At 46.7% G+C, this 57671-nt stretch carries 32 protein-coding genes and 1 tRNA gene (2 of these 33 only partly in view); 5 read left to right on the top strand and 28 right to left on the bottom strand.

Annotation, left to right across the window (positions count from 1 at the left end):
- The 3 genes in view from FGL37_RS14495 to FGL37_RS14485 are tightly spaced (at most 47 nt apart) and all read right to left on the bottom strand, a layout consistent with a single transcriptional unit that may run on beyond the window.
- Positions 1-786 carry the beginning of a peptidase associated/transthyretin-like domain-containing protein gene (locus tag FGL37_RS14495; RefSeq protein ID WP_051606824.1) on the bottom strand. Its footprint begins 909 nt before the window's first position, so only the first 786 of its 1695 coding nucleotides appear in the window; it begins with the start codon at positions 784-786; its stop codon lies off the left edge, out of view.
- Positions 787-833: 47 nt separating this feature from the next.
- Complete coding sequence (locus tag FGL37_RS14490; protein ID WP_051606822.1) at positions 834-1949, bottom strand: FecR family protein; 1116 nt, start codon at positions 1947-1949, stop codon at positions 834-836.
- Positions 1946-2479 (bottom strand): RNA polymerase sigma-70 factor, encoded by a 534-nt coding sequence (locus FGL37_RS14485; RefSeq protein ID WP_037533160.1) that lies wholly within the window; start codon positions 2477-2479, stop codon positions 1946-1948. Before FGL37_RS14485 ends, FGL37_RS14490 begins: the two co-directional genes overlap by 4 nt.
- Before the next feature lie 312 nt (positions 2480-2791).
- On the opposite strand from FGL37_RS14485, the gene FGL37_RS14480 reads away from it, so the two are divergent.
- Positions 2792-3355, top strand: a complete 564-nt coding sequence (locus FGL37_RS14480; protein ID WP_028069798.1) for a porin family protein — start codon at positions 2792-2794, stop codon at positions 3353-3355.
- A 176-nt stretch (positions 3356-3531) separates the two neighbouring features.
- Positions 3532-3605: transfer RNA gene (locus FGL37_RS14475), tRNA-Pro, on the top strand.
- Between the two features lie 50 nt (positions 3606-3655).
- Here the strand turns inward: FGL37_RS14475 and FGL37_RS14470 are convergent.
- From FGL37_RS14470 to FGL37_RS14460, 3 genes are all read right to left on the bottom strand, one after another.
- Positions 3656-5545: a hypothetical protein gene (locus tag FGL37_RS14470; RefSeq protein WP_138096876.1), complete on the bottom strand. Its 1890-nt coding sequence runs from the start codon at positions 5543-5545 to the stop codon at positions 3656-3658.
- A gap of 225 nt (positions 5546-5770) precedes the next feature.
- The gene (locus FGL37_RS14465) at positions 5771-7336 is read right to left on the bottom strand and encodes a RagB/SusD family nutrient uptake outer membrane protein (protein ID WP_028069796.1); all 1566 of its coding nucleotides are present in this window, start codon (positions 7334-7336) and stop codon (positions 5771-5773) included.
- A gap of 38 nt (positions 7337-7374) precedes the next feature.
- Positions 7375-10359, bottom strand: coding sequence for a SusC/RagA family TonB-linked outer membrane protein (locus FGL37_RS14460; RefSeq protein ID WP_028069795.1), 2985 nt, complete (start codon positions 10357-10359; stop codon positions 7375-7377).
- Between the two features lie 426 nt (positions 10360-10785).
- Between FGL37_RS14460 and FGL37_RS14455 the strand changes: the two genes are divergently transcribed.
- Positions 10786-14739 carry a hybrid sensor histidine kinase/response regulator transcription factor gene (locus FGL37_RS14455; RefSeq protein ID WP_028069794.1) on the top strand — a complete coding sequence of 1318 codons (3954 nt, stop codon included), beginning with the start codon at positions 10786-10788 and terminating at the stop codon, positions 14737-14739.
- Between the two features lie 120 nt (positions 14740-14859).
- Here FGL37_RS14455 and FGL37_RS14450 read toward each other — a convergent pair whose 3' ends face one another.
- From FGL37_RS14450 to FGL37_RS14370, 17 genes are all read right to left on the bottom strand, one after another.
- Positions 14860-16185, bottom strand: a complete 1326-nt coding sequence (locus FGL37_RS14450) for an MFS transporter (protein WP_028069793.1) — start codon at positions 16183-16185, stop codon at positions 14860-14862.
- 99 nt (positions 16186-16284) lie between these two features.
- Complete coding sequence (locus FGL37_RS14445) at positions 16285-18594, bottom strand: family 65 glycosyl hydrolase domain-containing protein (RefSeq protein WP_028069792.1); 2310 nt, start codon at positions 18592-18594, stop codon at positions 16285-16287.
- A 19-nt stretch (positions 18595-18613) separates the two neighbouring features.
- Positions 18614-19261 carry a beta-phosphoglucomutase gene (gene pgmB / locus FGL37_RS14440; RefSeq protein WP_037533156.1) on the bottom strand — a complete coding sequence of 216 codons (648 nt, stop codon included), beginning with the start codon at positions 19259-19261 and terminating at the stop codon, positions 18614-18616.
- A gap of 31 nt (positions 19262-19292) precedes the next feature.
- On the bottom strand, positions 19293-21152 hold the full coding sequence (locus FGL37_RS14435) for a glycoside hydrolase family 13 protein (RefSeq protein WP_028069790.1): 1860 nt from the start codon (positions 21150-21152) through the stop codon (positions 19293-19295).
- A gap of 8 nt (positions 21153-21160) precedes the next feature.
- The gene (locus FGL37_RS14430) at positions 21161-22180 is read right to left on the bottom strand and encodes a SusE domain-containing protein (protein ID WP_051606821.1); all 1020 of its coding nucleotides are present in this window, start codon (positions 22178-22180) and stop codon (positions 21161-21163) included.
- Between the two features lie 66 nt (positions 22181-22246).
- Positions 22247-23842 carry a RagB/SusD family nutrient uptake outer membrane protein gene (locus FGL37_RS14425; RefSeq protein WP_028069789.1) on the bottom strand — a complete coding sequence of 532 codons (1596 nt, stop codon included), beginning with the start codon at positions 23840-23842 and terminating at the stop codon, positions 22247-22249.
- A 44-nt stretch (positions 23843-23886) separates the two neighbouring features.
- On the bottom strand, positions 23887-26853 hold the full coding sequence (locus tag FGL37_RS14420; protein ID WP_028069788.1) for a SusC/RagA family TonB-linked outer membrane protein: 2967 nt from the start codon (positions 26851-26853) through the stop codon (positions 23887-23889).
- Between the two features lie 11 nt (positions 26854-26864).
- Positions 26865-29447, bottom strand: coding sequence for an alpha-amylase family glycosyl hydrolase (locus FGL37_RS14415; RefSeq protein WP_028069787.1), 2583 nt, complete (start codon positions 29445-29447; stop codon positions 26865-26867).
- 189 nt (positions 29448-29636) lie between these two features.
- Positions 29637-30647 (bottom strand): LacI family DNA-binding transcriptional regulator, encoded by a 1011-nt coding sequence (locus tag FGL37_RS14410; RefSeq protein ID WP_028069786.1) that lies wholly within the window; start codon positions 30645-30647, stop codon positions 29637-29639.
- A 299-nt stretch (positions 30648-30946) separates the two neighbouring features.
- Positions 30947-32230 carry a Gfo/Idh/MocA family protein gene (locus tag FGL37_RS14405; protein ID WP_028069785.1) on the bottom strand — a complete coding sequence of 428 codons (1284 nt, stop codon included), beginning with the start codon at positions 32228-32230 and terminating at the stop codon, positions 30947-30949.
- A gap of 39 nt (positions 32231-32269) precedes the next feature.
- Entirely contained in the window at positions 32270-34105 is a 1836-nt protein-coding gene (locus FGL37_RS14400) for an alpha-L-fucosidase (protein ID WP_051606819.1), read from the bottom strand.
- Between the two features lie 41 nt (positions 34106-34146).
- A complete protein-coding gene (locus FGL37_RS14395; protein ID WP_028069784.1) occupies positions 34147-35094 on the bottom strand; it encodes an SGNH/GDSL hydrolase family protein in 948 nt (315 codons plus the stop codon).
- Between the two features lie 8 nt (positions 35095-35102).
- Positions 35103-37772, bottom strand: coding sequence for an alpha-L-fucosidase (locus FGL37_RS14390; protein ID WP_081817858.1), 2670 nt, complete (start codon positions 37770-37772; stop codon positions 35103-35105).
- 76 nt (positions 37773-37848) lie between these two features.
- The gene (locus FGL37_RS14385) at positions 37849-39606 is read right to left on the bottom strand and encodes a RagB/SusD family nutrient uptake outer membrane protein (RefSeq protein ID WP_028069783.1); all 1758 of its coding nucleotides are present in this window, start codon (positions 39604-39606) and stop codon (positions 37849-37851) included.
- Between the two features lie 11 nt (positions 39607-39617).
- Complete coding sequence (locus tag FGL37_RS14380) at positions 39618-43118, bottom strand: SusC/RagA family TonB-linked outer membrane protein (RefSeq protein ID WP_028069782.1); 3501 nt, start codon at positions 43116-43118, stop codon at positions 39618-39620.
- Between the two features lie 269 nt (positions 43119-43387).
- Positions 43388-44602, bottom strand: coding sequence for a FecR family protein (locus FGL37_RS14375; RefSeq protein ID WP_028069781.1), 1215 nt, complete (start codon positions 44600-44602; stop codon positions 43388-43390).
- Between the two features lie 65 nt (positions 44603-44667).
- Entirely contained in the window at positions 44668-45267 is a 600-nt protein-coding gene (locus FGL37_RS14370) for an RNA polymerase sigma-70 factor (RefSeq protein WP_081817856.1), read from the bottom strand.
- A gap of 289 nt (positions 45268-45556) precedes the next feature.
- Between FGL37_RS14370 and FGL37_RS14365 the strand changes: the two genes are divergently transcribed.
- A complete protein-coding gene (locus tag FGL37_RS14365) occupies positions 45557-46714 on the top strand; it encodes an alginate lyase family protein (protein WP_051606814.1) in 1158 nt (385 codons plus the stop codon).
- A gap of 165 nt (positions 46715-46879) precedes the next feature.
- Here FGL37_RS14365 and FGL37_RS14360 read toward each other — a convergent pair whose 3' ends face one another.
- From FGL37_RS14360 to FGL37_RS14340, 5 genes are all read right to left on the bottom strand, one after another.
- Positions 46880-48391: a glycoside hydrolase family 32 protein gene (locus tag FGL37_RS14360; protein ID WP_232048700.1), complete on the bottom strand. Its 1512-nt coding sequence runs from the start codon at positions 48389-48391 to the stop codon at positions 46880-46882.
- 147 nt (positions 48392-48538) lie between these two features.
- A complete protein-coding gene (locus tag FGL37_RS14355) occupies positions 48539-50221 on the bottom strand; it encodes a RagB/SusD family nutrient uptake outer membrane protein (protein ID WP_028069780.1) in 1683 nt (560 codons plus the stop codon).
- Positions 50222-50335: 114 nt separating this feature from the next.
- Entirely contained in the window at positions 50336-53461 is a 3126-nt protein-coding gene (locus tag FGL37_RS14350; protein WP_028069779.1) for a SusC/RagA family TonB-linked outer membrane protein, read from the bottom strand.
- Between the two features lie 68 nt (positions 53462-53529).
- The gene (locus tag FGL37_RS14345; protein WP_051606813.1) at positions 53530-54486 is read right to left on the bottom strand and encodes a carbohydrate kinase family protein; all 957 of its coding nucleotides are present in this window, start codon (positions 54484-54486) and stop codon (positions 53530-53532) included.
- A gap of 45 nt (positions 54487-54531) precedes the next feature.
- Positions 54532-55854: a sugar porter family MFS transporter gene (locus tag FGL37_RS14340; RefSeq protein WP_028069778.1), complete on the bottom strand. Its 1323-nt coding sequence runs from the start codon at positions 55852-55854 to the stop codon at positions 54532-54534.
- Between the two features lie 291 nt (positions 55855-56145).
- On the opposite strand from FGL37_RS14340, the gene FGL37_RS14335 reads away from it, so the two are divergent.
- On the top strand, positions 56146-57671 hold the 5' portion of the coding sequence (locus FGL37_RS14335; protein ID WP_028069777.1) for a substrate-binding domain-containing protein. It continues 1228 nt past the right edge of the window; the window shows 1526 of its 2754 coding nt (coding positions 1-1526); it begins with the start codon at positions 56146-56148; the stop codon falls past the right edge of the window.

Raw genomic sequence — 57671 nt, 5'->3', positions numbered from 1 at the left:
ACGTATAAAACCGTGGGAACTCAGCCCCGGTGTCATGGAGATCTGGTAAGGACTGTACAGGAACAACCCACCAAGGTTCATGCTTTGTATCCGCTGGGCAGGCGATAGAAAAACCCTGCCGAAGAAAGAGCGATAAAGGCCATGATCTTCCTCATAACCTTCAAAATAGCCATATTCCCGCTTCTTCTTATGACCTACTCTCGCTTCAATAGGGAAAATCACCATGACGCTGGTATCCCTGAACGTCTCCTTGCTGACATTAACAGCGATCAGGCTGCTTTTTTTCTTGACATCGAGCTCGAAATAGCCATTGTCGTCACTCAAGGTCGACAGTAATGCACTACGGTCAAAGATACTGGCATTGGCAACTGGATTATTGGTGCGTATATTCTTGACGTATCCGGTAATGACCGCCCTGTTTTTTGCAGGGGTGTGCACTTCAACATCCACCGACATGCGCTGAGGCGTATACTGCACGATAATATGTCTACCCAATTCCTTAAAGCTATATTCTTTGCCCAATAACTCATCGAGATAACCATACAATGTACCTCGGTAAGCTTGAGGATAAAGGATGCTATCCAGCTGCAAGATATTCCCGTTAAAGGAGAACAGCACATCCTGTTGCTCCTTTAGGACTTTAAACACTTCGCCTACCGTCGTTTTTGGATAAGCGGGCATGTTGACTGTTGCTGCGAGTTTCTGCTGTGCCAGCACCCCTAAAGAGGTGCTCAGCAGTAGAAATATTATATAAAATCGGATTCCGCTATTAGCAAATAATATCATAATGCAGTTTGTACAATTTCGTTTCGAAAACATGGTATCACTTTAGATTATCGTGTCAGGTGAATTTCCTTATCTTTAACAATGACTTTTAGTCCTAATGATTCCCGTATCACTTTAAGTATCTCCGTCAGGCTGTTCTGTTCAAAAGTAGCTGTCAGGAGAAGCTCTTTATCCGACGGTTGGTCAATAATGATCTGGTAGTCATATGCACGGCTTAGCAATTCAACAGCCTTCTGTAAGGGTGTATTTTGAAAGACAAACTCCCTATCCACATAGTATTTGTAGAATTTATCCGGTACAGCTTTCTTTTCTACGCGCATCGTATCGGTATCGTTGACCGTGATCATCTGCTCGGGTCGCAACAGGATTTCCTTATCTGCATAGGCCACTTTGACCAGACCTGTCGCTACGATCACTTCGGTGGCATGGGCTAGACGACGTACATTAAAACTCGTTCCCAAAACGGTGATCTTCGTTGCGCCTGTTGCAATCACAAAAGGGTGATTTTTGTCCTTGTGCACCTGAAAAAATACTTCCCCTTTTTTCAGCTCTACATTTCTGTTTTTATTGGTCCACGAGCTCGAGTAGGTCATTTCCGTATTTCGATTGAGTGTGACAGCAGAGCCGTCAGGTAATGAATCCTGCCGCACAGTCGCCTGGCTGACCAGCAGCATTTGCTCCCGGTGTGAACGGTCAAACACATAAAATCCCAGAACAGAGAGCAACAGAATGCTCGCCGCAACCCACCAGTTCCACTTCATTACCTTGATCTTCCCTTCGGACACTCCAGCGCGTTCCGCTGCCCGCTTATCCCTAGCGACCTTAAAATCCATCCATGCTTTATCCACATCCACTTCTGGTACCTCCAAGGGTTTGGGTAAGCTATCCCATAACTTTTTCATTTGTAAGTATGCCTCTCTATTATTAGCGTCCTTTTCCAACCATTCCTGTACGATAGCGCGTTCCGCTTCGTTTGTTTCACCTACGAGATATCTTTCCAATAACTCCTTATTCATGGCATATAGATAAGATAGCAATACGTTTTTTACTTTCAGGTACTCTGCCCTGTTGTCTGCATCCTCCTCCAGCCAGCTTTGGATGAACCTGTTCTCTGCTTCATTGGTATGCCCAATGATATATCTTTCTAGTAGTTCCTTATTCATAGCTTATAGATGAGGTAAAAAATAATCAATGTCAGATAGTCCATAAGTTCGGTACGCAGATGACGCAGTGCCCTGCTCATATGTCCTTCCACTGTTTTTATCGAAAGATCCAAAGTAGCGGCGATGTCCTTGTATTTCATTTCCTGGAATCGGCTGAGCTCGAAAACCGTCCGGCTCTTTTCTGGGAGTCCCGCCAGTGCCAGCTGTAGCTTTTTATCAAGATCTTTGGTGCTTTCGTCCACAGCCGGCTCCAGTTCCTGCCGATGGATTTCATAAGACTGATATTTAAGCTTACGCTGTTCTTTTTTTAACACATTCATACTTTCGTTATAAATAGCACGATACAAATAGGACTTTAGTGAGGTATGAACCTGGTGCTCCCAGTCCTTTTCCCAAAGTCTCAAAAACACCTGCTGGACGACCTCCTCTGCACCCTCACTATCCCCCAAGTACCTGAAAGCATACCGGTGCAATTCTTTGTAATGCGCCCGAAAAAGCTGTTCGAAATTTTTCTCTTTATTATCCGACATTTGCCAAATCTACCATATGATTACACAATCTTCTTTAGAAGTAAGACAACCTTAGCAACAGTTACCCTTATTTATTTTTTATTTTTTTTTGCTGCATTCAGCTTGATCGCATCAACATCTCAGTCAACCGACAGACTGTCAGACCATAGCGGTTACCTGGAAAATACAAATTCTTACGTGCATAAGTACTCCCGGGATTAAAGGTAGTCGTTCTGAAAATAGAAAATGTTTTTTTTCTGAGGGTATATTGATTTTCTATTGTCATAACCTAAAAGACATTATCATTAAAAAAACAAAAAAACACAATTGACAATGAAAAACACATTAAATGCGACTTTAGTGGCACTGACACTATTGGGGACAGCAGGTATTGCACAGGCGCAAGAAATCACTTACGGCATTCAGGTAGGGAGCAATTACCACATGACTTCTTTCGGCAATAAAACAGTAAGGGACAATAACGGGAAGGTAGGGGTATCGATAGCCGGATTTGCTCGAATTGGTGACCGTCTATTCTTTCAGCCGGGCATTGGTGCGAGTTTGTTCCGAAAAGAATACACGTTTGAAGGCACTCTAAAGACTCCCAAGTTCTACCAGATCAATCTTCCGCTACAAGTTGGATACACAGTACTGCAGAAGGACGATTTTATCCTACGCGGTATGATCGGCCCGCAAGTGAACTACGATATCAAAACGGTAAAATCCAGTGCGAATACCGAATACAAGAAATTTTCATTTGATGGCAGGGCCGGTATCGGGGTAGATGTCAGCCGCTTTACCATCGACGCATACTACAGCCACGGATTTACCAGTATCGACAAGACGCTTGACGCGAAGAACAAAACAGTAGGAATCATGGTGGGGTACAAATTTTAATGGCTACCGTAATTAGCTAATTTGCAGCGCCATGTCCCCTCATGCATAGCGCTGCACTCCATATTTGGAAAAAATGATTTTATTTTTTGTCAATAATTACTATTTTAGCGCTACCAAAATTATTCCAAACATCTCGATACGCAGGATCTATCCTATCTGGTATTGGAGGAATAACTCGGGATGTAGCGTAGCCCGGTATCGCGCCAGCATGGGGTGCTGGAGGTCGTCGGTTCAAATCCGGCCATCCCGACGGAATTACAAAGACCACTTAATTTGTCGTAATTAAGTGGTCTTTTGTTTTTATTGCCGCTCATTTAAAGCTTTTTGCACAACAAACAGCTCCTGTTCAAGCATAAAACTGATAAGCCAGTGCTTGCCGATTTTAGACGCCACCAAATTACGGGGTGTGTTTTCGCTCGATTCATTTTCCAACTGGACATAGGCATGCAGCAATACAGGGTCTCCGATCTGCTTAAAATTCATGCCATCGATCAAAATTGTTTTTATTCCATGGGTGAAAGCATCACCATATTCGTAGAAAAAGCGAAAATCGTCGCCGTCCGGAACAAGAATGTACCGATCATAAACCTGATCCGAAAGTTTTATCGGCGGTATGGAACTTTGGTGGTTACACGAAAAGAACACTAATTCATTATCGATTTTATCATAATAAAAGGCCTGATCTAACGACTGCAAATACCCTGGATGCCAAGGTAGCTGGTCGCTGATCTTTGCTGTTTGGTCCACCGCCAGTTTATCGTTCACGGTCAGGTGATAAATGGTTCCGTTTAGCTTAAGAAGAATGGGAAAGCTTCCGGAAGTTCGAGTCATCGATGCAAAAGGTAGATATTCTATTTTTTCAGTGGTCATCCCCGCTTCGGCCAACAATTTATTCAGACTTTTTTGCACGACTAGTTCCCCTGTGTTGCTTTTGAAACACAACAATTCATAATGGACGGTTTTGTCCTTATGATAGAGAATATAGCCGTACTCATCCATCATATAAGAATGATCCATAATCAGATCTTTTGCTGTCACTAAGAGATTTTTTACGTCCAGCTCTTTGTAAAAATGGCTCCCGTCCTTAGCGATTTGTGGCGTATAACGGCCCCACTGAAATTGGCCGTTAATCGTAAACAAATCCCCTGCTTTTACCATGAAATCCTTAAAGGCCCTTGCATTGGGCTGCTGTGCAGATGCAATCGTTGCTGTCAGCAAACTGCTATCGGCCGGATCTATGACAAGAAGCTGCTGATCTTCAAAATTACGATACTCTGGTTGTGGATGTAATCTGATCAGTCTGTGATTTGTTTCATCCAGTGCAAATAAGGCCTCTGTCTGTTCCGCAAAGGTCTTGGACCATATCTTCGCCTTCGCCCTCTGTAATTGTTGTAGCGGGTGTAAATGAAGGACACTGTCCAGCCATGTCTTCCATTGTGCCCGTGTGGCGTCTTCGGCGGGCACCGACAGCAGTTCCATTGAATTGCTGAGATACTTTAAGCGCTCTTTTGCAAGTTCTGCTATTGTCATTGACCGATAATCATGTATAGTATAGCCTCCATCTGGCGTTTCGGCACAGCCCACAGCGTGCACAGTCACCCGTCTCTGATTGTTGAGATTGTCGATCCAGCGCGGCATGTCCGTCAGATCACGGTAGTCACTAAAATCAGTCCATTCTACCGTATCCTTCAGACTAGACCGTTCAAAAAGACTGGATGGGTAACGCCGATTTTCCGTCTCGATTTTGTCGTTGTTATGCGCATTGAAAAATGCGATATTTCTCGTATAATAACAGTCTTTGACTCCCGGCACGGCAACGATTTCAAACGTAAAGTCCCGGTCGTAGTTATAAAATAAATTTCCGCGGTCTGCAAAAAGCGGAATTAACACAATATCTTCCGTGCCGAGACGTTTAGCGTCGGTTTCGCTCAGATGAAGAAAGAATCCATTTTCAGGAACGTAAATATCCCCTTTGTTGAGCACAAATAGCAATCTTGTCATGGCTGCACTGAGCTGCACAACTCGATAGTCCGATTTGAACCTTCCCGTAACCGTCTGAGTTCTTTCTATCGTATCCGTTTGCTTATGGACTGTTCCGCTGCGCATAGACCTACCGCTACCACCATGACATTGAGAAAAAACCGCTAGCAAAAGCATCAAAAAGACCTGTCTGAAAATTATTGCCTTCATTATTTCATCAGTAATATATTTAAATCAAGTTACCGTTTTTCTTATCGTTTTCAAAAGATAAATGCATAGCCATTTTTCCATGCTATTTCAAGCTTTCGATGTAGTCTTGCTTTGCGAGCTCGCTCACAAAAAAAGGCATTTAAACTACAACTATATCTGTGTAGTTTAAATGCCTTGATGAGCCTGCCTTTGCTGTTATGGAGACAGGCTGTTTTCCACGGATTATTAATATCCCGGATTTTGTTTCAGGTTAGGATTAACTGCTATTTGTTGGCTAGGGATTGGATATACGAGTGTTCGCGGATCCGGATCGGCAGCTTTTTCCTGCCAGGCCAGCAAAAACTTGCCGAAGCGAATCAAATCCTGCCTACGCCAGCCCTCCCAGTACAGTTCCCGTGCACGTTCATCCAGTAAATTGTCCAATGTCAGTGCTGCGAGTGCTGAGACATTACGATTGACCCGGATACTATTCACCAAAGCCAAAGCATCTACCGCCGTACCCGTACCGCCACGCAATATCGCTTCCGCCTGCATAAGCAATACATCGGAGTAACGGAAAACCACCCAATCGTTGTTGCGTTGGCCCGAGACAGCGTAATCAAATGCGTATTTCATTGGGCGAATACCTGCGGTTTCCAAGGTCGCACCCGAGGTGCGGATCGTCACTTCGCGTGTAAAAGACAATGGTGCACTAGAGGGGTTACGCGCCATCAAGGGTTTATTTGTGCTCCAGTTATATTGTTGACCGGCAAAAAATCCTACATTCTGACGCTTAAATGCTTTTTTCCTGTTTGAGGTCGTATCAGCAGCATATTCGTAATATATGCCTCTACGCTCATCTGAAGCGCTGAACTTGTCGTAATAATCCGATAAAGTGCACCAGCCGTTCCAACCGCCGGGATTCATGTTATAATGAGCAATAGTATTCCAGGTACGGTCCACATTACCCCCTCTCTCACCATTCTTATTGAACAATGTGAAAATGTTCTCGGTCGATTTCACATCATTGTCTGGGGCAAAGTTATCAAAATATTTACCTTTTGCCGACACAGTATATTGTCCTGTAGCAGTGATTTCCTTTGCCAGAGCGATCACTTTATTCATATCTTCTGCTGCAAAACTGGGCGACTGTCTATTTATAAATGCACCCTTATTGAGGTAAATTTTCATCAGCAAGGTTCTCGCCGCATTTCTATTAGCGACATATGCAGCACCGCTTGCAGGTAGGCTAGCCAAGATCTCATTGAGATCTTTGACCATATAGTCAATAGCCGCTTGAGGTTGTAATACCTCGGGCGAAATCCTAAAATCCTCCAAGGCTTCACCTTCTCGAATCGGAACAACTCCATAGAGGTCAAGAAGATCAAACATCGCCAAAGCACGAATAAATTTAGCCTCCGCTGCTTGTTGGGCGTTGGGCTTATAGCGCAGCACGTTGCTGGCATTATATATAGCAGTTCCCAGGCTGACAAAAGTATTGTTCATGTAGGCGTTATCTGCATTCCAGGTATGCAGATGGATGGCCCTGTGCATGCCATTGTCGTCCCAGTCCCCTCCGCGCGTAGGTGCCATCGCCGCGTCCGTCGATATTTCCTGCATAACCCAGCGCTGCTCCTGTTGATAGGGCGTATTTAATGAAATGTAGGCTGTTGTCAGCAGCCCCCCAGGTTCAACATTAGAAGTACCCTCTTCCAATTCACCTTTAAATTCTTCCTTCAGTTTGGTACAAGATAAAATACTTGTGGCAACTGAACCAATCATTCCGATATATAATAACGTTCTTAATTTCATCTGTCTCATAATTTTGTTATCCAATGACATTACGATTATTAAAGTGAGAAGTTAACCCCCAATAGAATATTTCTCGCGGGTGGGTATGGTAGATACTCGATACCCAACGAAGGAATACCATTGGTCGACCCATCTGTGTTAACTTCCGGATCAAATCCAGTGTACTTCGTAATAATAAATAAGTTCTGTCCTGTCAGTGACACATTTAGATTCTTGAATGTCTTACCTAAATCACCGACACGATAACTTAGTGTCAAATTGGCCAGTTTCAAATAGTCTCCCTTCTCTAAGAAACGTGAAGAAGGCGCTGCAGAATTAGATGTAGACTCTTTAACGGAGGTATCAAAAAATGCTGATCCGATATTCCTTGACGATAAATTGGTCAACCCAAGCCCTGTGGCAGCAGTATTGTTAAATAGGTAATGCCCGAGTGCACCGTTCATGTTGGCAGCCAAGGAGAATTTTTTATAATTCACATTTGTCGAAATACCCAACAAAGTTTTAGGATTTGGGCTGTTCATATAGAACTTGTTGACAGCCGGATCGTTCTTGCTGCTTATACTTCCATCCAGTCCGCGATACATGCTCATTCCTGTTTGAGGATCAATACCCTGATAATCTGCCAAATACCACACATTCAAGGGCTGCCCGTTCACCATGCGCTGCCCAAGTACTCCAGAAAATCCCTGGCCCCGTAGCGCCCCTGTTTCGTAATAGCCAACTAAACCACTTACACTATTTTTCAGGAAGGTGGCATTACCGGTCAGATCCCAGGTCCAGTTATCGTTTTTGATGATTGTACCTGTCAATGCTATTTCAACTCCTTTATTGACAATTTCGCCGTCTAGATTCACCCAAATTCTTCCTGCAGGTGCTGGCTGTGCGAGTGTTTGCTCAAAAAGGGCATCCGTGGTTTTCTTATTGAAATAATCAATAGAACCATATAGGCGGTTGCCCCAGATGCCAAAATCAATCCCCGCGTTCAATGTCGTGGACGTCTCCCATTTCAGGTCCGGGTTACCATAGTTCGCCTGACTGATGCTTTGATTACCAAATACCAATCTATTCAGCGATGCCCCAGATGGAAACTCCTGATTACCTGTTTTACCCCATCCCAATCTAACTTTAAGCTGGTCAAATATACCGCTCGATTTCAAGAAATCTTCTTCAGCAACATTCCATGCAACCGCAAGAGATGGAAACATTGCATACTTATTATTCGATCCGAATTTGGTCGAACCATCCCGTCTTATCGTCGCTGTGACTAGATAACGGTTGAGATAGTTAAATCCACCCCGTAAGAAAAGCGACTGCAGCTGGTTGGTCGGGCTCCGATAGGAAGCTATTTCCCGGGTCGCAACCGGAGAATATTGGATATAATCGAAATAATCTAGTCCCATATAACTGAATCCCTTGCCAAAGGAAATATTGTTGTTAAAATTGTAATCCAGATATTCGTAACCAGCGACAGCGTTTACGCTCCAGTCATCATTAATCTGCTTGTTGTAAGAAAGCATGTGGGTCATCTGCAGATTTGTCTCGCCATTATTGGAAATAAAGGCTTCCTCATCGTTGTTTTTTGAGGGATCAATAAGACCAGCTCTATACATTCCTTGGCGGTTACCGGTTTGCCGCATCGCACTATAGATAAAACGATACTCCAGATCATCGGTAATTTTATAGTATGGCGCAAGATTGACAACCAAGGTGTTGGTCGTTGCTAAGTCTTTAAATGCATCTATGCTTGTCAGCGGATTCCGGGTAGTTGTGCTGACAAAGGTTAGGTTACCTTGTGCATCCCGTAACGGGCGTGTCGGATTCCATTGCAGCGCCTGTGATATAACGTTTCCTTCCGAACCGACCATTGCGTTGATTGGCGCATACTTATTATCCATTTGCGTCAGGAAAAGTCCGAAATCAAGTCCTAACCGCTTGTTTTCCAAAAAGCGAAAGTTACCGCTGAAGTTGGCCGTATATTTTTTGAGCTGTGAGCCCCGAATAATACCATTTTGGTTAAGATATCCGCCCGATAAACGGTACTTACCATGCTCTGTCCCGCCCGCTACATCAGCATAATAATTTTGTGTGATCGCTTTTCTAGTAATCGCCTTGAAAGCATCTTCATTACCACCAAAGTCCGCATCGTCGACCTCATCTGGTGTATAATATCTCAGCGCTTCCCTGAATCGTGAAGCATTCAGCACGTCCGGATACTCGCGCATCGTAGATACACCAGCAGAGGCACCAACAGATACTTCTGGTGATCCCACCTTTCCTTTTTTAGTTGTGATAATCACCACACCATTTGCTCCACGAGATCCATAGATCGCCGTAGCCGATGCATCTTTGAGGATGTCCATGCTCGCAATATCTCCAGGGTTCAAATAAGTTAACGGATTACCTCTGTCGGAGGAGAAACCGCCCCTACCCTCAGGTAGAGGAGAATTGCCCGACATCGGCACCCCGTCGAGCACAAACAACGGGTTATTACTTGCCCGAATGGACGAATTTCCACGGATACGAACAGTTGTCGATCCGCCAGGTTGTCCTGTATTGTTGATTACCATGACCCCTGGTGTTTTTCCTTGGATCAACTGGTCGGGACTCGTCATAATCCCTTTGTTGAAGTTTTTTGCACCGATCGTCACCATGGACCCCGTTAGATCTTTCTTTCGTGCGGTCCCATAACCGATGACCACCACTTCTTCCAACCCTTGATCTGTACTCGGTTCGAGCGCAATAGACATGTCGTTTCCGACGATGGGAACCTCTTTGAGCGCATAGCCAATGTAGGATACCTCAAGGAATTTGGCCTCATTCGGAATGTTCAACGAAAATGTACCTCCGGCATCCGTTGTGGTGGCCGTACTCGTTCCCTTGACTTTGACCGTGGCCCCCGTCAATGGGCTCTGGGTCTCATCCACAACCTTACCTTTCAATACCCGCGTCTGAGCTGCGGCAATAAAAGTGACCAGCAGCATGGCTGGCATCATTACACATTGCGCAAGTAGTTTGTTTTTCATACGCTTTTAAATTATTGGTTTAATTGATTAATATGTCTGAGCAAATCCACTGCTCAACACGATGTGATTTTACTGTGTCAAAAACGATAGCTAAATATCAGTGTGATCCAAAAACAGCAACCATATGATGCTCAGTCCTCTGCAAAAAGCACCTATACTGAGGCCTCTTCGAAAGGCATGCTGGCAGCGACTCCACTCTTAGCGCGGATAGTATATAAGCAACTCGTTGAAAAATGCGAATACAGCCTTTTGCTGTCGTTAAATTAGGGCAGGACATAAGTTTAATTTTGGTTATTTCTTACCTATAAAAATCGCCAAATCCATCCGTTCATACCAATCACAGCGTCTCAATTTTATATCAGAGCGTATCAGCAAATCTCTTTTTTTTCTTTTTTATTGCCTATTTTTAGGTGAAGATTATACACTTTGATACGAATAACCATTATACCTATCCTATACCTACTGCTTGCCTGGTCCAACCTGCAGGCACAGTCCCTCTATTTTAAAAGCTATCAGACCACCGAAGGACTGTCAAACAATACCGTCACGTGTATCACTCAGGATGTACAGGGCTTTCTCTGGCTGGGAAGCCGGAACGGGCTAAACCGCTTTGACGGCAACAGGTTCAAGATTTTCAGACATAATGTAGCGGATTCGCTGAGTGTCGGAAGCTCCTCGATATTGAGTTTGCTGACCGACCAGCGGGGTATGATGTGGATCGGGACCACACGGGGGACGTACCGTTACGATCCAGTAAGAGAACATTTCCTTTTTTTTGACAAGATACCAGCTGGTGAAGTAAATAGCATTAAAGAATTTGCAGGTTATATCTGGATTTTGTCGAATGGAAAGCTTTATTGCTACAACCCCTTCACCTCCGACCTACAGCCGGCTAATCAAGACAAAAGCAAGATCACGACGATTTCCTGTACCGGTGAAAACGGTCTGTGGACAGTAGATGACAAAAATGTACTTAGACAATATAGCAAGCAGCGGGGCTTTACACAGGTCCAGCTTGCAGATCCGGAAAAGCAATTGTCAGCAATCAAAACAATATATCCAATAAATGATTCTCTGCTGCTCGTCGGTACAACCAATGCGGCTTACCTGTACGATAGGAAAAAGGCTTCGCTCCAGAATATATTTGCAGGCAGCTTTCCGCAGCAAGTCATTCAGGTAAACTGCATTATCGAGCAGTCGCCTGGGCTCTTTTGGTTTGGCACAGAATCCGGAATATATAGCTATGCAATCGCTACTCGTAAAGTACAGCGGATCAAAAAAGACTTTTTCAACCCATTTGCACTATCGGACAACGTAGTACTGGATTTCTACAGAGACCGGGAAGACAATATTTGGGCCGGAACATTCTTCGGCGGTCTCAACCAATATAGCAGGCAGTTTGATAACTTCAAAAAATATCTATCTGGCTTTGGCCGCAATGCGCTTTCAGGAAATATCGTACATGAAATCTACAAGGATTCGTACGGCTACTTCTGGATCGGCACCGAAGATGGGGGGTTAAATAAACTTGATCCAGCTTCCGGTCAAATCAGCCGATTTACTGCTGATGGCAAGCCGGGCAGCATAACACACAATAACATCCACGGTCTGGCTACCTATAAAAACGAGCTGTGGGTCGGGTCCACCACACATGGTCTCGATGTGCTGGATGTCAAAACTGGAAAGCTCAAACGACATTATGACCAGATCGGCAAAGGCAGTTTACAGAGCAATTTTGTGGTCTGTATTTATAAAACCAAAGATAATACTATGCTATTGGGAACGGACCGTGCCCTCTATGCCTACAATATCCATACGGATAGCTTTGATCTAATGCCCATCGCAGCCTGGATCCAGGGCATCTATGAAGATAGCGACGGTATCCTTTGGGTAAACACTTATGGGGATGGCGTATACCGCTACCATCGGCATACCGGAGCTATAAACAGACTTTATTCTACACCGGGCAAACGCCATAGTCTGGTCAACAATTATGTCAACGGCTTATTTGAAGACAGTAAAAATAATATCTGGCTAAGTACAGAAAGCGGGCTTTCCAAATACCGTCGTGATGGTACCTTTACCAACTACCTCACCGAATCTGGTCTACCTTCCAATCAGGTTTTCAAAGTGCTTGAAGATGATAACCGTAGTATTTGGATCACCACCGGCCGGGGGCTGGTACGGCTAGACGAAGGGAGAGCCAAACGGGTGATCTATACCTCGAGAGACGGTCTTCCGGCAGATCAGTTCAATTATAATTCAGCTTTTAAAGACGAGGATGGAACGCTCTATTTCGGAACCATTAAAGGCATGGTCAGCTTCAACCCCAAGAAATCTATTAAAAATAGCTTTGTGCCGCCCATATTTATCAGTAGTATTCAGATCAACAACAGCGAAATCGCCGTAGATAAGGCCGGACCACTACCCCAGTCGCTCTCCCTGACCAAAGAGATTAAGCTGAGCTACGACAATTCCAACATCAGTTTTAATATTGCTGCACTCAGCTTCGTTTCTCCCGAAAGCAATACATACCGGTACATCATGGAAGGGTATGACAAGGGTTGGACTGATATCAAGGGCAGCCAAAAGATATACTACAATAAACTGCCACCAGGCACGTATACCTTCAAGTTTAACGGAGCCAATAACAACGGTATCTGGAATCCGGCCGGAAAGGAACTGCGGATCATTGTATCGCCCCCTTGGTGGTCATCGACCTGGGCTTATATCTTATATTTTTTAACACTAAGTACCATTACTGCTCTGATCCTACGGTACTATTTCCTATTGATCAAAGCAAACAATGCACAAAAAATGGATAATTACGAGCGCAAAAAAGAACAGGAAGTATATAACCTCAAACTTGAGTTTTTCACCAACCTGGCGCATGAGATCCGTACACCATTGACCTTGATCAAGATGCCGCTGGAAAAACTGATTCGCACAAGTGAGTCCCAAGACGGGGACATGCTGAATGATCTGGCCCTTATCGACAAAAACACAACCCGGCTGATCAGGCTGACCAATCAGCTCCTGGATTTTAGAAAAGCAGAAACAAATAATATGAGCCTTATCTTTACAAAAACCGACATCAACAGCTTACTACTGGACGTATTCAATGACCTTAATGGCCTGGCAAAAGAAAAGATGCTGCAATACGATCTTTCACTACCCCGGATCACGCTAACCGCACAGGTCGACGAAGAAGCCTTACGCAAGATATTTACCAACTTGATCCACAACGCCATCAAATATGCAGCCCAACAGGTCCATATCAAATTGCTACCCTTCAACAGCGACGATATCATGTTCAATATTGAATTCCGCAATGACGGCGACATCATCCCTTTTGACAAGCGGGAAAAAATCTTTGAACCTTTTTATCGTCTGAATGAATCCAATAAAGACACAGGCACCGGCATTGGTCTTCCCCTATCCCGTTCGCTCGTCGAACTGCATCAGGGCACGCTGTCCTTGGTCTTCACTGAAGAAAATCGTAATATCTTCCTGCTGTCCGTCCCTATCGTTCAGGAGCAATCACTCGACATCACACCCCTTCTCGAAGAGGCCGCCGAACAGGAGGACCGTAAACTTTATACAGAAGAGGACGAAGATGCCGAAAAACCTATAGTTCTCATTGTTGAAGACAACAAGGAAATATTGGCTTATCTCAATAAGGAACTAAAGACAGATTACGCGGTTTTAAGGGCCAGTAACGGTGCTGAGGCGCTAGAAATCCTCGACCGTGACAATGTACAGCTTGTACTCACAGATATCATGATGCCGATTATGGATGGCATCACTTTATGCAAGCGCATCAAAAGTGATATTCTCTACAGCCACATTCCCGTTATATTCCTCACTGCAAAAAATGCGCTCGATGCCAAAATTCAGGGCCTAAAAATAGGGGCCGATGCCTATATTGAGAAACCTTTTTCTTTAGAATTTCTGACGGTACAGATCCGTAATATCCTGAACAACCGAAAGATCATCAAACAATATTTCACCAACTCTTCGGCTACTAATCTGACCGACATCAATGTCTCAGCGCCTGACAAAGACTTTATCAGCCAGCTCAACAGTGTCATTTATGAACACATCTCCGACATTGATCTGAATGTAGATGAGCTGGCAAGGCTAATGAATATGAGCCGCCCAACCTTATATCGCAAGATCAAGGGTCTGTCAGATCTGAGCCCCAACGAACTGATCAATATATCCAGGTTAAAAAAAGCTGCTGAACTGCTCGTTCAAAAGGAATATAATATTACGCAGATTTCGACCATGGTCGGCTATAGTGTACAGTCCAACTTTTCAAGAGATTTCCATAAACATTATGGTATGCCACCCAGTGTTTATATGGCCGAAAATAGCTGATCTGACAAAAAAGTCGTGAAACCCTGTATCGAAACTGCGGGGTATATGGTGGTAGTTTATATTGAAAAAGAACCAGATATCCGTGGAATTTGGTTCTTTTTCAATTTAGGCTATTTAGCCTTACTGTTTATTTTTCGGAACAAAGAACGCTGCCAGAAACATAAATATGCCCGCCAGCAGCAACCCATAGATCGATTGGCCGTGAAAAACTAATTTGATGATCATTCCGCCAAAAAAACCACAGACAATCTGCGGCAGCGTAATAAAAAAGTTGAAGAGTCCCATATATACCCCCATCTTGGTTGCCGGAAGATGATCGCTCAAAATCGCATAAGGCATGGCCAAAATACTTCCCCAGGCAATACCAATGCCGATCATAGGCAGTATCAGCAGATTGGCATCTTTGATCAGAAACAGCGAAATTAAGGAGAGGCCGCCGACCACGAGACCAAAGGCGTGAGTTGCGCCACGGCCGTAGCGTCTGGCAATTCTCGGGATAAAGAGTGCATAGATTGCCGAAACACCATTGTAGATCCCAAAAAGTACACCTACCCAGTTTGCTGCTTCCATATATAGATCCTGTCTGTTACCCTCGTGGAGATAAAAAACCGATTCGGCGATCGCCGGCGTCGTATATACCCACATCATAAATAAAGCAAACCATGAGAAGAACTGTACCCAACCCAGCTTTTTCATGACAGCTGGCATAGCTTTGATATCACGTATGATAGTCCCTAGGCCAAAAACTGCTGTACTTTCTTCCGCCTGCACAGTACTTTCGCTAAAAGACCGAAGCTCCTGTGGACTATATTCCCGTGTTTTTATGACCGACCATAACACTGTGCACAGCAGTACCAATCCCCCAGCATAAAATGAGTAAATTACATTTTCTGGCACATGGCCAGCCGGAGCAGTCCCTCCAAAACTCAGGTACTTAGTAAAGATATAAGGCAGCAGTGAACCGACAACGGCGCCCACGCCAATGAGGAAGGTCTGGACAGAAAAGCCGAGACTACGCTGCCTACTGGACAGATTATCGCCGATAAGTGCCCGAAATGGCTCCATGGTCACATTGATTGATGCATCCATAAACATCAATAGGCCAGCTCCTATCCACAGGGGTGGCAGCAATGCGGTAAACAATGCCGCATTCGGCATCAAAAACAACGTCAACGTGGTTAGGATCGCACCGATCAAAATATAAGGTCGCCGACGTCCCAAACGAGTCCACGTTCGGTCGCTATAGTGGCCGATAATAGGTTGAACGATCATGCCTGTGATCGGTGCCGCCAGCCAGAACAACGACAGATGTTCTACATCAGCTCCAAAAGTTTGCAGGATACGGGAAGCATTGCCGTTCTGCAAAGCAAAGCCCATTTGTATCCCTAAAAACCCAAAACTCATATTCATGACCTGGCGTATACTTAATTCGGGTTTATTTCCCATGATAGGTTATCAAAATTTAACACAAAATACAATTTAATTCCCATTTAGCCACCATCCACAGCAGGCAAAACAGAGCCTGGCCTGCTGTGGGTATGGATTTTACCGAACTTGAGCAATCTCCCTTCGGCTATGTGCAGCCAGTACAAACGAGTCCGACGGCGTACTGATATTCGCTGGGTTATCGCTGATATTTTCGATTGTGTAGGCATCAGCAGAGACCGTAATCAGCAAGGTCGCCCCACGAAACAAGATGCGAAACTTATAGCCTTTCCACTCCGGTGGCAGCATTGGATTTAAGTATAGCTGCCCGTTGCTGACGCGCATGCCTGCAAATCCCTCCACTATGGTCATCCATGTGCCTGCCATCGATGTGATGTGCAGACCATCCTCCGTATCGTTATTATAATCATCGAGATCCAGCCGTGAGGTCCGCAGATAGAATTCGTAGGCTTTGGCGGCTTTGCCAAGTTTGGCGGCCAATATCGCATGCACACAGGGTGACAACGAACTTTCATGTACAGTCAAAGGCTCATAAAATTCAAAATGACGGGCCAGCGTATCCTGATCAAACTGATCCTCCAGGAAATAAAATCCCTGCAGTACATCTGCTTGTTTTATATAACAGGAGCGCAGGATCCGGTCCCAGCTCCACTTTTGATTGATGGGGCGCTGTGCCGGGTCTAGTTGCTGTACTGGAATCAGCTCTTTGTCGAGAAAGCCATCCTGCTGCAAATATATTTTTCTCTTATCATCATAAGGATAGTAAATATTATCGATAATATGCTTCCACTGTTCACGTTCTTCAACATCGATTTTGAGTTTATCCAACAAAGCAGTATATGTCCCAGGCGTCTTGCTTTCGCATTGTTGCAAGCAGTTCAATGTATATTCCAGACACCAGGATGCGATCCGGTTGGTATACCAGTTGTTGTTGACATTATTTTCATACTCATTTGGCCCCGTGACTCCCAGCATGACATATCGCTGTTTTTCGGCGCTCCAATTCACACGTTGCGCCCAGAATCTGCTAATGGCGACCAGCACATCCAGGCCATGGGTCCAAATATACTCCTGATCGTCTGTATAGCGTACATAATTGTAGATGGCAAACGCAATAGCCCCATTGCGATGGATTTCTTCGAAAGTAATTTCCCACTCATTATGGCACTCCTCCCCGTTTATGGTCACCATTGGAAAGAGCGCAGCACCTCCACTGAATCCTAGTTTTTCGGCGTTTTCTATGGCCTTGCCCAGTTGTTGATACCGATACAGTAGCAAGTTACGGGCTATATGTGGCGATTGTGTTGCCAGATAAAATGGGATGCAATAAGCTTCAGTATCCCAATAGGTCACACCACCATACTTCTCACCGGTAAAGCCTTTTGGTCCGATATTTAATCGTGCATCTTCGCCGGTGTACGTTTGGTTGAGCTGGAAGATATTATAACGGATGGCCTGTTGCGCAGCAACATCACCAAAGATCTCGATATCACTTTCAGCCCAGATCGTCGCCCAGGCAGCTGCTTGCTTTTTCTGTAGCTGCTCAAAATCGTCGCTTTGCAGCGCAATCAAATGTGCTGAAGCAATTTCCCTTAATCGTTCTTTCGGATGGTTTTCTGACGTGACAATGGCCACTCTCTTTTCTATACAGAGCGTCTGCAAACTGCCTAATGTCGTTATGTAGTTTGCAGCCATGTATCCCGTATCAGAAGTCACTCCATTAAGTTCTACGGATTTTTTGTCAGCGGTGACGCGTGTTTCCAGCTCAGCACAGACTTCGAACGCTGTTTTTTTGGTACGTGAACATACAAAGAGGTTAGCACCATGTTGTCCTTGGGTGATAGGTTCCCAAAATTTCTCATCGTAGTTGCTGTCTCTGTTTATCACCTCAGCGTCTAAAATGGAGCTGACCTCCACATGCAGATCCTCCGTAAGCGCCTGCAGGCGGTACTGTAGTGAAGCCGTTTCGGAGGCGAAAAGGTGATACATGCGACTAGCTTCAACGCGCACCTTGCTACCATCAGGCATCGAAGCGACAAAAGTTCGATGCAGAATCCCGCGTTGCATATCCAGACGGCGCTCGAAAGAGCTTATGTTCGCCTGAGCCAGATCCAGACGCTGACCGTTGATCCGGATATCCAGGCCTATCCAGTTAAACGAATTAATTACTTTGGCAAAGTATTCAGGATAACCGTTTTTCCACCAGCCTACCCGCGTTTTGTCGGGGTAATAGATACCTGCAAGATAAGATCCCTGCAATGTTTTTCCACTGAAATATTCTTCAAAATTGGCCCTTTGGCCCATCCGCCCATTTCCAATGGCGAAGATGCTCTCTGAAAATTCGTTGTGTTCGGGTCTAAACGCGTCTTCAATAATTTGCCATGGATCGTGCTTTATATATGTTTTCATTCCTTATTGCTGCTATCATTTAAAATTTATCTACAAGGGCTGTCAGGTCGCCCACTACATCATCCGCTCTTTTTAAATTTTCGGCGCTACCAATACCCACAACCTGCATTCGGGCCGCTTTTGCGGCATCAATACCAGCCTGAGCATCTTCCAGTACCAGGCAATGGGCCGGCTCTATTCCCAGAGCTTCAGCACCTTTCAGAAACACCTCAGGATCAGGCTTGGAGGCCTGTACCACGTTGCCATCGATCAATGCGTCAAAATAATTCAAGATCTCCGTCTTCTGAAGGATACCCAATGCGTTCTTGCTCGCCGATCCGAGCGCGATCCGCATGCCCTTTGTCTTCAACCTTTGCAATAAATCCAAGCTTCCCGGTAGCAAATGTCCGGGATGTAGCTGCTCGATCAGACTCAAATACCATTGATTTTTTTGAGCTAGCAACTGTTCTTTTTCCTGTTCGGATTTTTCTAGCCCTGCCCATTTAAGGATCAGTTCGAGCGATCCCACCCGGCTGACGCCTTTCAGTTGCTCATTATCTTCAACAGAAAAAGAGTAACCCAAGCTATCCGCCAACCTGCGCCAAGCTTGATAATGGTAGACTGCCGTATCCACCAGCACACCGTCCAAATCAAATATCACGGCTTTTACGTTCGTATAATTAATCATTTCAAAAATGAACTTTAGATACTCGTTGTTGTTAAAATTTAATATCCAGTACTTTCGTCTCGTAAGCTGCCAGCTTCAGGCTATGGTTGGCCGTGGGCACGGCCGCTTGACTGACAATGTCAATATATGCAGTTGCACCGCCGTTCCTTTCAGCAAAACGGTCCAGTTTGATTTCCTTTTCCTGATCGTTGCAGTTCATCACGACCATAACAGTCTGCTGCTCGTCGTAACGGAAATAAACATATACACCATCTTCAGGTACATATTGCATAGTCTTTCCGGTGTGCAGTACTGGATGGGCTTTGCGGTAATTGGCAAGTGTACGGACATAGTTCCACACATCCTGTTCAGCGGCTGTTCTTCCAGCAACATTAAACTTATCCGTCTTGTCACCGGGGAAACCGCCCTGAAAATCTTCCCGCAGCAGACCATCCGGATTGGAGAAATTTTTCATGAGGATCTCAGCACCATAATACAATTGTGGAATACCACGCGTAGTTAGTAACCAAGCCATGGCCGACTTATACTTCTGAACATTTTCGCCTATTACAGAGAAAAAGCGGTCTTTATCGTGGTTATCCAAAAAGAGTACGTTCCGGTCAGGATGAGGATATTGGTAATCCGACGCTAGTGTCGAATAAAGTTTGTTGGCGCCAGCCGTCCATTCAGTCTTCTGATTGAGGGCATCACCGATGGCGTAGTTGAGCTGAAAATCCGTCACGCCCATCAACTTCGAGTCGATATCCTGGCCCACTCGTTTACCGCCCAGAAAATAAGCTTGGTTAGCTACACCATGCACCCAAGTTTCGCCAAAAAAGGTGAAACTTGGGTATTCCTGCTGAATACGTTCGGTCCATTTAGCCATAAAATCGAGATCATTATAGGGATAGGTATCGATCCGGAATCCATCTATACCGGCGGTCTCGATCCACCAGATGTGACTTTGCGTCAAATAATTCTGTACATAAGGATTTTGTTGATTCATATCAGGCATGGTGGGTACAAACCAGCCTTTAACCATCTTCTTTTTATCTTCGGCCGAAGCATAGGGATCAAAGACAGTTTGATCTTTATAAGAGGTCTGTGTGTAGCTTGGCCATTCATTCAGCCAGTCAGCCATTGGCTTATCCTTCACTGTCCAGTGATGGCTTCCAACATGGTTAGGTACGACATCAAAGATCAGCTTCATCTTGCGCTTATGCAGCTGTTGCCCCAGCTGCACATAAGTATCGTTGGTTCCGAAACGTGGATCAATGTGATAGTTCTCTGTATTTGCATAGCCGTGATAGCAAGCCAGTGGCATATCATTGGTCAGTACTGGCGTCAGCCAGACTGAGGTTACCCCCAGGTCATTTAGGTAGTCCAGTTTGCCAATCACTCCTTCGAGGTCTCCCCCATGGCGCAGATACATCGAGTCCCGGTTGAGGCTCATGTCGAGCATGCCCTTAACTTGATCATTAGCTGTATTTCCATTTGCGAAGCGGTCAGGCATGATCAGATAGATGAGATCCTTGCTGGTCACTCCCTGAGCTTTGACCTCGTGATTCCGTGATTTTAGTTCGTAGCGGTAGGACCATTGCTTCTTTCCCTGACTGAAGGTGAAGGTTGTCCAGCCCGGCTTTGCGTTAGGCTTTACCTGAAGATCCAAAAATAAGTAATTGGGATTTCCGGTTCGATTTACCCGGACCAGTTCGATCCCCGCATCATCGACCTTCACCTCGCTTTTTCCGATCTGCGGCCCGTAAACGACAAGCTGCAGTTCAGGATTCTGCATACCCACCCACCAGTTGAGCGGTTCAACACGCTGGATGGATTGCCCCATCAAGGGGCTCCATCCCAACGTTGTCAGTCCTATAAGTATCGTCGCAAGGATTCTATTTTTCTTTAGCATAAGCATGATTATTTTTTTGTCAGTGTGTATGTATTGGTGTTGAGGTCAAAGACAATATCGTAAGTACCTGCCGTGGAGACGGCAATATTGTCACCACCGGCCACCAATGCTCCATTGGTGCCGCCGAAGTTGGTCCCCCAGTCGTGATTCTTACGGAATTTTATTTCTCCTGTCGCCAAGGCAACGGTTAACTTCCAGACCTGATTAGCGTTATCATATTTCATGTCCGTATCCGCGTCCCAGCCCTTCGGTGTCGCGCTACCAATAATTCCCCAGCTATGATCTTTGTAGGAGATCGTGTTGGCTGTCGTATTTACGATAACTTCTAGATTGCCTGCACGCGGAGCCTTGATGTCCTTACCGCCATTATAAACGATCTTCCCTGGTTCTGTTTCTCCATACGAATTATTCCAGTTACGTTCCGGTGTCAGTTTAAAGGTTAATTTTCCCTCTGGGAAATAGATTATTCCTGTGTAGATGCCATTGCTTGTCGGAGAAATCAGCGATTCTGCGTTCGCCTCAACCCAATCTTCATAAGCACCGATGGCATACAAATAGCTTGTCGACGCATATGGAGTAGCCTTAAGGGCCGCTAGCGGAGAGAATACGGCAGCTATTTTATTGTTAATGCTCGATTTTATCCGGATATCGAAGTCAGACATCTCTCCAGTAGGTACACCCAACGCAAGCAAATAGCTGTTTAGTTCGAAGCCTGTAAAAGCCATCTCGTTATGGCCATTCGGAATGACTACTTCTTTCACTGACTTAAAGCCATCTCCCTTCAGTCCAAACTGCAGTACATTGTTTACCGCAGCCTGAAAGCCAAAGTCAGGCTGTACAAACTTCAGCCGTAGCACTGTATCATCAGCATGCTGTTTAGACAGCGTGACACTATTTTTGTCTAAGGTCAAACTAGCCGCCTTCACATCATCTCCAGTACTTAATCTAGCCTGGGTTTCGTCTTTTTTACAACTCTGGAATGCTACCAACAGGAGGAGAGCTATTCCGATATAATGTATTATTTTCATGTGTAAAATACTTATCTACTTCCTTTTATTATCCATTATGTCTTTAATGGCTGATTTACTTTCCGCTTAGTTATAACCAGGGTTTTGAACCAAGTTCGAATTCGCGATGATATCCGCTGCGGGGATCGGAAATAAGTTCCTGTAGCTCGGTACTGCTTGTCCCGCCAATACGCCGCCTTTAAACGGCCAGAGGTAGCTATCGCCTGTGAATTTGCCATAGCGGATCAGATCCGTCCGTCTGAATCCTTCCCAATACAGTTCTTTCACCCGTTCATTAAGAATGTCATCCAAGGAAAGGCTCGACAGCTTGCCACTGGTATTTCCATAAGCTCTTACTCGCAGTTTATTAATATAGTCAATGGCTTTGGCCACTGTTCCGCCCGAACCACCACGCAGGGTAGCTTCGGCATAAATCAAGTGCATCTCTGCCAGGCGGATCAAAGGAAAATCTACCGATGCCACAAAACCTTCAGCTGCTGGAGGAGCAGTCGTACCATCTTTATTTACATTGCGGAATTTGGTGACTGCCAATCCCTGCTTATATACCGCCATGTCCTCGATCTTGACGCTGGCGTTGAGATGGAACATAGCCCGCTTATCGGTCGCCCCGGAATAATCGCCAAAGATCGTAGCGATATTGTCGCGTGTTCTGTTGCCAGCCCAGCCGCCTCCTGGCACACCAAACGACGTTGGATTCATGGTTGCATCAATGGCTGCATTAATTAAATACGTTGTACCGCCTTTGCTCTGTGTTTTGGTACCATCGTAAGGTAAATAAAAGATAAACTCGGGATTGTTGACATCGTTGTCCGCACGAAATAATTCGCCATAGCTGGCCCCAAGACTATACCCCGAATTCAGCACTTTTTCGGCATAGGTAATCGCTTCGGTATATTTTTTATTGCCAGCCCCTAGGTACACTTCGGCATTGAGGTAAAGCCTGGCCAACAAACCCCAGGCCGCGGCCTGATCGATACGACCATACACATTTTGTCTTGTACCTTTGAGTTGCTCAGCGACTTCGAGGAGTTCCTTTTCCACGTAGGCAAATAGATCAGGTCTCTTGATCTGGGGAGGAGGCAGTTTGCCAACTGGCGTTTCTTCAGTTACAAAAGGTGGATTTCCGTACAGATCGAGCAATACCCAATAATTAAAAGCACGCAAAAATCGGGCTTCGGCTCGGTAGTAAGCGATTTCGGCCCGATCCGCATCTGCGATACCACGTTCATTTAGTTTTGCCTCAGTACTCTCGCGCAAAAATTCATTGACCAGCGTCGCGCTATAGATGCAACGGGTGTACAAACCCCGCAACATTGGATTGCTATCATCAAAATTCAGGTAATCTAGACCGCTGATTCCTGGGTCATTCAGCCAGGCGCATGCAGCTTCATCGGTCGTCAGCTCCTGTGCGTTCCAATAAAGACGTAGAAAATCGGACGTTCCGGGATCCAGCCCCCCGAGGTCAGAATTATTGGGTCCAGACGTGCTGGGCATCGCCATCGTACCATACAAACGGGCAAAAGCCATCGTATACCCTTTGAAATCCTTATACGCTACATCAGCAGTCACATCATTGGTAGGCTTGAGATCCAGGTCCTTATGGCAACTGGACAGCGCCAGGGCCAATAAGCAAGCTGATAGATATTTATTTAATTTTTTCATTGTGTTTCACTTAAAAATTCACATTTTATGTCCTTATCTAATCCTTAAAAATTCACATTGATTCCCAACACGTAGGTCCTTGGCCGCGGATAAAAACGGTCGTCAATTCCGTTGGAAATTTCGGGATCAACCCCTTTGTATTTGGATACTGTAAAAACATTTTGCACGGTTGCCGAAATGGATAGATTGGCTTTACTGTTGCGGATAAACTGGCCGAACTGATAAGAAAGGTTGATGTTGTCCATCTTCAAAAACGAAGCGTTTTTGATGTAATAGTCGCTTTGCAGTTGTTTTTCCCCAAAATTGCTATTCAGGAAGTCCACTGGCGCATTATTGATGACCAAGGATGCCTGATCGATCACATTGAAACTACTGCCAAAGTTTGAGGATACGTTGTCATACACATAATTGTCCAGATTCGCCCTTAATGTCGTTGCTGCGGACCATTTTTTGTAGGAGTAGGCTGCTGTAAAACCTAACAGATATTTGGGCAATGGCGATTTGTACATATACCGGTCGCTGTCACTAATGACGCCATCGGCATTGCGATCGACATAAACACCCTCAACCGGTTTGCCTTGCTCATCGTACACCTGCTGGAATGCCCTAAAGCTGTAAGGGGTATATCCCACCATATGAGCTTGAATATTATTGCCTGTACCGCCGCGGATGCCCCCTGTTTCGATCATGAAATTCGGGTCATCTGATAAGGTCAGATTCGTTACTTTACTCCGGTTGTAGGTAAAATTGATACCCAGGTCGAGCGTGGAGTTTTCGGACTTCACGGGTACCACATGCAAGTTAACCTCGAGCCCCTGATTTTCCATGTTGCCCACATTTGTTAGTAGGAAGTTGCTAAAGTTTGATCCTACCGCGATTGGAATCGTGCTTAACAGATCTTTTGTCTTTTTTGAATAATAATCAATACTACCGTATAGCACATTGTTATAAAAACCAAAGTCAATGCCCGCATTGTAAGTGGAGGTACTTTCCCAACGTATATCGCTGTCATATACGACCGGCGAATACAGGTAAAAGTATTCATTTCCAAAGCGGTACATCGACTGGTCACCACCTATGGTATAATTGGGCAGGTAGGAATAGTTTGCTATCCCATCCTGTTGTCCTGTTTTTCCGTAACTCAACCGTAATTTTAAATCCGACACAGCCGAATGATCTTTCAGAAAGCCTTCATTCTTTGCACGCCAGGTGAAACCCACCGAAGGGAAATATCCCCAACGGTTGTCGGCGCTAAAACGAGAGGAACCGTCTGTACGTAAAGTTCCAGATAGCACATACCGATTATCATAAGTGTAGATCAAGCGTCCATAGTACGAAATCAACAGGTTTTCTGGTTTGTCAAAAGGGAGGTTGACTGAGGTAAGCACATCGCCTGCTTCATTGGTACGCGCAAAATTGTAAGATTTGGTACTATTTTTATAATAGCCATAACCCAATGTCGCATCGATCGTACTTTTGATTGAAGGCAGCTCCTTATCATATTTCAAGTAAAACTCGAGCATCCGGTTGTTGATGTCTGTTTTATATTCGGTACGCTCACCACCTTCATTGTAGTTACGGGCAGCAATAGCGGGCGTAAATGTATTTCCTTTTGAACGCGCCAGATCGTACCCCACATTCAAGTTAGCATGTAGCTCAGGCAGAAAATGAAAACTATAATCCAATTTGGCATTTCCTATACTCCGGAACACATCTCCCTTATCCTTGCGGAGCTCGAGCAGCGCCAGCGGGTTGCGGGGCGCATTGGGGTTGGGTTTTCCTCCTTGTATCCACTCATAATATCCACCAAAGCTGTTTTTGTCTTCCACATACACGGGTTGGGTCGGATCAAACTGGATCGCGGAACCGATGGCATCCTGTGTGGCAAATTTGGATTTTGACCAAGTGCCGCGTACATTCACATCCAAGGACAGGTGATTATCTAAAAACTTTGGCGTGAGTGCCAATGCCGCCGTTGTCCGCTTTAGGTTATCATTTTTTAGCACGCCATCCTGATTCATATAGCCAACCGAGACACGGTAAGGCATGTTTGCGGCTTTTGATGCGATATTGATATTATTGTCAGTCGTAAATGCATTGTCATAAATGACATCCTGCCAGTCAGTGTTGGCCGTGCCCAATAATTCCTTCATTGCATCGCTGCCATTCGAGTTGACGTATTCACGAATTTGATCCGCGTTGAGCAACTTTACTTTATTGGCAACCGTTGCGAGTGAATTCTGTGTCGAAAAGTTGATCTGCGTTCCAGTTCGGCTTCCTTTTTTTGTCGTGATCAAAATAACCCCATTCGACGCTCTTGATCCATAGATAGCAGTTGCATTGGCATCCTTGAGGATCGTAAACGTTTCGATATCATTGGGATTGATCAAGCTCAGGGGATTGGCTACGCCAGATACTGATCCGCCTGCCAATGGAACACCGTCCACCACAATCAATGGGTCGTTGCTTGCATTTAATGATGCCCCCGTCCGGATACGGATGGTGCTCCCGGCGCCAGGCTGCCCTCCACTCGTCGTGATCTGCACCCCGGGAACCTTACCCACAATCAGCTGCTCGGGAGAAGAAATCTGTCCTTTCTGGAAGTCTTTTGAGGTTACGGTGCTGATTGAACCCGTCAGCTCGCTTCTCTTTTGCGTACCGTAACCGATCACGACCACTTCTTCCAGTTGGCTCGCATCGGATCTGAGGTATAAATTTAAAGGGTTACGGCCATCTTGAACGTCAATCAAGGTATCCAAGGGGGTATAGCCAACCATGCTCACTTTCAACCGCAATTTGCCCGGCTTCAGTCTATCCAAGCTAAAATCCCCGTTTGCATTGGTAGACAGTGATTTTTGAATGTCCTCAAAGCGCAATGTGGCGCCTACTAAGGAACTTCCTTTCTGGTCCATTACTTTTCCCTGAAGCGTAGCTTGCTGCGCAAATGCCGTGGCACTCACCCCGAGTAACATGTTCAAGGCCCAAAATGGACGTAACATCTGTTTGTTCATAAAATAACTGTTTATTTATTTAGTTTAGTTTTGCTCAACAGCAGATACGTTCCAGCCCGAAGCCGGATGCTGTTCTGCTGCGACCAGTCGAATGTATTCGCTGTAAAATTGCTTTTCCAAGTTGTCCTTAACGCATTAGGCAATATAAAGTCAGCCTCTTCCACGCCAAAGTTCCCCACTACCACGACCTCTTGCCCATCCTTCTCCAATAAGTAGTATTTTATGGCATCTTTCACAGCTGCTTCCGCGACCCTTCCGTCGCGAAAAATAGGGTTGTGGGTTTTAAAGCGAATCAGGTCGGCATAGACGCCAAAAAGCTGCCTTCGTCTGTCCTGTTGGAGGTAATCCCAACGTAGGGGTTTCTCACCTGTCCGCCCATTCTCGTCGATGGATACGTCATAGCCATATTCACCAAACTGCCAGATCATCTTAGGCCCCGGTGATGCCAGTAAAAACAGAGCGGACAGTTCCATCCGTTCTAGCGCAGTGTTAAGGTTTTTGATCGAATACGCTCCTGCAGCATTGCCATAATTCAGACATTTGTACACAAGACGCTGTTCATCATGGCTCTCCATATAGGAGACAAAAGCAGGACCTGACATCCCGTGACCTGCAGCAAACAGACGGCCCAGATCCGAACCATTGTTGGCATGCCAACCCATTGCCGCCTCGTTAAAGACAGTATTCATATTGTTCCATAGCAACATACCTGATTGAGCCAGCTCCTTTTCCTCCTCATCACCGCCAAGATGCTCCAAAATCACATAACAGCTAGGATCGATGGCGCGGATATGCTGCTGATATTGCTTCAATATCGCTATACGGGAAGCATCATAGGCGTTCCAGGTGTTTAGATCATTTTCAGAAGTCCCAGAGTTTTTCTGCGTAAAGCCTTTGGACAGATCAAAACGAAAGCCGTCCACCCTATACTCCTGTAACCAATACGTCAGCATATCCTTCACAAAACCTTGAGTAAAGGGGCTTTCATGGTTAAAATCGTAGCCCACATTAAACGGATGTCTCGCCACCGTATTAAACCAGGGACTATTGGCCGCCACTTGGCCATTTTCAAAATAAAGCTGTACCATCGGGGACTGCCCAAAGGCGTGGTTAAAGACCACGTCCAGAATGACAGCAATACCATTTTCATGACAGGCATCGATGTAAGCCTTCAGTTCATTTTTCGAACCATAATATTTATCCAGAGCACGGTGAAAAGAGGGATTATATCCCCAAGTTGAATTTCCTTCCGACTCTTGAATAGGCATCAACTCTACAGCATTGACACCCAGTTTTTTGAGATAAGACAAGGAGTCCCTGAGTGTATTATATTGATGATCCTTCACAAAATCACGCAGCAGCAACTCATAGATCACCAGGTCTCCTGCAGCAGGTTTGTTAAAGGAGTTGACCTTCCATGGATAAGATGCAGATGTTAGATCAAGTACAGCCACTATACCGCGCGCGCCCTGTGGATAAGTGGGAAGACCTACTGGTTTGAATCCCATACCCGGATCATATTGTGGATCAAGGACCAGCCCAGCGTATGGATCTGCCACCAACAGCTGCCCGTCTACCAGAAACTGATAAGTATGATTTTTAGAAAAGTCCAGATCGGACAATGTTATCCACCAGGATGTCCCATCGGGAGTCTGGCTCATAGCATAGGCAGGTAATGCCTTATATTGGTTAAAATCTCCCAGCAGATAAACAGTCTTTTTAGATGGTGCCGTCAGCGCAAAACTGACCTGTTTTTTTGTTCGGTCTATCGTGACTCCGTTGCGATTTATTCCAGCAGGAAGAGCAGCGATAGCCGGTTTTTTTTGGGCCAATAGCTGCATCCTGGTACTGACATTTTTCCCATTGATCTCCAGCCTGGCTTCCATCTGATGCACGCCATCAGTTTCTAAAATAAAGGCTTTTTCTAGTGAGAGCACATTACTGCTTTCTGCTAATTTAACACCATTGTCCCACAGGCTAACCTTCCCCACATGGCTACCCTGTACTTTCAGCCTGACAGTCTCACCTACGGTATAATCCTGTTCCGCCAGAACTGGATCAGTAGGCTGTGTGACCGGGGAAACAAAGCGGATTCCTTCCGTACCGCTCATCAGGGGAAGAAATAGATCTGAATTGTCGCGGTTGCGTTGCACGAGGGATCCATCCCCGTTCCGTATCAAAAGAGCCATTTGACCAAAAGAAGCCGATTGGTTTACATCGAAGAAGACTGAAGGCACACAGGTGAATGTATATATGCCTGGCGAAACAAATTTAAGCTTGTAGGCATTGTCGTTCTTGCTCCAGTCCGTCGCCACGTTCTGCCAGCTTCCTCCAGCAGCAGGGACCAGTCCCGCATGCAAGTATAAATCAGCCGAACTACCTTTAAGCGCCGCATTTCCTTTCGATAGGTCAAATCGGAGCGTGATCTCCTGATCCAAAAAGATAAATGGTGAAGAAGTACTGACCAGCGCCGCAGGGCCCTGCTCCACCACAGCAGGCTGTTCGGTATCTATAATGTCTTTTTTGTTGGCGCAGGAAGCGAAAAGAAGCAAAATCCCCAGATACCCCAATAAGCGAACGATATGTTTCCCCATCGATAATTAGTTTTAATTGGTTTGATTATGGGAACGTTCCCGAAATCTGAGAAAAAAGAAATCGCTTTGCGATTTACCTTTTTTCCCTTCCAATATTCTACAAATTGATTATTTAAATATTTTCGGGAATGTTCCCGAAAGTAGATCAAAACTAACGAACGATTGTTCAAAAAACAAATATTTTTTTACTTATTTCAGGCTAGATTTTTGAAAAATCAATTGGGAATCAAGATAAACCGAATTAGCAAATTTATCATTGTGGGGATCTTCCATCTTCTCGAGCAATAGTTTTGTCACTAATTTGCCCATCTCATATGCAGGCTGTTTGACCACGCTTAGCGCTGGATCAATCAGATCAGCAATGTCAAGGCAAGAAAAACAGATGATTTTCAGCTCCTCGGGAATCTGGATCCGGCGGGCCTTAGCTACCCGAATACTGGATATTGCCAGGCGTTCGACTGATGCAAATATGGCATCCGGCTTTTCTTCTTCAATGAGTTTTGCAATATCCTTCATATTCTGCTCCGCATCGTTTACCGTATCCAAAATAAGACGGGGATCAGGCGGTAGTCCTGCTTCTCGAAGTGCCTTTTCATAACCGTCTTTCCGTACTTTGCCAATGGATATAGCTGGATTGATAGCGAGATAGGCTATCCGTTTACAGTCGTTCTCCAGCAGATGTTTAGTCGCCATATAGGCTGAGTCCGCATCGTTACCGGTAACATACCCCCCCTTCCAGTCGTCGTAGGTTCTATCAAAGAACATGACCGGAATGCCGCGTTCTTCCAGCAGCTGGATATGTGAATGGTCCTTGCCCTCACCCGAGGCGGAGATAATGACCCCGTCCACACGACCATTAACCAGCGATCGGACAATGGAAGCCTCGTTCTGCACCTGATGGTCGGTTACGTAGATCAATGTATGATAACCTTTGGACCGTGCTACCGCCTCGATACCCTTGATGGCCTGAGAGAAAAACTTATTCCCAAATTCGGGAATGATGATGGCTATCGTCAAACTTTTATTGGCTTTAAGGCTACTCGCATACACGTTCGGAGAAAAGCCAATCTCTTCCGCCATCGCCAATATACGAGCTTTTGTAGCCGGATTAATATCCACATTGTCCCGAAATGCCCGGGAAACGGTTGATTTTGATAAGCCTAATTTTTTAGCCAGATCGACAATTGTTAATTGAGACATAACTGTGTTTCCCTTTGCTTGGTTTGTAATAATTGTTTTATGCAAATAAAGCAATTATCCGTCCAGAATAACAAATTTTCTTTTTGTCAGTTCTTCATTTTAGCAGCGAAGAATACACAATAATCTCAAACACAGCGACTGTCATTTTAATATACCTGCTATAAAAGACCCTATTTAAGATGAACGTAAATCAGTTTCCCGTGATAATGACTATCGTCTACTGTTTATTTGAAAAGGTATGTCAGAAATGGGAAACTATACATTTTCCCCATTTCTGACATAAACCTACCGCCGCTATACTAGAACTGACGAAAATCCCACTCTCCACGGTATGGCCGGCTGCGCAACAGGTTGGCATATTCATTATCAAACTGCTCGTGTTTCGGATTCCATTTTAAATCTTTCTGAAGTTCATAAGCAATATTGATGGCATTGCAGACTGTACTGGTACGATGGCCTATCTCCACATCACATATAGGTTTGCTTCTTTTCTTGATGGCATCCACAAAATCCTGATAGTGATTATCGCTGTAATAGAGACGTCTATCGGAAGAAGTAAGCTGTAAACCAGCCAAATTATCGGGACTGGAGCGGATAAATTCCCTGCTCACCTCTATTTTGCCTTTTTCGCCAATAAACTGTATGGCATTGTGCACCCCCCACTCGACATGGTTGACCTTCACGCCATTCGCGTAGACAAATGAAAGTCCGCTATTGGCATTAGCCTGTTTGGGCGGAATAAACTGTACAGGGCCCGAATTATCCATGCCCAGCGCCCATTGGACAATATCAAACATATGTGCTCCCCAGTCGGTGATATAACCGCCACCAAAATCCCGATAACCTCGCCACCAAGCCCATTTATCATCTTCAATTGGCGGACTTAAAATCGGATTATAGCCGCGATAAGGCGAGGGGCCCACCCACATATCCCAATCTAGGTAATCCGGAGCTGGCATCGATGGCAGATCACATTGTTTGACAGGTTCGCCCACAGAAACGTTGATTTCCTTTACTTTCCCAATATAACCATTAGATACCAGTTCTGCAGCTTGTCTGAAGTTATACGAAGAACGTTGCATGCTGCCTGTCTGAAAGACGCGTTTGTATTTTCGTGTTGCATCCACCATGGCCCTGCCTTCTGCAATGGTCAATGCGAGCGGTTTTTCACAATAGATATCCTTTCCGGCTCTGGCGGCATCCACAGCAATTTGCGCATGCCAATGATCAGGGGTAGCGATCACCACGGCGTCGATATCCTTACGTTGCAAAAGTTCCCGGTAATGATGATAGGGCGCGACATCGCCCTGCGCCTTACCCAGCTCACTGAGTTTCTTCGTCGTACTGCCGATAAATGCCTGTAGCTTTTTACGGTCTACATCACAAGCCGCCAAGGTATTGATTTCCTTGCAATTGTTTAAACCGTGCATGAGCGTGTATGACTGTTTACCAACACCAATAAAGCCCAGGTTAATACGGTCACTGGGAGCTAGGAAGCCATTGCCGCCCAGAACTACCCGGGGGACTATGGTAAAAGCCAGCGAGGAGACGACTCCTTTCGCAATAAATTCTCTTCTTTTCATCAGATCATCATAATTTAGTTTGTTCCGTTTCTATAATAATTAATCTTTTATAGGTACCAGAGAGACCGTGGCAATCTCCGGTAGAGATTCACCCTCTATTGCACTAGCAATGAGTGTCACCCGTGTACTGGGCTCGCCGATCACCTGTTGGGAGACCTCCACCCTGCCCAGTTCCACTTCTTTAAAACCATTACCCTCTGTGGCAAAAATAAAAGGAAGTTGCTGTCCGAGTACCTGTAGTGTCACCTTACCTTGTTTTTTGGTATCAGGCAAGTAGCTGATCAGAACACGGTACTGTCCTGGCTTCTGGATCTTGATATCCCAGTAAACTCGGTCATCTGGATTTTTCCATTGTCCGATAGCATTTGGCCGGTTGGGATCATGTGTATGTGCGCCGATAATTTTAAGTCCCTTTCCTGCCTGTAGTTTAGCATTATTGGCATTCATGATGATGCGACCGTCTGCCTGGGTCTGCGTCAGGCTTTCTTCCACGAGTGGTTTCCCCTGGATTTCGACCACGATCACCTGGGGCCCCTTTTCGATATCAAAAGCTTCCACGGGCAAGGTCGGCCTCCCGCCATTAAGCGTAAACTTCAGTTTGTTTTTAGGCTGAGCCAATACATAGGCGGCAGTTATTTTATTTTTGATCGGCAGTTCGATTTTTCCACTGGCAGGACGGTTGAAGACATGTAAGTACAGCCTGTCCTCCTTCTGGGTACAATACCCCCAGTCCAGTGACTGAAAAGGACTTGCGCTCGTACCATAGATAGCCTCCTTATTGACTTGCATCCACTCACCGATGCGCTCCAGTATCCGGACTGCGGGCTCAGGAATCGCTCCATCTCCATCCGGGCCTACATTTAATAGGAAGTTGCCCCCCTTGCTGACCGTTTCGACAAATAACTGCATGATTTTAGGAAAGCTTTTCCAATTTTGATCATGGGCACTATAGCCATAACTTTCATTCATGGTATGGCTGACTTCCCAGTACATGCCTGGCAGACCAGTTGGTGGAATGTATTTTTCCGGTGTTCCGATATCGCCATTTTTGTTTTCCAGTCCTTCCCAAAAGCGATTGTTTATAATGATGTCGGGCTGCCACTTGATCAGGTCAGTCAAGATGCGTTTTGTGCCCCAGGACTCCCCATGGTATTTTTTGCTGCTAAAGTCAGGCCACAGAATATCCAAGGTTCCGTAATTTTGTGCCAGCTCTTTGATCTGTCCATAAAGATAGTCCTTATAGCGATTATGGTCGGGCTGATGATTATCCATATTCGGATTGAGCTGGAAAGCTTCATAAGAATCTGGGTGCTGCCAGTCCAACAAGGAGTAATAGGCCCCTACTTTCAATCCTTCCTGACGAAAAGCCTGCATAATCTCCCGATACAGGTCTCTGCCTGCTGGCGAAAGGTTAGCCGTGCCGGTGACCTCGTTTTTCAGCGCATATGGTTGCTGACTATTGAACAGGCTGAAACCTTCATGATGCCGGGATGTCAGTACCATATATTTCATGCCAGCTTTTTTGGCCAGGCGGGCCCAGGCTTTTGGTTCGAAAGAACGCAATGTAAATTTGGGTTTCAGCACCGCAGCATATTGTTTGCTGGGTATTTTACCCCAAGTCTGTATCCATTCCGCATAATGTTGTGGATATTTTTTACCTTCGAAGCTGCCGCCAGCCGCGCTGTAGAGCCCCCAGTGGATAAACAGCCCAAAACGAGCCTCTTTAAACCATGCCATACGTTTTTCCTGGCTTTCCTGCCAGCCCGGCACACCTTCATACGGCTCAGTCGCAGTCTGGGAAAATGCACCCTCGGTCACGCACAGCAGCATTCCCAGTACGGCAGCACATTTCCATTTTAAAAAGTTAATTTTCATTATTGTTTGGTTTATACATAAAAGTTCAGTTTAATCAGGCATCAATGTCCCGCAATCTCCTTTTGAAGCTGGTCATATAGCCTACGCGCTTCCCAGAGCGGCTTTCCCTTGACCATGCCCGGCCGTTTGTGGCCTGTGCTGGTCAGCCAGGCATCTTTCACGATGGTCTCACGTTTTAGCACCAAAGGATATTGCCTTTCCAGTTGGGGAAAACGCCTGCACTGCTCCTCCCAAGTGGAAGCCAAGGGCATGTCGGGCAGCAGATGCGCAACAATTGCCTTGGCCATCAGCCAATGCCCCTGTATGCCGGGGTGAACACCATCTGTAGCCAGTCTGAACATGCTATCGATCTTTATTTGCTGCTCCAGATAATCTTTCATTGGAAAGTGCAAGTCAATGACCTCCCAACCCTCTTGGCCGGCATGAGCCAGCAGCCAGGACGCATAGCGGTCAAGCACAAGGTTATAGCCTCCAAGACGCAACTGCGGATCGTCATGTACCGGTGGGGTCATCCAGATGATACGCTTTACGCCAGTTTGCAGCAGACGCTGCTGTAGGCGTAGAATTCCGTCTTTATACGCTTCAAAACGCGCTTCGTCAAATGGTAGGTAAATCCCGTCATTCATCCCATAACAGACAAACACAACCTCGGGACTGATTTTGCTCAGCACATTATCCAACCGGTCGAAAAGACAAGGACGCGGAAATTTTCCATCAGCGTGGTTCGGTTCACTCAATCCCGACAACGTTTCACTGGGCAGTCCCAGATTGATAAACATAGGCTTGCTTGTCGGATGGGTAACCAGCATCAGACTCTCCAACATGGCGACATATTGGCCAGCATAGGTAATGCTATTGCCCAGGAAAAGCACCGGGCCAGCAGCGTTCCATATAGGAAGGGCCGGTTCGGCTTGTGCTCTGACAGCTGTACTGCTTACACCCAGGTAGCAGAGCAACGCGCAAAAAATTGCTTTTATTCGGTATATCATCAGCTTGGTCATTTTATCATCGGACTGGCTGCGGCTTTCGCGAGCTTAATTCTTAACGAGTATCCCAAAGCACTGTTACGCAGTTTCTGTGGCAGGCGCAGATGCAGGCCATTCTCGTCCTGATTAAACTTCACATGACCAGCTCCCAAGATCTCAACTGTCTCAACTCGTGCCTTATTGCTGCTTAAGCTGCGTACGGTGACCCTTCCGTCAGCAGATGACCGCATTGCCAGCACATATACAAAGCCTTGTTTTTGCGTAAACCAAAAATCAGATGGTGTGAAGTCCGCGGTAAACCCTTCCCTTTCACGCTGTTCGGTATCCGTAATCTGTATGGAGGTCGGCCCCTCGTGCTGTATTGTCCACGGTACACTACCATAAATTGCTTCGCCGCTGGTCGTCAGCCATTCGCCTAATATACCAAGATTTTTCTTGACCTGCTCTGCGACCTGTCCTTTTTCATCGGGACCGATGTTGAGCATATAATTGCCTCCTTTGCTGCTGATTTCTAGTAACCAGTAACGCAATTCGTCGATCGACTTCCAATCATGGTCATACGATTTATATCCCCACGAGTGATTGAATGTCCCGATCGCCTCCCAAGGTTTACCGAAGTTTTCGTTGCCTGTCGGAATCCGATTGTCACCGGGTATGGCATAATCGCCCATACCATTACCGATGCGTTCGGAAACAATGACATCCGGATTGAGTTCATACACGGTTTTGTAAAAGCGAAGGCTTTGCCCGGCAGTCATCAACCCTGGCATATCAAACCAGATATATTTCAGTTTTTTAAAGCGCTGCATAATTTCGCGTACCTGCGGGATCGCTTTGTCATTGATATAGGCTGCAAACGAATTTGGACTGGGATCCCAGCGATTTGCACCGAAGCCGTCCGTTTTTTTGTCTAGCAGATCGTTGTGCGCTTTGGTCACAGCATACTGCGCATCGCTGCCATCTCGCCAGTCTATATTGTGGGAATAATAGATACCGAAATCCAGCCCATGACGGAGACAGGCTTCATAAAGCTCCTGAATAACATCCCTTTTGAAGGGTGTAGCTTGCACGACATTGAAAGTACTCACTTTTGAATCGTACATGGCGAAACCGTCGTGATGTTTACTGGTCACCACCAGGTACTTCATCCCGGCATTCTTGGCCATTTTGACAATCTCATCCGCGTCGAAGTCCTGCGGATTAAATTGATCAGCAAGATCAGCATAAGTGGCCCGAGGAACCTTTGCTACCAATTGGATCCACTCAGCAACACTAGGGCTTCCAAGTTCCTCGATCTTTTGCCCGTTCCAGATGCCTGCCGGAATGGCGTAAAGCCCCCAATGGATAAACATGCCGAACTTTTGTTGTCTGAAGTCAGCCAATGCCATCGCTTTTCTGGCATTCATTTGTTTCCACTGCTGCATCAGCCGCTGTTCGGATTCATTTACACGCTTATTCCAACGGAGCAGCGCTTCGAGGTAATAATAATCCGCGTACACCAGCGGAACGTCGATTTCACCTTTGTGGGGGATGCTGCCTACACTATGTTTAAGTATGAAATAGCCATTATCGCCTACTTTGCTGGAATAACGGTCAGACCCTAGCGACGCTAAGATTACCCCAGCGAGATCCAGGTAGGCCTTCTGCAGGTCTGGCTGCACATAATCAACCAGCTCAAGCAAGGCAGAGGCTGTCACAGCAGCCGCAGAAGCATCCCGGGGAATTGCGCTGAAATCGCTCTTTCGATAATCCCAATTGGGTTGATGCCCCGGCTGATCGACATCAAAATCCCAGAGTGGCACTTTATCGGCAGGCAAGCGCGGATGTCGGCGATAGAAGTCCGCCATCTTTAACGCAGCCTCCAGATAACGGAGATCTCTAGTTTCCCGGTACATGACGGTAAAGCCGTATAGCCCCCAGGCCTGTCCACGTGCCCAAGCAGAGTTATCCGCAAAACCTTGCGCCGTTTCGCGGCTCAGCACCTTGCCTGTTTCCGGGTCGTAGTTGACTACATGGTAGGAACTAAAATCGGGTCGGTACTGATTTTTTAAGGTTGTTTCGGCATGTCGTACCGCCACATCGCGGTACACCGGATCCCCGGAAAGTTTGGATGCAAGAAATAGTAGCTCCAAGTTCATCATATTATCGATGATCACCGGAAAGGTATAGGTATGTTTACCGTCCCAGGATGCGAAGCTATTCCAGGATTTGATGGCGCCTACTTTCGGGTTGAAGCGTGTCAGCAGGGACTTGGCACTCTGGATCAGGATAGCTTTGAATGTGGTATCTCCCGTGAGCCGGTAGGCATTACCATAGCTACAGTTCATGACAAAACCAATATCATGGTGGTTGGTATTGAATTGATTGTCACGCAATGAATTGGTCCATTTCAATGCAGCATCCCGCCATTTGTCGTGTCCAGTATATTCAAAAACATACCAGAGGCATCCCGGCCAAAAACCTCCGGTCCAGTCACTGATCGCCGTGAAAGATGTCTTCCCATTGGGGTCGGCCGACCGTGGATAGCGGCTTAGATCCTTATGATTGTGGTAAAGCAGATTATATTGTTGCTCAGCTAGATGAAAGGCCTTTTTCACCATTTCGCTTGAATCTGGACGCGCGGTCGCAACGCCAAACGAGGCAGTGAACAAAAGCAGTAACAGCAAAGGTATTCGTCTCATATTGTTTTCGGTTTATCAGGGAAGAGCCAGAGCATGCTCCCTTTGGTGCTGCTCTGGCTCGGTCAGTATAATAAAGTTAATCAATCCATCCTGGATTTTGTGTCAGGTTGACGTTCATCTGAATTTCGGAGGTCGGAATAGGCCAGGTATTCAGAAAATCGCCTTTATAGCTATAATTGCTGGCATTTGTTCCCCAAATCTGTTTACGGCCATTGCCCGGCTGAAACACCTTTTCTTTCCAGGTCCCCCAACGCAGCTCATCAAAATAGTTGATTCCTTCATTAGGGAATTCCACACGACGTTCATTCTGGATGCGGAGCCGTAGATCATCCTTTCCGCCCACAGCGGTTGCCGCATTTGAATTGAGGAGTGCCACACCCGCACGTTGGCGCACCTCGTTCACCTTGGCGATTGCCTCGTTGAGCTTTCCATCTTCATTCAACGCTTCGGCCCACATCAGCAGCACATCCGCATAGCGGAAGATTGGAAAATCGATGGGACCATAATTGCGATCTACAATCTCGTTGACACCTTCAGCGACAAACTTGCGGTAGAAGTAGAAAAAGTTAATCTGAGTATCACTTTGAATATCACCGTCGACCTGTGCCTGCCCACGGAATGGCCAGCGCATATATTGAAGGCTTTCGACGTTGGTAAAATTGTAGGCACCCCTAAATGTCGAATAGGGTGTCACGATGTTGGCCTGCAGGCGCGGGTCGCGGTTCTCATACGCTTTTTTGATGCGTTCTTCGTTGCCCTGTGGCAGGTATAGGCTCATTTTTGCTCCTCGGGCTGCTGCCGCAGCCTTTTCAGCTTCCGTGAGGTTGTTGCGCAGGAAAAACACCTCCCGTTCATTTTCACTTAAGCCGGAGTACCCGGGAATGACCTTATCCCACTCAAACCTGGAACCGTCTTTATTCTCATATAGATCAACCAGATGGGGTGAAGGCATGTAATAGTTCCAGCCACGGGAATAGACGGACGGCCAACCGCAGAACAGCTGCATATTGTTGCCATATCCCGACTCACTGCGGTGCTGGATAGAGAAAATCATCTCCGGACACTGTTCATTGGCTTCTTTAAACAGTGCTTTGTAATCTGCAAATAAAGTATGCCCTGCATCTTTCACTTTCTGAAAGTCTGCGGCGGCTTTCGCCCACTCCTTACGGTACAGATATACCTTGCCGCGTAGGGCATAAGCTGCAGCTTTGGTCGCATGACCATAGCTACCGTTACCTGCAGGATAGCGGTCCGGAAAATTAGGTTCGGCAATACAGTCCGCAAGATCTTTCAGAATCTGATCCCATACTTCGGCCTCGGAGCTGCGTCCTTTGACCGCTTCCACTGCGGTAAATGGCTCGAGATAGATGGGCACCCCTTTGTACAGCTGATTGAGCCTAAAATAGAAATATGCACGTAAAAACTTTGCTTCAGCGATATAACGGGCTTTTTTCTCAGGTGCGGAAGGTGATTTTAACGGTATATTTTTCAGGGCATCGTTGGCGCGTTGGATACCTTCATATTGGATTTGCCACACCTTAAGGAACATCGGATCCCCCGCGGTGATGGTTCCAGTAAGCAGAGGTTCATCAAAACGTCCCTGTCCTGTATAGGAAAACCGGTCAAACTGGTAAAGCTCATAAGGAGATATCAAGCCGCTATGCCCCATCAGCAGTCTGAAGGAATTGTAAATCCCGGCAACGCCCAGATCCGTCAGGTTGTCCGTCGTCCACATTGTCGCTGTAGATACCGACGAATAAGGTGAGGTATCCAGCAGATCTCTTTTACATCCGAATAAGCTGATGATCAATGCAATGGTTATAATCTTTTTCATGTTCGTTAGAGTTAAAAAGTGAGGTTCAATCCCAGTGAATACTGACGCATGGTCGGATAGTTAGCCGTAGGCCCGATCTCGGGATCAAGTCCCGGAAACTTGGTCCAGGTCAGCAGGTTTTCGCCAGCTACATATAGGCGTAGTTTGGCAATTGAAAAACGGCTAGCCAAGCTTTCGGGAAGTGTATAGCCTATCTGTAGATTGCGCAGCTTCACGAAGGCTGCATTGTACAAATAGAAATCGCTCGTACGGCCATTTTGCGCATCCGTCACGCCTTTGAGGCGAGGATAATAACCATTTATCCGGTTGTTAGGATCTGCGGGATTGGCCGAATTGTAATAATAATGGTCATCTGCCACCAGCGCCGGCACCGACTTGCCCTGGGCGACGATGGAAGAATTGAGATACAGTTCATTCCAATAATACGATACTCCAGATGAGGCTGACCAGATCATGGACGCATCAAAATTTTTGTACCCCAAATTGACGCTCAGACCATAATTGAATGCTGGTACCGCCCGTTTGCCCATAAATTTCTGGTCATAGACATTTCCGTAGATGCCATCTCCGTTGAGATCCGAATAGATCAAGTCTCCGTACCAGATTTTTGTGGGGTCTATCCCATCAGCAGGCTGGAAGGAATATCCCGCGGCCACCATGGCTTTCAGCCATTCCATATCCGCTTCGGTGCGGATCATGCCATCACGGGGGCCGCCCTCTTTATTGACAGTACCATCTGCGAGAAAGTGATTTCCCGACCCTCTGTATACATTGTATAGATAAAACTCGTTGATTTCGTGACCTTCAAGAATGCGCTGGTTACCTCCTGCAGATACCATACCGATATTGGATTGATAAACCCGGTTACCACCCGCATCAGTCACATAGCCTTCCGACAGTGCGCCTTTGTATTTCTCTACCCGGTTGCTGTTGTAGGCAAAATTACCGGATACACTATACTTAAAGTCATTTACCCGGCCTTGGTAGCCGATAGTCAGCTCCAGTCCACGCTTGCTAACTTCGGCTATGTTCATCGTCGCGGCATTGGCCGTACCCACAATGGCGGGAATATTCGGCACATAAAGAATCCCGTCTGTCAAAGCACGGTAAATATCAAATTCGACATTCAGTTTACCCTGCAGGGCCGATGCGGTGAATCCCAGGTTTGTGGTTGCCGTCGTTTCCCAATGTAACATGTCGTTGCCCAGTTTGGTTTGTGCCAGTCCGCGTACGGCCTGATTATTAAAGGAATAATTAACGGCGCCGTATGAAGGCAGGTGATCATAATCGCCAGAGGCATTATTTCCGGTTTTACCCCAGGATGCCCGGATGCGGAGATCATCCAAAAATGATTTCAGCGGAGCCATAAAGGGCTCTTCCGAAATCCGCCATCCTGCCGAGAATGCTGGGAAGAACCCCCAGCGTTTGGCGGATCCAAAGCGGGACGAACCATCATAACGCATTACTGCTTCGGCCAGATACTTATTGGCATAGGCATAGTTGAGCCTGCCAAAAAACGAACGCAATCCATAATCGGCCTCATCTCCAGTGATCGAACTCATCGACGTCGCCGAGTTAAAAGTCGTGAGATCCGGATGTACAAGGCCAAGCTTAGCAGCTCCGGTCGTATATTGATTGAAATATTGCTCATTGTAGCCTAGGATTCCGCCGACGTCGTGTTGACCGAAGTTACCGTTGTAACGCAGCACATTATCGACAATGACGTTGTAGCTTTTGGTCAACCCATACTGAGTGGTGATCTGCCCAGGAGATAGCGCTGCCGTACTTAACTTATTGGTCGCAAAATTCCATTTCTCATAGGGCACCTGATGTGAATTGGTTTCGGTATAACTGTGGTTGTAATTGACCTTTGACTCAAACTCGAGACCTTTCATCAGACTGAGCTTGGCAAAGATAGTCGTATTGAAGCGGTTCACCTGATTTTTTCCAGCTACTCCATTCAGAGAAGCCAGGGCGTTGTTGGCCGTTGCAGACTCCTCTGCGGCAGCCGGAAAGCCATACACACCATTATAATACGGATACACCCCGGGCACCGTCTGGGTAAGGTAAGCATATGCCGTTCCTACATCGGCCACACTTAAATTCTGCATGTCACCGAAAGTTTGGGTACCCACGGTCAGGAATTTAGCGACCTTGGATTGCAGATTGACCCGCATGCGGATCTTATCCGCCCCGGTTTTTGGCATGGTGCCCGGATTGTTGAAATATCCCACCGAAAACAGATACTGCGTATTTTCCGTTCCTCCGTTGAGCGAGAGGTTGTGATTTTGCAGCAGCTTACGCTGACCAAAAAGTACATCTCCCCAATCCGTATTGGGATAAGCGACCTCGTTGGGGATACCAAACTCACTGAGAGCAGCCGGGTTTTTCTTTGCTTCCTCCCACTGGCCGATCGTCGCATCCGTATACACCGGAGCCTGGCCCAGGTTGACAAAACCCTCGTTCACCAGACGCATATGACGGGCATAGTCGGTAACAAATTCCGGCACATTATTGGGACGCAGCATGGATACCATACCCGTATAGGACACATTATTCTTTCCTTTTGCGCCCTTTTTTGTTGTGATGAGGATGACGCCATTGGAACCCAACGAACCGTAGATTGCTGCCGTTGCGGCGTCTTTTAAGATCGATATCGATTCCACATCATTGGGGTTGACGGCATCCATGGATCCGACTATACCGTCGATCACCACCAGTGGAGAGGTATTATTCAACGTACCCCTACCACGGATCAGGATATTTGCGCCATCAGCGCCGGGTTTTCCGGTTGAGGCCTGCACGTTTACGCCTGCGGCCAGACCCGAAAGCGATGAGGACAACGTGGATGTGGAGCGGTTCTCCAGCGAGCTGCTGCTGACGGTGGATACAGCGCCTATCACATTAGCGCGCTTTTGGCTGCCATAGCCCACGACGACCACTTCATCCAGGCCACTGACTTCCTCTTGCAGTACCACCTGCAGCTCGTCGTTACCATTCACGGTTTTTTCTTGCCGTTGGTAGCCCACATTGGAGAAGACCAGCACCTGGCTGCCGGGAGGCAACTGTAAAGAAAAGCGGCCCTCCTGATCCGTATTTGTAGAGACGGTGGTTCCTTTCACACTAATTGTGGTTCCTGTGAGCGCTTCGCCCTTACTGTTGACGACACGCCCCCGTACCGTGCGCTGGATTACATCCGTAGCTGACGCCATGTTGCTTCTGCGTTTAGGTTTGAGGATAATGACCTCATCTTTTTTTACCCAGTCCAGATTGAGCGGTGCCGCAATGGCGTCCATAGCGTCCTTCAGCTTGGCATGCTGAATGTTTACCGATAACCTGGCCTGGGCCAATGCCTTGCCATTCAAAAAAAAGTTTAGCCCGCTCTGTTTTTGGATACTGTGCATCACCTGGTTTAGCGTGACATGCTTTGCGGTAAGGTTTATGGTCTGCGCATTTCCCTCTGCAAAGGCCTGCATAATAGTCAGCAAGGAAATGAGTATGATCAATTTCATAATCAGTATACTACGTAACGTTAAACTCCACGGATGTAGCCTAACAAATGAATAAAAAATCATATGTTTGTATGGTTTGTATGTTATTTATAAATGGTTATCAAAATTTTGCCTTCGGGCAACAAGGTAAATACATGCATCCATCCGAGACAGTGCCCCCCAGCACTGTCTTTTTTGTCCAACATGTATCCTGGCTTAGCTTAAGTCGGTGTCATCATTGGTTTTGTTTTCATGGTTATTTAGGATTTATAATTCATAGATCGTTCTAATTAAGGCTGGGCTGTGACCAGCAGTACACGCTTATCACCTGTCTTTTTGATTTCAAAATGCAACCCGGCTTCGGTTAATACGTCCAGCACATCCTGCAGCGGTTTGTCCCGGTTTATCCGGCCATAAAAGTGGGACTGCGGTAGTCCGTCACTGTATTTGACCTCCACATTGTACCAATGCCCGATCTGCTGAAGCGCCTCCGTCAACGGTGTCTCTTCAAAATAAAACAAGCCCTCTTTCCAGGCGATAAAAGGAGCAGGATCAATCTGCGCGATGCGAATTGTCCCCTGGCCACCATTGCTCGACTGCTGCCCCGGCTGTAGGTATACCGCCTGGGTCGACTGTCCCTCATTAAATAGTTTTACCTTTCCGCTGACCAATGTGGTTTTGATCAGGTTATTTGTGGGATAGGCATTGACATTAAAGGCGGTACCCAGTACCTGAATTTCTTGTCCGCGGCTGAGTACCTTAAATGGGCGAGCTGCATCTTTGGTCACTTCAAAAAACGCCTCTCCTTCCAGCAGTACCCTGCGTTCCTGCTGCGCAAACCTAACGGGATATTTTAAGGAAGAAGCTGCGTTGAGCCATACCTTAGTCCCGTCGGGCAACGTGATCTGATACATGCCACCCATGGGTGTCCGCAACTCCAGCATGACCTTGCTGAGATCGCCGGCTGCCTGCTGCCCCATCCGTCCATCAGCTAACCGCTGACCATCTGCATACCGGATCTCATCCCCTATGATAATTCCCGTCTGCTGCTCATTGAGCTGTACGAGACTGCCATCTGCCAGGCGTAGAGTTGCCCGGTTACCCCCCGGCTGCACCTCACTGGCCGGCGGCCCCTGTAGATTGTTGCGCGTAGCTTGCAGCGAATGACCATCTTGTTGCTGTCTCCAGATCAACAACGAAAAGAGCATTAGGAAAAGTGTGATTGCCGCCGCCCAGTAAGGCCATCTTAAGGGTAGCTTTATGTCACGTTGGCTTTCTTGGTCAACAAGCTTCGTTTTAATATTTTCCAATGTTTTTTCGGGACGCCATTCCCCTACGATTACCTTCGTATCGGGCTGCAACAGACTTTCGGCGAGGGCCCGGTCCACCGCTTCATTGTCCTCTTCGGTCAATGCTTTCTGCAGCCAGGCAATTTCTTCAGCCGAGCAGCTCCCCTCTTTATACTTTTGCAGTAATTGGTTTATTTTAGATTTATTGTTATCCACCCCGTGTAAGTTTTAAGTAAATACACGCAGGATTCATTTAAGGTCTGCTCCGACAAATTTTTTTTTTATTTGCCTGAAAGAAATAGCAGGGCAAGTAGAAGCGCCGAAAAACTGCTGTCCTGGAAAGCGGCACTACGCATGAATTTGTTGGCTTTGACAATATGGTCCCTTACCGTCGCGACCGAAATGCCCAGCTCCTCAGCAATCTCCTGATAACTTTTTCCTTCGAGTTTAGAGAGCCGGAATATTTTTTGCCGCTGCTGTGGCAGCTTATCCAGCAGCTGTTCGACCCATGCCTGGGCCTCCTTTGATTCCAAAACGCGATCAATGGTATTTTCCCCTTCAGGTGCCGCTTGTGCCAGACGAACGGCAGACTCCATTTCCAGCTTGAGCCGTCTTTTAAAATTAAAGGTAATATTGCGTGAACACGTAAATAAGAAAGCCGCAAAAGACTGTTCGGGATCTATCCTCAGTCTATTCTCCCAGATGCGGACAAAGACATCTTGAAGCAGGTCTTCGGCTACCGTCTCATCTCGCATAAATTTGAGGATGTTCGCATATATGGTTGGACTATATCGGTGGTACAATAGATCAAAGGCCTTCATGTCCCCACAATGGAGCAGACGCAAGAGTTCTTTCTCAGGCAGGTTTTGATATGAGTCCATAATTGATTATTCTGCCATGAAGTTAGTGACTTCATAGCAATAATTCAAATCGAATTTTTCCAAAAAAAGATAGACTAGCTTTTTTTGGGGATAGCATCTCTTTATTTTTGGGTTATCATTTTCCATTGAGCAATGAGCGTGTGCCCTTCCAATTTCTTCGGCGAAGGCAAGATTCCGTCAATTTTCGACACCATTGGGGTTTGCAAAAGCAGGAAAGTTTTATTATTTTGCAGTGGCAAATCCCCCCCATTGCTATCATTGTTTTACAAATCAACTATTCCAATACAACATGTCATTGATAAAAATCGGTATGGGCTGCATCCGGACAGCACAAACATTATTAAGCTCATTAATTAAAAATACCTTATGCGCACTAGCGCTGTTACCTGTTTACCATAAGAGTGCTGCACAGTCTTCACTCATGCATCCAGAAGCACAGATCAGCTTTGTAAAGAAGGCAATCAGCCAGAAGTCTGAGCCCGTATACAGTGCTTATCAGCAGCTGATAAGGCTCGCCGATTCGCTGATGGCAAGCCCACAGCATGCGGTACCGGAATTTAATGTTCCGGGCTTTTACGATGACAGGGAAGCGCACCGCGCCATGGCCAAAAACCTGCAATCAGATGCTTTTTCCGCCTATACGACAGCATTAGCCTACACACTAAGTGGCAACAAAAAATACGCCTTAAAGGCGATTTATTTCCTAAATTCCTGGGCGGGCACCAACAAAAGCTATGCTCAGCTCGATGGACCATTAGTCATTTCTTATGCTGGGCCGGGGCTTATGATTGCTGCAGAATTGCTCAAGCACGACCGGTTGTGGCAAGAAAAAGACCGGATACAGTTTGAACATTGGACGACCGAAGTGTACCAGAAAGCCGCACACAGCTTACGTGAAAATCACAACAATACCGCAGATTGGGCGCGATATGCCAATCTGCTTTCCGCTTCTTTTTTGGATAACAAAGACGAACTCTCGTACCTCATCAAACTGATCAAACATGATCTACCGGAAAAAATTGCCTCCGATGGCCACCTGATCGAGGAAGTCAAACGTCAGGCAAAAGGCCTCTGGTATACTTATTTTTCCCTGGCCCCACTGACAGCCTCGATGTGGTGTATTTATCAGGCCACAGGAGAGAACTTGTTCATCAGCGCAGAGCAAGGAACTTCGATTCGACAGGCCATCAGCTATTTATTCTATTACAGTCAACATCCATCCGAATGGCCTTGGTACAACAATCCGGATGTAGCCAATCCGGGGACCGCCACTGGCTTTTGGCCACCTAACTTACTCGAAGCAATGCGAAATATCTATCCCGGCCAATCGTATGAAAATTATCTGTCGGCCTACCGTCCCATTACCTACAGTAAGCACCACTTTGCCTGGACCTTTCCTACGTTGATGCCGATACTCCTGGATTACCAGCAGAAGCTGATACCCTAAAACCATTACAAAAAATAGCGATCTGCATTTCCCAAGAAAGCAGATCGCTACGATGAATCAGCAAGCTCACAGTTGCATTATCCTTAATTTCCAGCAGGCCCAGCCCTACTGTGCTTTTCGATATTTCAGAAAAGGTACAGTCCAAGCGTTATTCCTTGCAATTCTTCATTTCCCCTTAAAAGGTGAAATACACAGCTCCTGCAATTCCAGCATGTGCTGTCCCACCAAGCGAAGGTTGCTCATCGGCTGCCGTGGGAAGAATAGACTGGTCATGGTGGTCAGTCCCCCGTCCCCAAAAAGTTCAACAGAGCTGACATCAACATATAAACTCAACGACAGCGTATCGCTGTCCGATATACGGCTGGCTACACTACGCTTGGGGAATTCGCTACTAAAATCGGTCAGTCCAGATTGTGTACGGTCGATATAATATTCATTTTTTTCTTTGGAGTAGCCCACGACAAGTTTATCTCCAAGACTGTTTGATAAGACAAGCTCAACGCTTTGCCTTTTGAGCTTATTGAGGTCCAGGCGAAATGCCTCGGGAAGCTGCTGCGGCACCGCCAGCTCCTTGGCTTCTTGCACTTTATACGTTTTTATGGGACCAAATGCTGCAGCGACCTCTGCTGCAGCGGCACTGCTGACATAATAGGTCTTTCCCACCTTTTCCAATGTTAAGCTACGCGGTATGGTCGATGCTGAACGCCAGCGCGTTGTTGGCACCACATTAGCATACTGCCAGTTGCTCATCCAGCCGATCATCAGATGGCGGCTTCCGAGATTGCTCCAGGTCACACCCGCATAATTATCAGGCCCCCAGTCCAGCCACTTCATCTCGTTGTCTGAAGGCACAAATTGATGACCGTCAAAGTCTCCGACAAAATACTGCGTTACCGATCCACCATTAGGTCCCCCCGGGTTGATGCTTACCAGCAAAACCCATTTGCTTTGCCCCTGATAGTGCATCGGGATCAAATCCGGGCATTCCCATACCCCCCCATGCGCTCCCACATGTTTCCCAAACTCGCTCTCTTTTTTCCACTCCTTCAGATTTTTGGAGGAGTAGAACGTAATGCAGTCTTTGGTTGCCAAGGTCATGATCCAGCTTTTTGAAGCCTCAAACCACATGACTTTGGGGTCCCGAAAATCCCAGATACCGGGATTCGGAAGCACCGGATTGCCTTTGTACTTGGTCCAGGTACGGCCTTGATCCAAGCTATAGGCCAGACTTTGGTTTTGATGCAAGCCCGTTTTTCGATCTTCTTCCTGATGATTATGGTGCGTAAATATCGCCACCATTGCATTCTTTCCGAAGCCGGCAGTATTGTGTTTATCGATGACAGCGCTTCCCGAGAAGATGGTGCCCAGACTATCCGGATAAAGCGCTATTTTTTGTTCCTCCCAATGGATTAGATCTTTGCTGATGGCATGGCCCCAGTGCATAGGCCCCCAGACAGGCTTTTCGGGGTTATGCTGGAAGAAGAGATGATAATTTCCATTGAGATACACCATGCCATTGGGGTCATTCATCCAGCCTTGCTTGGGTGTAAAATGATAAAGTGGCCGGTATTTCTCTTCGGGATCATCAGTCTTCTTTAGTACGGTCTGCGCTGATACTGCTCCAGCGATACCTGTCATCAGCAGGACGGCCGCAAAATTTTTCAGTTTATTCATCATTCATTCGGTTTATTACTATAAAGCTGCATTCCTATCAGCAAAATAGCGATTTCATTTTTTATTCTTTTTTGATTTTACCGCATTTATGGCTGAGACACCCAATGGGGCATCCCTGTTATCCCATTGCGATAATGACTATTCCGCTGATCAATATCCTGGATTTTGCTTATACAGATATTTACTCAGCCGGATCTGAGCTTCCGGAATCGGCAGATACTCATTCCTGTCGGCAGTAAAATGCGCGTTAGCGTAATAAGAGCGCCGTGATTTCTCCGTGCCGTAGTACGTATTCATCGTCTGACTAGCAATTCCCCAACGCACCAGATCGAAAAATCGGCCGTTTTCCATAGCCAGTTCCAGACGGCGTTCCCAACGAACTGCCTGGCGTGCGTTCTCTTCGTTCCAGACGATATTTTCCCCATTTTTATAGGTATCTATCAGCATCCGATCTGCCGCATATCCCGTCATGGTTATACTATTTTTGGCACGGATACGCACCTGATTGATCAAGGGCAATGCTTCGGCAGGACGGTGCAGTTCTATCAGCGCTTCAGCTCGCATCAGCAGGACATCCGCCAGGCGCAGGACAATACGGTTTTTCGTATTGGCAAAGAACGGCGGCATGGGTACAAAACAATCACAGTCGGGGTCCACATTCTCTTTGAGCGAGGCATATACTGAGTATTCCGCTGGATTACGGTTCCAGCTTTGTTCATAGGTGCGTTTGCTATTGTATTTATAGGGTAAACCTGGGATGGCTACCGTATGGAAGAGCCTTGGATCATATTTTTCGGAGGTACTGAAGGTAGCCAAGGTGTTGTAATTATCGAGCGGAAGTCCCTTTCCGGTCGTACGGAATGCATTGACTAGACTCTGACTCGGCTTGTTGAAGTCGCAGCAGCCTAAGCCCATAGGTACGGATAGCAAGTCCGAAAAGTTTACACGACCAAATTTTGTTCCGTCGTCCTTCGAAAACTGAATGGAAAAAAGAGCCTCTTTGCCGTTTTCATATTTTCCGGGCAAGAAGTTGAATGCAAAATCCGCTTCGAGCCCATAGCTGGAAGAGAGCACCACAGCCGTATGCTGCACTACTTTTTCGAGGTCGCCAGCGTCAACGTCCGTGACCGTATGCCGTTCTTTATTGTCCTGACGATAGGCCTTATATAAGTAGGTTTTCGCAAGATATGCTGCAGCAGCGATTTTATTGGCACGCCCGGCTTCCGGCTGCACTGCTGGGAGATAATCGACAGCGTACTGAAAGTCATCCACGATTTTCTGCCATAACGCATCATTGCTTAGCGCTCTGTTAGAGACCGTTTCGTAAGCATCTATCGGAACATTTTCGTCGACGTAAGGCACATATTTAAACAAAATTTTGAGCATGAAGTAAAAATGTCCCCGCAGGAACTTTGCCTCTGCCAGCTTTTCCTCCTTTCCGTTAAAATTGTCCATTTGCTGAATCGTCCTGATCGTTGTGTTGGCCCGAGATATCGCCACATACAGCTGAAACCACAGCTTATCTACCTCTGCAAGATTCGTTGTGATATTATTGGAGACTTCCAGAAAGTGAAAAGCCTGTATGTCCTGTGGTCCCGAACCTCCTTTATAGGCATCATCAGAACGCACGGTGCCATATGGCCATAGGCTGAAGGGGACATCATAGTGGTCGTTGCCCAGAGCCGCGTAGGTAGCGGTCAGCAATCTTTCAGGCTCTTTGACTTGGTCGGAGCTCAGTACAGCATTTGGTGTCTGATCCAGAAACTTGGTGCATCCGGACAGTAGGCCGGCAAGCATCACGGTAATTGCAATTTTATTGGTTATTTTTTTCATCTAATTATTTTTTTTATCCCTTGATGAGCAGGCCATGGAAATAAAAATCGTCCTGTATGCCGATATGAAATCCATCGCTTTCAAGCGGGTATGTTTTAATGTTCCTTATCTCCACTATAAACCGATGTTTACGCCTGCGGTCCAGGTTGTCGGAATTGGATAGCCCCAGCCTACATTTTCAGGATCCACACCAGTAAAATTCTTCGATTTAACGGTGAACAGATTCTGTGCCGTCACATATATACGTAGACGATTCATCCGTAGTCGCGATACCGTAGCTGTCGGGAACGTGTAGCCCAGCGACAGGTTGCGTAACTTCATATAAGAGCCATTTTCAATAAAATAATTGGATAGCCTTCCTTCATCATTGTTGTTCGTCGTTTGTAGGGCAGGAATAGTAGCACTTGGGTTCTGTGGTGTCCAGGCATGGAGCAGGCGCACACCCTTATTGGAGTTGACATCGTCCACGCTCCAAAAATCGGTCTGTTTTTTCAGCCAGTTTTCAACGTCAATACCCTGTACGCCCTGAAAGTAAGCCGACAGATCGAAGTCCTTATATTTCAAGGCTATATTCAGGCTATAGGTAAAATCGGGATGCGGATTACCGATCCAGGTCCGGTCCATGTCGTTAATTTGGTTGTCCGCATCGTATATATTCACGTAGCGCAGTCTGCCGACTCCCTTTCCCGTCTGGTTGACATGGGCATCCACTTCCTGCTGATTTTGAAAGATGCCATCCGTTACATACCCATAAAACGAACCAAGCGGCCGGCCAATAATATTATCCCCCTGACGGCCACCATACGAATTTTCCACTGCCTCCGGCAAATGGGTCACCTTATTTTTGTATGTGGAAAAAACAGCGGTCACATCATAGTCCAGGCCGCCGGTCGTTTTACTGCGGTAGCCTGTTGTAATATCCAGTCCCTTGTTTTCCATGGACGCACCATTCGCCCAGCGGTAACCACCCTCGCCCACAACAGCGATGTAAGCAGGATTGATCAGCATATCCTTTGTAGCTTTGACATACCAGTCTACTGATCCGTAGAGGTGTTGGCCAAACAGTGTGAAGTCCAGTCCAATATTGGTCTGTGTGGTGGTTTCCCATTTCAGGTTGTTATTTTCGGTCTGGATTTTTCGGTAGCCCGAAGGTAGCGTCCCCGTACCAGCTCCAATGAGGTCATACGCCGTTCCGTCGACAATATTCCATGTCGGATCGGCGATACCATATTCAGGGACAAAGAGCGCATACGTGGCCAGATTACCAATACCCTGATTACCGGTTTGTCCCCAGCCTACGCGTAGCTTCAGGTCGGTCACATACGCCTTAGTGGCCGACATGAAGCGTTCGGAGGAAACCCGCCAGCCCGCAGTGACGGCGGGAAATGTTGCAAAGCGGTTATTTTTTCCAAAACGAGAAGATCCATCATGCCGTATGGTAAAAGAAGCCAGATACCGGTCGTCAAATGAATAGTTGGCTTTACCAAAGTACGAAAGCAACGAAAAACCGGTGGAACCTCCTCCCACCGCTGCCGTCCCCGTGCTCACTCCCGGCCACATGTACTCTGGAGTTTCGATGACAAAAGCACCATCTCCCGCGGTATAGGCGTTGAAATTGATGTCATTCTGGCGGTTCATTTCAATGCCGGCAAGCACATCAATGGTATGCCTATCCAGTTCTTTCCGATATGTCGCTGTATTAGACCATGTCCACTTCATGCTATGAGCCTGCTCCATATTGACACCGCTACGATTGCTGTTCATAAAGCCCGAGCGGTAAGAGACTTCCAGGTGACGTTTATAGAGATTGCTATAATCAATGCCATAGCTTGTGCGCAGATGCAGATCCTTTACCAGCTGCAAGTCGGCATACACATTTCCAAACAAACGCCAGTAATTGTACTTATTGTTCCGATTATCATGTAGCAGACGCACGGGGTTGTGGCGATCATTCATACCTAGGGCGGGACCACCCCAGCCTAATCCATCCACGGTATGGACAGGTATGATCGGTAATGCTTTTAAGGATAGATCGAGTACGTCGCCGGGTACCTGTACCTCACCCGTGTTGTTCACGGTAAAGTTTTCGCCTACCACCAGCTTTCCATCAAACAGCTTGTAGTCAGCATTCATGCGGGCCGAAATACGCTGAAAGTTGGTGTAGCGCAAGGTGCCATTATTGTGTAAATAGCCCAAAGAGAAATACGAACTCGACTTGTCTGTCGCCGAACTCAATGTTGCATTGTACGACTGCAATAATCCCGGTTTGGAAACCTCGTCAAACCAGTCGGTGTCTGCGGCATACATCGTCTGCTCACGATCAATGTATTCGGGCACTACTACCGAGGTCAGCTGTGGCACACCGTTGGCATCATTTTGCCAGGCAAACTGATAACCTATGTTATTGCTGTTGGGATTGCCGCCGCTGTTGATTGTCGCCTGCCATAGGGCACGGCCATACTCCTGTGCATTGAGCACCTGCATGCGCTTGTTAAAGTGCGTGCTGGTTACATAAGCATCCACGTTGAGCTTTGGGGGGCCAGATTTACCTTTCTTGGTGGTAATGACGATCACGCCGTTGGCTGCACGCGATCCATAAATGCTCGCCGAGGAAGCATCTTTGAGGACCTGAATGCTCTCGATGTCGTTGGAGTTCAGTTCATGCATACCGCCCTGCGTTGGCACGCCATCGATGACATACAGCGGATCCTGATTGCTGTTGATCGAGCTGATGCCACGCATGCGTACCGTAGCGGCACCGCTCGGACTGCCATCCGATGTGACCGTCATCCCAGCCACACGCCCCTGTAATGCCTTCATGGGGTTGTTTTCCGGTGCCTTCATCATCTCAGTTACGTTGACGACACTTACAGCACCAGTCAGATCCTTTTTACGTTCAGTCTGGTAGCCGGTGACGACGACTTCGTCAAGCCCTTTTTCACTGCTCTTCAGACGGATGTCGAAAAATTTTCTGTCGCCGAGGAGCATAGTTTGCGGGGCATAGCCTATGTAGCTGATTTCGAGCGTGCCCCCATTCCCCGCTGCTTGAAGCATAAATTCGCCCTTCTCATTCGTTTTTGTTGCCTGGCTGGTTCCTTTGACGATCACCGAGGCGCCCACAATGGGAGCTGCTGTTTCACTGTCCACAATCCGGCCCCGAATTTCGGTCTGCTGCGCAAAAACAACAGCCGAAAAGAGTGCCACAGACGGGAGCAACATCAATTGCTGTCTTGTAAACATAATTGGTTTTTATAAATGGGTTATTAATTTAGATTAGCTATTTCTTGATTATTTGTGTTTTCCGCCGGTCAATGGCGCCTGCTGGGTTCGTTTTCCCCGAAAATTGGGTTGAGCCACTGAAAGCGGTGAATATCGGCTTCACTATAAGCTGGACAGGCTCCGCTGCTCTGGGTAACAAAGCCGCTTAGCGTCGCCGCAAACTCGAGCACCTCCTCCAGCGTAATCCCGGCAGCCATCTGAAAGCGCTTGCTGAGAAAAGCGGCCAAAAATGAATCCCCACTTCCGATGGTATCCTCGACCTGCACCTTCAACGCCGGAAAATGGTAACTGATATTTGCCGCCTTGTGATGGTATACTGCTCCGGAAGCGCCGTAGGTGACGATGGCTTCCTGGATCGAAAAACGCTCGAGCAGCAGATCGACCCGTTGCTGGTCCGTATAGTCGCCCATAGCACCGTTCCATTCTGAAATAATATGCAGTTCTTCGGCATTCATTTTAACCAGATCAGCCTCAAGCAGCAGTTGATGCAACCGCTCCGGACCAAAATAGGGTGCACGCAGGTTGACATCCATCACGCGGAAAGCAGCTTTTTTCAACAGTAGCTGGAGGCTACCAAAGCTGACCTCGTCCCGGCAGGCCAGGCTGCCATACACCAGAAAGTCGGCCTCAGCCACTGCCGCCAGCTCCGCTTCACCTGCAACAATATGATCCCAAGCCACCGGATAAACGATATCATACTGCACGTTGCGATCAGCATCCAGCGACACCTCCACTGTTGAAGTCGGTAAATGCACATCTTGCTGAAAAAAAGCTGTCGGTATTCCCAGTTGCCGGCAGAGCGCCAGCAGCTCCACACCATTTTCATCCTGACCGATGCGCGTTAGCATCTGGGTACGTACCCCAAGCTTGTTGAGATGATAAGCTACGTTGAGCGGTGCTCCACCCAGTTTTTTACCCGTGGGAAGGTTATCCCAAAGTACCTCCCCGAAACAAATACCCTGAATTGATTTATTAAGATCTTTCATTGTCATCATTTTTTGTTTATGCCACAATTGGGCATGCTTATTTTACTAATGCAAGTTGATGGTCTGCCCCATATCCTCCAGCGAGCGCCCCTTGGTTTCCGGCATAAACCGCAGCACATAGATAAGCTGCAGCAGCATAAATACCGCAAAAACGAGAAAGGTGCCCCCTCCGCCCAGCAGTTCTGTCAGTGCCGGAAAGCAGAACGTAATAATGGCCGCCATTACCCAGTGCGTCAGGCTACCGAAGGTCTGCCCTTTGGCACGTACGTCATTGGGAAAAATTTCGGAAATAAACACCCAGATCACGGCTCCCTGAGAGAAAGCGAAAAAGGCGATAAAGCTCATCAGATATATGGTAATCGCAAATCCTGTTGTCTGTCCCGTATAGAACGCCTGTGACACCAAGGCCAACGAAACGATCAGTCCCACTGAGCCGATCAGCATGAGTTTTCTGCGACCTACCTTGTCGATAAAATTGATGGCTACTAGCGTGAAAATAAAATTGATCAGGCCAATGCCGACGGTAGAAAGCAAGGAGCCCTGTGCCCCCAGTCCCGCCATCTCAAACACGCGGGGCGCATAGTAAATGATTGCATTGATCCCAGAAAGCTGATTGAACAAAGCAAAACAAAAGGCCAATAAGATTGGTCTGGCATTTTGCCGGACGAATAATTTGCCCTCGCCATTCACCTTTTCGGCTGAGCTGCGGATTTTGGCAATTTCGGCCTCATAGCCATCCGAATTGATCTTCTGCATAATCGCCGTTGCTTCGGACAGCTTATTTTTATGCAATAGCAGCCATCGTGGGCTCTCGGGGATGCAAAAAATCAACACAAAGAACAACAAAGAAGGAAAGCATTGCACGCCTAGCATCCAGCGCCAGGACTCCTCTCCCGTCTGACCGATAAAGTAGTTGGATAAGTAAGCGATCAAGATCCCCAATACCACGTTGAACTGAAAGAGTCCGACTAGTTTTCCGCGCGAACCCGCGGGGGAGATTTCGGAAATATAAATCGGCGCCGTCACCGATGACACACCGACACCGATACCGCCCAAAAAGCGGAATAGAATGAATATGGTCCAGTCGTTGGCAAGTGCGCTTCCCAGCGCGGAGATAAAATAAAGTGCGGCCACGACAAATAGTGTGTTTTTGCGGCCAAGCTGATCCGAAGGCCAGGCCCCGAGCGCTGCACCTGCGACGGTACCGATCAAAGCTATAGCCATGGTGAGTCCATGCTGAAACTCGCTCAGATGCCAATGCGCCTGCACTGCTTTTTCAGCACCCGAAATGACAGCTGTATCAAAGCCAAATAAGAATCCGCCCAGCGCCACCACAAATGACCAGGCTAAAACGGTGTTTTTGTTCATGTTTTCCCTATAATTGATTAATCCAAATTTAACATGACCTTCACGCTGACTTAAATTCGGACGGCGCAAAAACATCTATTTATGTAACATTTTTTAAAATAACACAAACGCCTAAAATTCAACTAATTACCAACAATACTACAATAACATCTATCATTTTTTGAACAAATTATGTAGAAAATGATACATATTTTGACTTACGGCATTTAGTGTAAACACAACACTAAGTGAAAGCCGATTATCGAAAAAAAACGAAATAATGTATATTCGGTTACTCAAGGGGAAACGATCATGGGAAAATACAGCATCTATGGCTTACTGATTTTACTGCTATTGTGGGGCTGTCAGACAGACAGCCAAAAGCGCAAGCGGGTCATAGCCTTTTCACAGTGCATTGGAAATGATGCCTGGCGTCAGACGATGCTCGAAGAGATGAAGCGGGAACTGTCCTTTAATCCCGATATTGAATTCCGCTATCGGGATGCCCAAGGCAATAATGCGGTACAGATCGATCAGATTCGGGAGCTGGTCAAAGAGGACATCGATCTTCTCATCGTTTCACCCAATGAGGCGGAACCCTTAACGCCTATTGTCGATTCCGTATTCCAGCGAAATATACCGGTTATCGTGACCGACCGCAAGACTTCTTCGGGCCAGTACAACGCCTATGTCGGCGCCGACAACCTTGCCATCGGCAAACTCGCCGGCCAGTATGTTCAGGCGCTGTTGCAGGGCAAAGGACAGGTAGGCCTTGTGGCCGGCCTATCCGGTAGTTCAGCATCTATCGAACGCGAAAAAGGGTTTATGCAGGGGATAGATCCGGCCAACGATATACGGATCAGCGGTATCGTCCATGGCGGCTGGGAAAAGGACAAGGCCTATACCGCCATGCGACAGCATATCGATCAGTTCGCCAACAGCGACGTCATCTTCACCTTCAATGATCAGATGGCCATGGGTGTCCGAAAGGCCCTGGACGACGCCCAGATCAAAAAAGAGATCAAGATCATCGGTGTAGACGCATTGCCGGGTCCGGGAAATGGACTTGAACAGATTATACAAGGCCGTATGTATGCTTCGATGCTTTATCCGACCGGCGGGACCGAAGCCATCCGTACTGCACTGGCCATCATCAAGCAGCAGCGTTATAAACGAGAGAACATCCTGGCGACTTCCGTGATCGACAAAACCAATGCAGAGTTGCTCGCGCTGCAGTCACAAAAGATCAGGCAGCAGCAGCTGGATATCGACAAAAGACAGGAATTTATCACCGAGCAGAATCGAATCTACCAAAACCAAAAGTCTGTGCTCAATATTCTGGTTGTAAGTCTCGTCCTGGCTGTCGTATTTGGAGGCATTTCCATCATTGTCATCAAGAGCAACTGGGAGAAAAACAAACATCTCGAAATGCAGAACAGCGAAATCCTATCCCAGCAAAAACAGATCGTCGAGATGAATAACCAGATTCAGCAGACTGCAGAGATCAAAAACAACTTTTTTACCAATATCTCCCACGAGTTTAAAACACCCCTGACGCTGATTCTCGCGCCCATCGAAGAACTCGAATTGCGTAAGGACCTGCCCGAGGCTATACGTGACCAATTGTCGCGCGTCAAAAGAAGCGCAAAGAAATTGCAACGGCTGGTCAGCGACCTGATCGACATTCACCGCATCAGCAAAGCAAAAATCAAGTTGCACGTATCTTCCGTTCCTGTCGACGCATTTATACAACAGGCGATCAACAGTTTTAAACCCCTGCTCAAGAAAAGTCGGATATCCATCAGCTACATCAATAAATCGGCGCTCAAAGAGGTCTG

This window comes from Sphingobacterium thalpophilum (genome assembly GCF_901482695.1).
Taxonomy (GTDB): Bacteria; Bacteroidota; Bacteroidia; order Sphingobacteriales; family Sphingobacteriaceae; genus Sphingobacterium; species Sphingobacterium thalpophilum.
This window is presented reverse-complemented; position numbering and strand designations above follow the sequence as displayed.

Bases quoted from the DNA above. Each gene is read 5' to 3' on its own strand.
- FGL37_RS14415 (WP_028069787.1), bottom strand. From the start codon at position 29,447: ATGGGGAAACATATCGTTCGCTTATTGGGGTATCTGGGGATTTTGCTT.
- FGL37_RS14430 (WP_051606821.1), bottom strand. From the start codon at position 22,180: ATGAAAATAATACATTATATCGGAATAGCTCTCCTCCTGTTGGTAGCA.
- FGL37_RS14390 (WP_081817858.1), bottom strand. From the start codon at position 37,772: ATGAGACGAATACCTTTGCTGTTACTGCTTTTGTTCACTGCCTCGTTT.
- FGL37_RS14460 (WP_028069795.1), bottom strand. From the start codon at position 10,359: ATGAAAAACAAACTACTTGCGCAATGTGTAATGATGCCAGCCATGCTG.
- FGL37_RS14340 (WP_028069778.1), bottom strand. From the start codon at position 55,854: ATGAACAAAAACACCGTTTTAGCCTGGTCATTTGTGGTGGCGCTGGGC.
- FGL37_RS14485 (WP_037533160.1), bottom strand. From the start codon at position 2,479: ATGTCGGATAATAAAGAGAAAAATTTCGAACAGCTTTTTCGGGCGCAT.
- FGL37_RS14410 (WP_028069786.1), bottom strand. From the start codon at position 30,647: ATGTCTCAATTAACAATTGTCGATCTGGCTAAAAAATTAGGCTTATCA.
- FGL37_RS14350 (WP_028069779.1), bottom strand. From the start codon at position 53,461: ATGTTTACAAGACAGCAATTGATGTTGCTCCCGTCTGTGGCACTCTTT.
- FGL37_RS14420 (WP_028069788.1), bottom strand. From the start codon at position 26,853: ATGAACAAACAGATGTTACGTCCATTTTGGGCCTTGAACATGTTACTC.
- FGL37_RS14355 (WP_028069780.1), bottom strand. From the start codon at position 50,221: ATGAAAAAAATAACCAATAAAATTGCAATTACCGTGATGCTTGCCGGC.
- FGL37_RS14480 (WP_028069798.1), top strand. From the start codon at position 2,792: ATGAAAAACACATTAAATGCGACTTTAGTGGCACTGACACTATTGGGG.
- FGL37_RS14395 (WP_028069784.1), bottom strand. From the start codon at position 35,094: ATGATATACCGAATAAAAGCAATTTTTTGCGCGTTGCTCTGCTACCTG.
- FGL37_RS14425 (WP_028069789.1), bottom strand. From the start codon at position 23,842: ATGAAAAAATTAAATAAATATCTATCAGCTTGCTTATTGGCCCTGGCG.
- FGL37_RS14435 (WP_028069790.1), bottom strand. From the start codon at position 21,152: ATGCTAAAGAAAAATAGAATCCTTGCGACGATACTTATAGGACTGACA.
- FGL37_RS14490 (WP_051606822.1), bottom strand. From the start codon at position 1,949: ATGAATAAGGAACTACTAGAAAGATATATCATTGGGCATACCAATGAA.
- FGL37_RS14345 (WP_051606813.1), bottom strand. From the start codon at position 54,486: ATGAAAGATCTTAATAAATCAATTCAGGGTATTTGTTTCGGGGAGGTA.
- FGL37_RS14400 (WP_051606819.1), bottom strand. From the start codon at position 34,105: ATGAAAATTAACTTTTTAAAATGGAAATGTGCTGCCGTACTGGGAATG.
- FGL37_RS14450 (WP_028069793.1), bottom strand. From the start codon at position 16,185: ATGGGAAATAAACCCGAATTAAGTATACGCCAGGTCATGAATATGAGT.
- pgmB (WP_037533156.1), bottom strand. From the start codon at position 19,261: ATGATTAATTATACGAACGTAAAAGCCGTGATATTTGATTTGGACGGT.
- FGL37_RS14445 (WP_028069792.1), bottom strand. From the start codon at position 18,594: ATGAAAACATATATAAAGCACGATCCATGGCAAATTATTGAAGACGCG.
- FGL37_RS14360 (WP_232048700.1), bottom strand. From the start codon at position 48,391: ATGATGAATAAACTGAAAAATTTTGCGGCCGTCCTGCTGATGACAGGT.
- FGL37_RS14365 (WP_051606814.1), top strand. From the start codon at position 45,557: ATGTCATTGATAAAAATCGGTATGGGCTGCATCCGGACAGCACAAACA.
- FGL37_RS14465 (WP_028069796.1), bottom strand. From the start codon at position 7,336: ATGAAATTAAGAACGTTATTATATATCGGAATGATTGGTTCAGTTGCC.
- FGL37_RS14370 (WP_081817856.1), bottom strand. From the start codon at position 45,267: ATGGACTCATATCAAAACCTGCCTGAGAAAGAACTCTTGCGTCTGCTC.
- FGL37_RS14470 (WP_138096876.1), bottom strand. From the start codon at position 5,545: ATGAAGGCAATAATTTTCAGACAGGTCTTTTTGATGCTTTTGCTAGCG.
- FGL37_RS14380 (WP_028069782.1), bottom strand. From the start codon at position 43,118: ATGAAATTGATCATACTCATTTCCTTGCTGACTATTATGCAGGCCTTT.
- FGL37_RS14385 (WP_028069783.1), bottom strand. From the start codon at position 39,606: ATGAAAAAGATTATAACCATTGCATTGATCATCAGCTTATTCGGATGT.
- FGL37_RS14405 (WP_028069785.1), bottom strand. From the start codon at position 32,230: ATGAAAAGAAGAGAATTTATTGCGAAAGGAGTCGTCTCCTCGCTGGCT.